This window comes from Nocardia brasiliensis IFM 10847, assembly GCF_000710915.1.
GTDB lineage: Bacteria > Actinomycetota > Actinomycetes > Mycobacteriales > Mycobacteriaceae > Nocardia > Nocardia brasiliensis_A.
In genome coordinates this window covers 1-57,193 of the sequence record NZ_BAUA01000209.1, presented here as the reverse complement: position 1 = coordinate 57,193, position 57,193 = coordinate 1, and the positions used below count along the sequence as shown (strand labels likewise).

The window sequence follows — 57,193 nt, the reverse complement described above, 5'->3', positions numbered from 1 at the left end:
GCGGTGATGAGCCCTTCGGCCTCGGCGACGATCCGGGTGATCAGCTCAGCGCAGGTGGGGATGTCGTGGATCAGGCCCTGCACCTGTCCCGCGCTCCAGATGCCCGCGTCCAGGTCGCCCTCTTCGAAGACGCGACGACCCCGCGCGCCCGCGACGAGATCACGGACATCGTCGAACGTGCCGCCCGCCTTTTCGATCTCGACGACCTTGCGGCTGATCTCGTTGTCCGCGACGCGGGCGGTGTTGTGCATGGTGCGGAAGATCAACTGGGTGTCCCGCTCGCTGTGCGCGACGATCTGGTCCTTCACCTTCTGGTGTACGGCGGATTCCTGGGTGCACAGGAAGCGCGTGCCCATGTTGATGCCGTCCGCACCGAGCGCCAGCGCCGCGACCAGGCCGCTGGCATCGGCGAAACCACCCGAGGCGATCATCGGGATGTCCAGCACCCGGGCCGCGGCCGGGATCAGGATCAAGCCGGGGACATCGTCTTCGCCGGGGTGACCCGCGCATTCGAACCCATCGATGCTGACGCCGTCCACGCCGATCCGCTGCGCCTTGAGCGCGTGCCGCACGCTGGTGCACTTGTGCAGCACCTTGATGCCCGCGTCCTTGTAATAGGGCAGGAACGGCTCGGGGTTGCTGCCCGCCGTCTCGACGATCTTGACGCCGCTCTCCACGATCGCCTGCACGTACTCCGCGTACGGCGGCGGGTTGATCGAGGGCAGGATGGTGACGTTCACGCCGAACGGCTTGTCGGTCAGCTCCCGGGTGCGCGCGATCTCGCGACGCAGGTCCTCGGGGGTGGGCTGGGTGAGTGCGGTGATGAACCCGAGCCCGCCCGCGTTGGCGACGGCCGCGACGAGTTCGGCCCGGCCGACCCACATCATGCCGCCCTGCACGATCGGGTGTTCCACCCCGAAGGTCTCGGTGAACCTGGTCCGCAGCATTGCGCTCTCCTCTGCTCGCGCGGGCGGTCCGGTTCGCCCGTACGCGACGATCGTGACACGAGAATCCACTCGTATTCAACTCCTAAGTGAGCCGTCATTCGCATGGTTCAACATCTCCGATGGCCTTCGCGCGCGGTGCGCAGCAAGCCCATAAGCAGGAAAAATCCAGCTCAGTTGCACTTTCTGCGACGCGACACCGCTTTGGCCGGATTAACGGCGGTTCAGCTCCGCAAGCCTTGTCTGTGCGATAAGTTACTTGCTATTCTGCGGTCGTTCAGCCGTCGGCGCGGTCGGCCATCGTGGCAGACGCTCACCGGCGGTCCGAGAGGAGTTCGTGGCATGACCATCGGTGCGCATGGTGGATCGCAGTCGGGGCGGGTGAGCACCGCGCTCGACGAGCCGCTCCGGTCGCGGCGCAATCACTGGAACAACCAGATCGCCGGGCACGCGCAGATGCGGCCCGACGCGGTCGCGCTGCGGTTCCGTGGCGCCGACACCACCTGGCGGCAGCTGCACGAACGCTCGTCGAAATTCGCCGACGCGCTGGCCCGCCGCGGCATCGGCTTCGGCGACCGGGTGCTGATCCTCGCGTTGAACTACCCCGAGTACATCGAGACCGTGTTCGGCATCAACGCGCTCGGCGCGATCGCCGTCCCGGTCAATTTCCGGCTCACCCCGCCCGAGGTCGCCTACATCGTGAGCGACAGCGGCGCGAAGGCGATCGTCACCGACACCCTGCTGCAACCGCTCGCCACCGCGGTGCTCGCCCAATCGGACACGCTGGAAACATGTTTCGTGATCGGCGGGGCGAGTGCGGACGGCGTCCTCGGCTTCGAGGACGTGCTCGCCGAGGACGGCGCCCCGCACACGCCGCTCGACATCCCGGAGGACACACCGGCGCTGATCATGTACACCTCGGGCACCACCGGCAGCCCGAAGGGCGCGATCCTGTCCTACGCGAACATGAACGCGCAGGCGTTCACCGTGATCCGGGCGCTGGCGGCCACCTCCGAGTCGATCGCCTTCTGCACCTCGCCGCTGTTCCACATCGCCGGACTCGGTAGTCTCGCGGCCAATTTCGTGCTCGGCGCGAAAACCGTGCTACATCCGCTCGGCGCCTTCGACGCCACCGAATTCCTCGATGCGGTCGAACGGGAACAGGCCACCGGCGCGTTCTGCGTGCCCGCGCAGTGGCAGGCGATCTGCGCCGAACCGACAGTCCGCGACCGCAAATTGGCGCTCGAGTCACTCAGCTGGGGCGCCGCGCCCGCCTCCGACTCGGTCCTGCGGGCGATGGCGAACTGTTTTCCGAACGCGTTCAACGTCGCGGTGTTCGGGCAGACCGAGATGTCGCCCATCACCTGCGTGCTCGAGGGCAAGGACGCGCTGCGCAAGCTCGGCTCGGTCGGCAAGCCGATCCCGACCATCCAGGCCCGCATCGTCGACGACGAGATGAACGACGTCGCCCCCGGCGAGATCGGCGAAATCGTCTATCGCGGACCGACACTCATGCAGGGCTACTGGAACAAGCCCGAAGCCACGGCGGAGGCGTTCGCGGGCGGCTGGTTCCACTCCGGCGACCTGGTGCGCCAGGACGAGGAGGGCTTCATCTGGGTGGTCGACCGCAAGAAGGACATGATCATCTCCGGCGGCGAGAACATCTACTGCGCCGAAGTGGAGAACGTGCTCTTCGGCCATCCCAAGATTCGCGAGGCCGCGGTGATCGGCCGGGCGCACGAGAAGTGGGGCGAGGTCCCGGTCGCGGTCGTCGCGCTGCACCGTCCCGACGACGAACTGACCCTCGACGAACTGACGGGTTTCCTCAACGAGAATCTCGCGCGGTACAAGCATCCCAAGGATCTGGTGGTCGTCGCGGAACTGCCCCGCAATGCCAGCGGCAAGGTCGTGAAAGTACAACTGCGCAAGGATTATTCATCCTGACCGCGCTGCGCTGAGGTACGGTCGGTCGGATGGCGATTCCTCGTATCCGCGCGGCCGTCCTCGCGCTGCACTGGCAGGTGAACGTGATCAAGCCCGAAGGCTTCTTCGGGCCGATGCTCGCCGCGCCGGTGGCCGCCTCCGGCGTGCTCGACCGGGCGGTGCGCTTCCACGAAGCGGTTGCGGCCCAGGATGTGCCGGTGCTGTTCACCCGCTTCACCGTCCCGGTGGGCGAGGGTCAGCTGGTGCGCAACACCGGCTTCATGCGTTCGGTCGCCGCGGCGCAGACCGAATTCCGACCGAATTCGCCTGGTAGCCAGATCATCCCGGAGATGGCGGGACAACCGTCCGCGGTGTTCGACAATCAGAAGCTGTCCGGACTGGCCGGCAGCGAGCTGCCCGCCTGGTGCGCCGATCGCGGCATCGACACGTTGTTCCTCACCGGGGTCGCGACCAACCTGACCGTGGAACAAACCGCGCGGCACGGCACCGATCTGGGTTTCACCGTGCATCCCGTGGCCGACTGCGTGGCCGCGGCCGACCCGGCGGCACACGAGTCGTCGCTGGCCGACCTCGAACTCACCACCGCGGGCTCGCTCACCGCCGCGCGTGCGCTGGAGTTGCTCGCGCGCCGCTGAGGTCCGGTGCGGCTCGGCACCATCAGGTTTACCGTTCCCCCGGCTCGGCAACACCACGGCTACGGAACTCGGTAGTCGCCTCGAGATCAGGAGCCAGCACAGTGCAACTCACCCACCTCGCGGTCTGCGCCGCCACCGCGTTCGCGGTCGTCGGCGCGGCGACCGGTTGCGGTACGAACGACACCGACCATTCCGCCCACGCCACCTCCGCTGCCGCCGATCCGGCTCGCACCGCCACCCTCGCGACTCCGGCCGCTACGACGAAGGACGCCGCCGATCCGAGCGTGACCCCGGCCCCGGGCAATATCGTCGAGGACGTGAACTGCGGCCCGGTCACCGACGCGGGCGGCGGCACCCGCACCGTCATCGCCCCGGGCACGCCGGCCGGGCGCGTCGGTTGCACCGAAGCTGTCAATGTGGCAACCGAATACGCGCAGACCGTCAGCAACACCGACGCGCAAACCGTCCAGGGTTGGCAGTGCCACGCCCAACCCGACCCCCGCACGCCCTCGGCCTGCACCAAGGACGGCCTGCGGATCGAACTGCGCGCCGGCTGATCGCCGCACGCTCGACCGGGCCCGTGCCGACCGTGCGCGGGTCCGGAGCGAAGGCCGAGCAAAAGACTCTTCTCCACCGTCGGATATCTCGGCATAATCGCTGGGGGTGCCCGGGCGACCGGCATGAAGTCGTCGTAACGGGGGTCGAGCGTGTTGGGATGGATCGGAGCTCAATGGTGCACAGTCGGCGTGTGACGCTCACCACCGCGGCGGTCACGGCGGTGGCCGAACTGCTCGGCGTGGACGCGACCACCGTCGCCACCGACGCGCCCTTCGCCGATCTCGGCTTGAACTCCACCAGTTGGCCAGGCTCACGGCGCTATTAGAGGACGCCATGGGGGTCGAGATCTCGCTCGCGACGATCTACGACCACCCCGACATCGATCGACTGGTCGAGTATCTCGCGATGCGATGACAGCAGCGGGGGTATCGATCGTCGGCATCGGCTGCCGGATTTCCGGGGCCGCGAGCGCCGAGGAATACTGGCGAATGCTGCACACCCGGCCACCGGGCGCCGCCGCGGGCATCGAGCCGTTCGACCACGACTGGTTCGGCCTGTCCGCGCGCGAGCACGCGGCCATGGCCGGACCGCAGCGGCTGACCATGACGGTCGCGGTCGAGGCGCTCGACGACGCCGGAATCGGTTACCGGGCACCGGGTTCCAGCGCCGCCGTGCTCTTCGGCGCGGGCGCGGGCCCGGCCGACCTGTTGTCCACGGCGCTGGATCTGCACGGGCCGAGCCTCACGCTGGACAGCGCGCAGGCGTCGTTCCTGACCGCCCTCGGCATGGCGGTACGGCTACTCGACGACGCGTCGGTACCGTTCGCCATCGTCGGCGATGTCACCGCGCCGCCACCGAATCCCGTGTCGACCAACGAGATTCAGGCCAACGGCACCGAGCCCGACCACTGCGCGGTGGTGATCCTGCAACGCACCGCGGACGCGGCCCGCGACGGTAATCGCCAGTACGCACAGATCACCGAGGTGGCCTTCGGTTCGAACGGCCACGCCGGGGCTGCGCCGGAGCGAGTGAGCAGCGCGGCGGCACCGCCCGTCGCGACCGTCGGCGAGCTGATCGAGGCCGCCCTCCGGGTCTATCACGGCGATCGCCCGCTCGCGCCCGATGCGGCCGAGACACCCGCGGCCGCCGCAGCGCTCGTCCGGGTGAGCGTCCGCGCGGGCGCCAGCACCTATGCCGAGGTGGTGTTGCGCGGCAGCCAGGCCACCGGCGCCGATCGCGGCTATGAGCCGCCGGTGCTGATCCCGGTGACCGGCCGGGACAATGCCGAACTCCGCGCGCAAGCCCAGCGTTACGCGATGCGGCTCGAGCGCGCCGGCGCCGCGGGCGCTTCGGTGCGCGAGTTCGCCGCGGCCACAGCACGATTGATACCGGAGCGGACGCGCGCGGTGGTCCTGGCCCAGGACCGCGACGACGCGATGACGCAGTTGCACGCGCTGGCGCATGGCGAGGCGAGCACCGCGGTGCTGGGCCCGTCCTCGGCACGACGGCCGGGCCGTCTGCTGTTCTTGTTTTCCGGGCAGAGCGCACTACACGTCGCGATGGGCCGCGCGCTCGCCGCCCGGCACCGCGTCTTCGCCGCCGCACTGGCCGAGACCGCCGAGACGATCGTCGCGGCGGGTGGCCCACGCAGCTGGACACCGAAGCACGGCTTCGCGCTCGCTGCGGCGGGCGGCCGTGCCGCGAGCGGCGCGCACCCGAGCGCGCTCGTCGTGCCCGCGCTGTTCACCTTCCAGGTGGCGCTGACGGAACTGCTGTCGGCGTGGGGGATTCGGCCCGACGCCGTGGCCGGACACGGGCTCGGCGAGCTGGCCGCGGCCGCGGTCAGCGGTGCACTGCCGCTCGCCGATGCCGCCCGGATCGTGGTGCAGCACAGCAGATTGCCCGCGCCGGGCAGTACCGCGGCGGCCCTGCTGACCGCCACCCCGGAGGATGCGGCCAAGCTGATCGAGCCGCTGCGCGGACAGGTCCACCTCGCGGCGGTAAACGGTCCGCGGGCCGTGCTCGTCACGGGCAGTGCCCGCTATATCGACACCGTGATCCGTCGGGCCAAGCGCCGCGACATGTTCGCCCGACGCCTCACCGATGATGCCGACCCGCACGGCCGGACCGGCACTGTGCCCACGGGTTTCCTCGACGCGCTCACGGATCTGCGTCCGGCGGCACCGCATACACCCATGTATTCGACGGTCCGGCACGGCGCGGTGCTCACCGGCCCGGCGGCGGACGGCCGGTATTGGGCCGAGAACGCCTCGGGCACCGTACAACTCGCCGCCGCGCTGGCGCACGCGGCGGTGGACGGCGTGACCACGGTCGTGGAGATCGCGCCGCAACCCGTGCTGAGCCCGGCGGTCCGGGCCTATCCCGATTTCCGCGATGCGGTGTACCCGGTGGCGACCCGCGCCGACGAGGCCGGTGACTTTCTCGCCTGTCTGGCACGGCTGCACCTCGACGGACGGCCGATCGAGTGGTCCGCGCAGGGGCCGTTCGTCGCGGCGCCGCGACGGATCTGGCGCAGGCCACGCACGCTGCCCGACCCGCAGCCGGCCGAACCGACCCTGCCCGCAGACGATCTCGTCGATCACGTGGTGTGCGACACGCCCACCGTGCCCGCGTCCTTCTGGCTGCGGATCCTGCTTCGGCACGCGGGTGCCGACGCGACCGTGCTGAGCGATTTCGTGGTGCACGAGCAGGCCGAATTCGGGGTGCTGGCCCGGGTCCACTACCGCGCCCTCGACAGCGCGGGAAGTCTGCGGGCGGAGGTCACCGACGGCGGAGCGCTGGCTTCGGCCCGGCTGGGCGGCGACCCCACACCCGCGGATATCGTCGCATGGATGCGGGTGGTCGATATCAACCGGGCCGGGCGGCACCGGATGCGGGTCGTCGCGCCCGCGGCGTTCTACGACGAGTTGCAGTGCCGGCGTTTGGCTTACGGTCCGCGCCTGCGCGTGCTGCGCGGCATCGCGCTCGGCCCCGAGCGGGCCGTCGGCCTGTTCGACGCCGCCGAATTGCACAGCACCGCAACAGTCGAGGGCTGTCTGCAACTACTCGCGGCGACCGGGTACGAGGACGCACCGGCCGACGCGATCCCGCTGCCGGTCGGCATCGAATCGGCCTGGCTCTCTGCTGAACCCCGCCGGACCGTGCTGGAGGCGCACGCGTTCCTGCGCACGCGGAGCACGACCGGCCTGCTCGGCGACGTGATCGGCACCGACCAGCATGGTGTTCCGTGTCTGGCCCTCTCCGGCGTGCGGATCCGGTTCGCGGCACCCGACATTCCGGCCGTCGACGCACCGCGGCCCGTCGAGCGCCCGTTCTCGTTCCGTCAGGAGACATGGCAGCCGGGGGGATCTCCCGGGCCTGGCCCAGGACCCACTCGTCGAGCGCGCCTTGATCATCGGCGACTCGGATCTGGCCGTCCGGCTGAGCACCGCACTCGGCGCGGTAGTGCCCACCGATCGAATTCCACACGGACCCGAGGCAGCGCGGCCGCTGGTCGCGGCGGCGCTCGCGCACGGACCTGCCGCACTGGTCCTGGTCTGGACCGAAACCAGTTCGGCCGCTGTCGAATTCGACGGCACTGCGGTGACGGACAGCGCGGCGTCCGTCGGCCACGTGCTGGTGCTGCTCCAGCAGGTACTCGCGGCGGCGCACCCGCGCACCGTGACGATCGTGCTACCGGCACCACGAGACCCGGCCGCGGGGATGCCGCGTTTCGGCGAACTCGCGACCTCGTTCGGTATCGCCGGGCTGGTGCGGTCGCTGCAACTGGAGTCCGACCGGACGGTGCGGCTGGTATGGGCCGACACCGATACCGCGGACGTGCCCGCGCTGTGCCGCCTGCTGGTCACCGATGCCCCCGGTGTACCGGCCGAATTGCGGTTGTCCACGGATACTTTCGCGGTACGCCGGTTCGCGCACGCGCGCCGCCGCGCACTCCCGGCCACCGTGGATATCGGCGGAACCTACGTGGTCACCGGCGGTTTGGGCGTACTCGGTTCGATCGCGGTGCGCTGGCTGCTCGATTCCGGCGCTCGCGACGTCGTGGTGCTCACCCGGGCGCCACGACCGATTCCCGCACTGCTCGACGGATGGGAGGACCGGATCGTGGTCGTGCGCTGCGACGCCGCCGACCGTGCGGATCTCGCCAATGCGCTCAACGACATCCGGGAGTGCGGTTCCACCATCCGCGGCGTCGTGCACGCGGCCGCCGACGGTACCGACGCGGCGTTCGATGCCGTCACGCCCGCCCAGTTGACCACGATGTTCGCGCCCAAACTGCACGCGGCTCGCAACCTGATCGAGCTGACCGCCGCCGACCCGACCGACTTCGTCCTGCTGTGCTCGGCCACCACCGGTGCGCTCGGCGCGCCGGGTAGAGCGGCGCACGCCGCGGCCAATGCCGCGATGGACGCGCTGGCCTCGGTATACGTCGGCCGCCGGGTGCTCAGCATCGGCTGGGACCGGTCGATGGCGGACCCGGACGGCAGCGCGCTGCCCCGCACCGGTGCCGCCCGGCGCGGCGCGGGGCTGCTCACCCAGGTGCTGCGCTACAGCGACACCTATCTTTTGACGACCGACGAGGTCGCTCCGGTACCGGCGTGCGAGGTCCCGTGACGACCGACCCGATGCGCAACAGTCTCGCCGTGCGAGTCGCCGAACAGGCCGCGGCGCACCCCGACGTCATCGCGTACACCGAGCTGCGGTACCGGATGCACGAACGCCTGCCGCACTCGATCACCTACGCCCGTTTGCACACCGCGGCAGGAGAACTCGCCGCACGACTGCGCGGCGCGAGCGCGCCGGGGGGACCGGGTCGCCATCCTCTGTGCGCACGGACTCGACTACGCCGTCGCGTTTCTCGCCTGCCTGTACAGCAATCGCATTGCGGTACCGCTGTTTCCGGCCGCGGGCACGCGGAACCGGGAGCGGTTGCACGCCGTGCTCGCCGACGCCCGACCGACCGCCGCCCTGCTCTCGCACAGCGACGTGACCAGTCCGGCGGTGCTCGGACCAGGACTCGGCCAAGTGGTGCGGCTGCCACCCGACGTGTCCGTGACCACCGCCGTGCCACCGGGCAATTCGGCAGCGCCCGTGCTCGACCCGCTGCGCGGCACGCTGGCCTACCTGCAGTACACCTCCGGGTCGACGCAGGCGCCGACCGGCGTCCAGGTCACCCACGCCAACATGGCCGCGGCCCTGGAACAGCTGTGCCACGCGCTGGCTCCCACACCGGACAAGCCCATTCTGACCTGGTTGCCGTTCTTCCACGACATGGGTCTGATCCTCGGGCTGTCACTCCCGCTCTACTGCGGCGTGCCCGGCTATACGATGGCGCCCGCCGAGTTCGTGAAGCGGCCGATCCGCTGGCTGCGTGCCGTCAGCGACTATCGGGTCGGCATCACCGGCGGGCCGAACTTCGGTCTCTCCCTGACGGTTTCGGCGACCACGCCGCAGGAGCGGGCGGGATTGGACCTGTCCGGGCTCGATCTGCTGCTGAACGGCTCCGAGCCGGTGCGCGCCGAGGCGCTCGACGAATTCAGCACCGCCTTCCTCGATTACGGCTTCCGGCAGCAAGCACACACGCCCGGCTTCGGGCTCGCCGAAGCCACGCTGACGGTCACCGTCTGCGCCCGGGACGAAGAGCCGGTGGCGCAGCGCTTCGACCGTGCCGCGCTGTCCGAGGGCCGGGTGGTCGCGCTGGTGCCCGGGGACGAACCGTTCGGCGGCGCGGCGCTCGTCGGCTGCGGCGTGCCCGTCGGACAGGACGTGCGGATCGTGCACCCGCTCACCCAGGTCGAGCTGCCGACCGGCCGAGTCGGGGAGATCTGGGTGGCGGGCGACAATGTCTGCGACGGCTACTTCGGCAGGCCCGACGCCACCGCCGAGACCTTCCATGCCGCCCTGGCCGGCAGCGACGTGCACTGGTTGCGCACCGGCGACCTCGGTTTCTGGTTCGACGACCAGCTCTACATCGCGGGTCGCCGCAAGGACGTCGTGGTGGTCGACGGCCGCAATCACTATCCGCCCGATATCGAGGCGACGGTCGAGGCGTGCGCGCCGGAGGTCAGGCCGGGACACGTGACGGTGTTCGGGCACGACGACGGACGCCGAGAGGACCTCGTGGTGGTCGCGGAACTGAGCACCGTCGAAGTCGTCGAACCCACCGAGTTCTCGGTGCTCGCCCGCCGGATCCGCGCGGCGGTCGCGGCCGCGCACGAGGTGCTGCCGGGCGCGGTACTGCTGGTCGAACCGGGCCGCATACCCAAGACCACCAGCGGCAAGCTGCGACGCGGCGAGTGCCGGGCCCGCTACCTCGCCGGGCGTCTCGACCCCGTCGCGATGATCTGACCTGCGCCGAAACACCGCCGAGGTCCCGCTGATCAGGGGCGGCGGCCGCCAAAATGAGGGCATGGCGACCGAGACGATTTCCGTGCAATGGAAGGCCGAGCCCGAGGAGCACGACTATCCGGCCGCGGCCGACTACCTGGAGTTGCTGGCCGGGCCGAAGATCGTGCGCGCCGTGGTGGACGACCTGCGGGCCGCACCCGTGTCGTACAAGAAGGCCAAGGATATTCTGCGCGCCGCCCGGCTGGAGCTGCTGCCGCCGGAGAACGCGCATGTGCGGCGGGACCTGATCAAGATCAACAATGGCAAGTCGCTGTCACCGATCCTGTTGGTGCGCGGCGACTTTCGCACCGGCGCCCCGTTGGTGATCGCCGACGGCTACCACCGAGTGTGCGCCATCCACTGGGCCGACGAGAATATCGCCATTCCCGCGAAGATCGCCGCCCTGCCGTGACCTTCTCCACCCTCGCGCTGGTGCTCGCGCTCGGCCTGTGCGGCCCGCTGCTCGCGCTGCGCGGCGCCTGGCACCTGCCGGTGGTGCTGGGCGAGGTGGTGGCGGGAATCATGTTCGGCGCCACCGGATTCGGCGTGCTGCACAGCGCGGATCCGATCTTCACGTTCCTGGCGGACATGGGTTTCGCCGTGGTCATGTTCGTCGCGGGCACCCACGTGCCGGTGCGCGATCCGACGGTGCGCGCCGCGCTCGGCGCCGGCGCGCTGCGGGCGGTGCTCGTCGGATTGCTCGCGGTGCCGGCGGGTTTCGGTATCGCGCACTGGTTCGGCACCGGGCACGGCGCGATGTACGCCGTGCTGCTCGCGTCGTCCTCCGCCGCTCTGGTGCTGCCGATCATCGACTCGCTCGGGCTGCGTGGAAAGCCGGTGCTCGCGTTGACCGCACAGGTCGCGATCGCTGACACCGTCTGTGTGGTCGCACTGCCGCTGGCGATCGATCCGGGGCACGCGGGGCGGGCCGCCCTCGGCGCGCTCGCGGTATCCGCCTGTGCCGTCGTACTTTTCGCGCTCCTGCGCTGGGTGGAGCAGTCGGGTGCGCGGCGGCGGGTGCACCGGATCTCCGAGGAACGCGGACTCGCCCTGGAGCTGCGCGTCAGCCTCGCGGTGCTGTTCGCCCTGTGCGCGGTCGCCGCGCAGACCCGGGTGTCGATCATGCTGGCAGGTTTCGCGGCCGGGCTGGCCGTGGCCGCGGTCGGCGAACCGCGGCGGGTGGCGCGCCAGCTCTTCGCCATCAGCGACGGCTTCCTCGCGCCGCTGTTCTTCGTCTGGCTCGGCGCCCGGCTCAATCTGCGGGACTTCGGCGAGGATCCGCAACTCATCGCCCTGGGTCTGGCCCTCGGCGCCGGCGCGCTCCTGGTCCACCTGGCCCTGCGGGCGGCCGGGCAACCGGTCGGTTACGGCGCGCTCGCGGCCGCGCAGATCGGCGTGCCGGTCGCCGCCGTCACCGTCGGCACCGAGCTGCACGTGCTGGTTGCCGGGGAGGCCGCGGCATTGATGCTCGGCGCGCTCTGCACGATCGCCGGCGGCGCGGTCGCGGCGAGCCGGCTCGCGGCCCGGGCGGCGAAGGCGGACAGCACAAACGAGCGTTGAGATCCCGGCGCGTTCAGCGGGGTGTGCTCAGTCGTCGGCTCGACCGAGGTCGTCGAGCGGGGCGAGGTCGTCGGTGCGGCCGAGCAGGCGGTCGGTCTCGCGCCGCTCGCGTTTGGTGGGACGGCCCGAGCCGCGATCGCGGCGCGGCATGGCGGCGAGGAGTTCGCGCGAGGGCGGCGGCGGGGAGCGGTCGATCAGGCATTGCGCGGCGATCGGAGCGCCGACCCGTTTGGTGACGATGCGCTCGACGATCACGATGCGTTCGATGCCGCCGCTGCGGATGTGCACCTCGTCGCCGGGTTTGACCGGCTGGGCCGGCTTGGCCGCGGTGCCGTTGACGCGAACGTGTCCGCCGCGGCACGCTTCGGCGGCGGCGGATCTCGTCTTGAACAGACGCACGGCCCAAGTCCAGGAATCGACTCGGGCCTGCGTCGCGGTGTTCGTAGTTCCGTGGGTACGGATGCCGTTATCGGCGGAGGGCACGCTTACACGATACGGCGTGCGGTGACCACCTGGTCGGCGCGCAGCGGGGTGTAGGACACCGGCTCGCCGGACTGCACCGCGTTCAGCAGCTTGCCGTCGCCCGCGTAGATGCCGACATGGCCGCCGCCGTTGGTCACGACGATGTCTCCGGGCTGCAGGTTGTGGAAGGCCACCGGAGCGCCGACGTGCGACTGCTCGAAGCTGGTGCGGGGAAGTTCGATGCCGGCCTGACGGTAGGCCCACTGGACCAGACCCGAGCAGTCGAAGTTCGACGGGCCCGCGGCACCCCAGGAGTACATCGCGCCGACCTTGGTCTTGGCGGCGTCCAGGGCGATATCGCTGGCGCTGGGCGCGGGGTTGAACATCCCGGGCATGTTCGGCGCGAAGTTCGGCACGCCGGGGGCGACCTGCTGCTGGGCGCCGGGGGCCTGCGCGTTCGGCATCGCCGAGACAGCCTGCTGGATCTGCTGATTGAGTTGCTGGACCGGCGCTTCGTATTCCTGCGGAACAGGAACATCGAAGTTGCCGACGCCGGGAATGTTGATGGTCGCGGCCATCGCCGGGATCGCGGGCATGGCCCCGGTCGTCGCGGCCAGCGCGCCCATCACGACGGCACCCTTGACGGAATTCGGCAAGCGAGAATCCCGCTGCAAGCTGTGTTTACCCACCGAGCTACGTCTCCGATCTTCGTGCTCTCCCGCCGACCGGGCAGCTGACCAGAAAATGGCCGCAAGGCATCACCGTCGCCAACACTCTCGGGTGATCCCGGCACGACAGCCGGGTAGATGGCCCCGACAGCCGATAAGGCGGTAACTCCGTGGCGCCGCTTCTCTTTCGAAACGACAGGACTCCACTAAGTCACGAAGAGATTACGATGCCGACGCGGTGTTGTCCAGCGCACAGACCAGCATGTTTTAAGCCGAACTGAAAGTGCCTGGACGATCGCCCGAAATCCCGACACGCCCAGCGGGTCACGACACGATATCGTGCCGTGCGCGGATGTCACGGAACGGCGCACGACGGGACGAATCGGACAGGGAGACCTCAGAATTCGCGACCGGCGCGACGGGTGCCGTCGCCGCCGAGCGCCTGCTCCAGCTCGACGATCCGGCGCTGCGCGTCGGCCAAGCCGACCTCGAGCTGGCCGAGCGCCATCACCAGCGGTCCCACCGCGAGATCGGCCACCAGCTGGGGATCGTCATAGCCGCGTTCTATCGCGACCAGGATGTTGGACCGGATGCGCCGCGCCACGGTGGCGCCCTGCGGTACGTTCCAGGACTCGACCACCTCGGCGGTGGTCGGGGTGGGTTCGTCGGACATGCCCCTCCGATACTCGCTGGAATCGCCCTCAGCGTAGTGACTTCCGCAGTACAAGAGCAATCGTGCAATACCCGTCGCTAGCCGCATCTAGGACACGCCGTAGATATCGGCAGATTTTCCGGACCGGACGAGCTACGGTGTGCTGGTATGGACCCCGTGCGGAATCCGTATGCTCCCGGAGCCGGACAGCGCCCACCCGAATTGGCCGGGCGCGACAAGCAACTCACCGCTTTCGACATCGTGCTGGAGCGCGTCGCGCGGGGCCGTCCGGAACGCAGCGTGATGCTCACGGGGCTGCGCGGCGTCGGAAAGACGGTGCTGCTCAACCAACTTCGCTCCGCCGCCATCTCCCGCGGCTGGGGCACCGGCAAGATCGAGGCCCGGCCGGACCAGGAACTGCGCCGCCCGCTGTCCTCCGCGCTGCACATGGCGGTGCGCGCGATCGCGATGGCGCACCGCAATCCGGAACGGGTCGACGACTTCCTCGGCATCCTCAAGGCGTTCGCGCTGCGCGCCACCGCGGACAAGGGCATGCGGGAACGATGGCAACCCGGCATCGACGTGCCCGCGGTCACCGGTCGCGCCGATTCCGGTGACATCGAGATCGACCTGGTCGAGCTGCTGGTCGAGGCCGCGGCACTGGCCGGCGAAATCGGTGTCGGGATCGCGATTTTCATCGATGAGATGCAGGATCTCGGCCCGGCCGACATCTCCGCGATCTGCGGCGCCTGCCACGAATTGAGCCAGGACGCGGCGCCGCTCATCGTGGTCGGCGCCGGCCTGCCGCACCTGCCCGCGGTGCTGTCGGCCTCGAAGAGCTACTCCGAGCGCCTGTTCAGCTATCACCGCATCGACCGGCTCGACCGCGCGGCCGCCGATCTGGCGTTGATCGCGCCCGCGCAGCGCGAAGAGGTGAAGTTCACCGACGACGCCCTGGACGCGCTATACCAGCGAGCCGACGGATATCCGTACTTCGTGCAGGCCTACGGCAAGGCGGCCTGGGACCAGGCGCCGGAGAGCCCGATCACCGCCGAGGACGTGGACGTGGCCGCGCCGAGCGCGGAAGAGGAATTAGCGGTCGGCTTCTTCGGTTCCCGCTACGAACGGGCGACACCCGCCGAACGGGAGTACATGCGCGCCATGGCCGATCTGGCCGGCGACGACGGTCCGGTCGCCACCGCGGCGGTGGCCAGCGAACTCGGTCGCAAACCGGCCTCGCTCTCGCCGGCCCGGGACGGGCTGATCAAGAAGGGGCTGATCTATTCGGCCGAGCGCGGCACCATCGGCTTCACGGTCCCGCATTTCGGCCGCTACCTCCGTAGCGTCTGAGATCGGCGCGAGCGTCGAATCGGGCTGTCTATCAAGATCATTAGAGATCCCTAGAAACCAATCGACCCGAAGCCCTACCGGCCGGTAACTAAAGTTCTTACACTCGAATGTGATCCTGATCACGTCCGAGGAGGACATCATGGCGACTGCCGCGAAAGTCGACGCCACCGAAGAACAGGCCCGCGCACTGGTCGAGGAATCCCGCGAAACCACTTGGGCCAAACCATCGTTCGCCAAGGAGATGTTTCTCGGACGGTTCCGGCTGGATCTGATCCACCCCTACCCACGGCCCAGCGCGGAGGACACCGCGCGCACCGAGGCCTACCTGGCCCGGTTGCGGCCGTTCTGCGAATCCATCGACGGACGGGTGATCGAAACCGAGGGCCGGATTCCGGACGAATACGTCAAAGGTCTGGCCGAACTCGGCTGCTTCGGGCTCAAGATTCCGGAATCCCATGGTGGTCAAGGACTTTCCCAGTTCGGGTACAACCGCGCGTTGATGCTCGTCGGCTCCGCGCACCCCAGCCTCGGCGTGCTGCTCTCGGCGCACCAGTCGATCGGGGTGCCCGAACCGCTCAAGCTCGCGGGCACCGCGGAACAGAAGGCCGAGTTCCTGCCCCGCTGCGCCGCGGGCGCGGTGAGCGCGTTCCTGCTCACCGAGCCCGACGTCGGCTCCGACCCGGCCCGGATGGCGAGTTCGGCCGTCCCGACCGACGACGGCGAGGCGTACCTGCTCAACGGGGTCAAGCTGTGGACCACCAATGGCGTTGTCGCCGAACTGCTCGTGGTGATGGCGCGGGTGCCCAAGAGCGAAGGGCACCGCGGCGGCATCTCCGCGTTCGTCGTCGAAGCCGACTCGCCGGGCATCACGGTAGAGCGGCGCAACGCGTTCATGGGTCTGCGCGGCATCGAAAACGGTGTCACCCGGATGCACGACGTTCGGGTGCCCAAAGCCAACCTGATCGGCCGTGAGGGCGACGGCCTGAAGATCGCGCTCACCACCCTCAACGCGGGCCGGCTCGCCATCCCCGCGCTGTGCACCGCGTCCGCCAAATGGTCGCTGAAGATCGCCAGGGAATGGAGCGCCGCACGGGTGCAATGGGGGCGGCCGGTCGGCGAGCACGAAGCCGTCGGGCAGAAGATATCCTTCATCGCCGCAACGACTTACGCGCTGGAAGCCGCCCTGGACCTCTCCGCCGCCATGTGCGACGAGGCGCGCAACGACATCCGGATCGAGGCGGCTCTGGCCAAACTGTGGGCCAGCGAGATGAGCTGCACCATCGCCGACGAGCTGGTGCAGATCCGTGGTGGCCGCGGCTACGAGACGGCGGCCTCGCTCGCGGCCCGCGGCGAGCGCGCGGTCGGCGCGGAACAGCTCGTCCGGGATCTGCGCATCAACCGCATCTTCGAGGGTTCCAGCGAGATCATGCGGCTGCTGATCGCCCGGGAAATGGCCGACGCGCACATGACCGCGGCCGGTGCGCTGGTCGACCGCAAGGCAGAGTTCAAGGACAAGGCCAAAGCCGCCGTGGGCGCGGCGGGCTTCTATGCGAAGTGGTTCCCGCAGCTGGCGGTCGGCGCGGGCACCACACCGGCCACGTTCTCCGAATTCGGGGTGCTGGCAAAGCATTTGCGGTTCGTCGAGCGCAGCTCGCGCAAGCAGGCGCGGTCGCTGATGTACGCCATGGGCCGCTGGCAGGCGGGTCTGGAGTACAAGCAGAACTTCCTCGGCCGCATCGTCGATATCGCGGCCGAACTGTTCGCCATCTCGGCGGCCTGCGTGCGCGCGCACGCGCTGCGCACCGCGAATGCCCCCGAGGCCGCGGCCGCCGAAGAACTCGCCGACGTCTTCGCCAAACAATCCCGCGTCCGCGTGCGCGAACTGTTCGACGCACTCTGGGACAACACCGACGCCGAAGACCGCACCCTCACCCGCGGCGTCCTCGACGGCCGCTACACCTGGCTCGAGGAAGGCGTCTTCGACCCCAGCGAAGGCACCGGCCCCTGGATCGCCGAATGGCAGGTAGGCCCCTCCACCGAACAAAACCTCCTGCGCCCCTTCCTCCCCTCCACCCGCAAACCAACCCCCTGACCCAACCGGCACCGTCGCGCCCCCACCCGGAGCGCGACCCCGCCATGCCCCGAACCGGCAAATATTCGCGACTATCAGCAAAACGCTAGATAGAGATAGATTCGCCTGATCGTGACGGCCTGCGCACGATGGCGAAATCTAGGCCTCTCTAGGAAATCGTCTTGATACCCCCAAGACTCGCTGAGCGAGGTCCACAGGACTATCTATCGCAATCTAGTTGCATGGCTATAAATTCGTAGAGTCTGCGGTTCGGGGGAGCGGTAGGGGGTGGGGGTACGTGTCGGCTTCGGTTGGACAACTTGTGCGTAACGCCTGGTATGTGGGGGTAACGGGGCGGAAATATCTATCGACAACCGGGCAAGAACGATCCGCTTGGATGCACCCTCCACAGGAGGTCGTCATGTCCATGACTATTTCGCGCTGCGCTGCCGACTACGACGGTCACCGTGTCACGGTGACGGCTACAGACGGCGTCCCGCTGTCGGTCCGCGTGTTCGGCGGCGATACCGCGACGGTGACCGTGGTGTTCGCGCACGGGCACTGTTTACGCACCGAATCGTGGTCGTTCCTGCGCGATCATCTGTTGCGCCGCTGGGCCGACGCCGACACCAGGATGGTGTTCTACGACCATCGCGGGCACGGCGAATCCGGCGAGGCCCACCCCTCGACCTACACCATCGACCAACTCGGGCACGACCTCGACACCGTGCTGCGCACGGTCGCACCGACCGGGCCGGTCGTGCTGGTCGGTCATTCGATGGGCGCGATGGTGGTACTGGCCTATGCCCGGCTCTTCCCGGAGACGATCGGCACCCGCATCGTCGGCGTCGGTTTGATCGCCGGCGCCGCCAACGGCCTCACCGAGGTCGGCCTCGGCCGCTTCCTGAAGCGACGCGCGGTGCGCTCGCTGCAGGTGGCGGTGGTGCGCGCGCCCCGCGTGATGCAGGGCTCCAAGCGGATGTCGCGCCGGATCTTCGAGCCGATCATGCGCGCGGCGAATTCCGGTACCAGGCGGGTCAATCCGCGCATGGTCGCGGTCGCGACCGCCATGCTGAACGAGACCCCGCTGCTGACCATGTCGAGCTTCCTCGCCTCGCTGATGACCTTCGACGAGACGGCGACCCTGCACCGGCTCGGCAGCATCCCCGCGCTGGTGCTCGCGGGCACCGCGGACATCGTGGTGCCGTTCGCGCACTCGGTGGTGCTCGCGTCGCAACTGGCGGGGTCGCAACTGGTGCCGCTGGAGGGCGCGGGGCACAGCGTGATCTTCGAACGCGCCGAGGAGGTGGCGCTGTCCCTCGCCGGACTGGTCGATCAGGTCGTCGGCACCCTGCGCGGGCCGGGCCCGGAGTACGCGGTCGCCGGCTGACGCACCGGCCGTCGGTCTTTCGCACCAGCGCCGACGGCCGGTCACGGGCAACTTTTGGGCGAACTACCGAAGATCGCTGCTCGACGAGCCAGAAACCGATTCCTTCTGTACTGTGTTAGAGATCACGTTGTGTGGTGAGTCACACGGCTTGGTGACGCGCGTTTCCTGGCAGACCATGGAACGAACCGCTACCCACCGAGTTCGCATGTGCCGCCAGGAACACAGGAGGTATCGATGACACGCAGCGAAATCGCGGAACTCCGCTATGCGGTCGGCCAGCTCCGGCAATCCATCGGCGCACTGCGGACGCACTATGGCGACGCGAACATGGTGCGCCGGTTGGAGAACGACCTCGAACGGCTCGTCATCGACGCCGACGAGATCGAGCAGGCTCCGCCGCCGGAGGTGAAGCGCCGTCCGCAGGACACCATCTACGTCCCGGACAGCAAATCCGACGAGGCCGCCTGGATGGGCGCACAGGACGAGGGCCTGGGCTTCCACTCCCGGCCACGCACCAAGTAGGTCCTGGCAGGTACTTCGCGGGCCCGTTCCGTGCCGGTGGGCCCGCGATGTGCTGTGTGCTCAGGCCCGGTGCCGGCCGAAGCGACGATTCGGCCGCGCACCGTGGAACCGGGCGCCGCGGGGGACGTCCGGCACCGGGGTGGACCCGGCTGATTCGAACAGCGCCGCGATGCCGTGGTCACGGCCGAGCGCGATGGCCTCCAGTCCGTAACTGCCGTTGGTCCGGGCGAGTTCGTGCAGCATCGTGGTCATGATGCGCAGGCCGGTCGCGCCGACCGGATGCCCGAGCGCGATGGTCGAACCGTTCACGTTGAGCCGTTCCCGCGGATCGAAATCCCAGGCCCGGGCCAACGCCAGCACCTGCACCGCGAACCCCTCGTCCACCTCGACCAGATCGAGGTCGTCGAGCTGCAGCCCGGTACGTCCGAGCAGCTTGGCCACCGCCGGTGCGGCACCGAGAGTCGCCGGGCCCGAATCACTTCCGGCCGCGGCCCAGCCGACCAGGTACGCCATCGGGGTCAGGCCGAGATCCGCGAGCCGATCCTCGGCCACCACCAGGCAGGCGGCCGCGCCGCGCCGGTGTGCGCTCATGTTGCCCGTGGTCACCACACCGTTCGATCGCAACGGACGCAGCGCCGCCAAGGTGTAGGTGGAGACCTCGTCGTCGACCCCCTCATCGCGCAGGATCCGGTGTCCCCCAGTGTCTTCGCCGCCTCGATCGCGCCCGCGCAGACCGTGGCCCGGCTCGCCGGTCACCCCGACCGGAATCACCTCGGCGGAGAACTTTCCCTGCCGCCAGGCGCGCGCCGCTTTACGGTGACTGGCCACCGCGAACTCATCGGCGTCGGCCCGCCTGATGCCGTAGTAGCGCGCCAGGTTCTCGGCATTCGCCAGATCGGCGGCGGCGACCGGCACGCCGGGACGAGCGTTGACCTCCGGGGCGCATTCCACACCGCCCGCCACCACTACGTCGGCGGCGCCGGTCTGCACCATCATCGCCGCCGTGAGCACGGCCTGCAGGCCGCTGCCGCAGCGCCGATCGGTGAGAAAGCCGGGCACCGCGAACGGCAGACCCGCGCCCCGCGCGGCGGCTCTGCTCAGTTCGGGCCCGGCGGGTAGCCCGCCGTCGACGCAGGCCAGCGCGACGTCTTCGACCCGGGCCGGGTCGATCCCGGAACGTTCGAGCACTGCGGCGAGTACGGTCGAGGCCAGCCATCCCGGCGGCATCCCCGACAGTGCGCCTCCTTCGATCCCACTCGGCGTGCGGACCGGCGCGACGATCGCGGCTCTTCTCACCTGGCTCTCCTTCCCCCGGCCGCGCCCGCACCCACCGGCGCCGCCGGTCGGGTGGACGCGGCCGCTGCCGTGCCCATCGGTGCACGTCAGCGGGTACATCTCGGGGAAAGGTGACCACAGATTTGTTGCCGCCGTGTGACGATCGGCGCGTCGTGATTTCAACCCACGGTTTTGTTCCGGGCGAGCTTGCTCGAATCCTGTTCCGTTTTAATCGAGTTCGAAGTGTTTGCGGTCCGTTCACCGCTCCGCGCTGTCTGTTGAAGCGACATGGAATGTGGCGCAAATCACGGGCATCCCGGCGGGTCCGGAATGCCGGGACCCCGCTCGCGCGATAGCAGGGGTGTCGTATGGTGCTGGGCATCACATTCGATTGCAGAGGGAATCGATCCCCCCGCACAGCAGAGCGAGGCATCCACCTGTGAGTGCCGCACCGACCGCCACCCCGGAGACGGGGACCGGCGTCTTCAGCAAGACCAGGGCCCGAATCTCCGAGCGCACGCTGCGTACCGATCGATGGTGGGTACCGCCGTTGATCACGGTGCTCGGGCTCGGCGCGTTCGTCATCTACGCGACGATCAGATCCTATGTGCGAACGGCATATTGGGTACCGGACTACCACTACCTGACGCCGTTCTATTCCCCGTGCCTGAGCACCTCGTGCGTCGAGGGGTCCAGTCACTTCGGCACGCCGTTCGGCGACCTGCCCGCGATCCTGCCGCTCGGCTTCGTCGTGCTGCCGTTCCTGCTCGGCTTCCGTTTGACCTGCTATTACTACCGCAAGGCCTACTACCGGGCCGTGTGGTTCTCCCCGCCCGCCTGCGCGGTCGCCGAGCCGCACGCCAAGTACACCGGCGAGACCCGGTTGCCGCTGATCATCCAGAACGCGCACCGCTACTTCTTCTATGTGGCGCTGCTCGTTTCGGTGATCAACACCTATGACGCGGCAGTCGCGTTCCACGGCAAGGACGGCGGTTTCGGTTTCGGCCTCGGCAATATCGTGCTGTGGGTCAACGTGATCCTGCTGTGGGCTTACACCCTGTCCTGCCATTCCTGCCGGCATATCGCGGGCGGTCGGCTCAAGAACTTCTCCGCACATCCGGTGCGCTATTGGTTCTGGACCCAGGTCTCCAAATTGAACACCCGGCACATGGCGCTGGCCTGGACCACGCTCGGCACCCTCGTGCTGACCGACTTCTACGTCATGTTGGTGGCCAGCAAGACGATTTCGGACTTGCGGTTCATCAACTGATCCGCCTCAACCCCAGGAGTATTCGCGGCCATGCCAGAAGTGGAACGGCACAAGTACGACGTCGTCGTGATCGGAGCCGGTGGCGCCGGATTGCGCGCGGTGATCGAGGCCAGAGAACACGGCCATTCCGTCGCGGTGGTGTGCAAATCCTTGTTCGGCAAGGCGCACACCGTGATGGCCGAAGGCGGCTGCGCCGCGTCGATGGGTAATGCCAACGAGAAGGACAACTGGCAGACCCATTTCAAGGACACGATGCGCGGCGGCAAGTTCCTCAACAACTGGCGCATGGCCGAATTGCATGCCCAGGAGGCGCCCGACCGGGTGTGGGAGCTGGAAACCTATGGGGCGCTGTTCGATCGGACCGCCGACGGCCGGATCAGTCAGCGCAACTTCGGTGGCCACACCTACCCGCGGCTGGCGCACGTGGGCGACCGGACCGGTCTGGAGATCATCCGCACCATGCAGCAGAAGATCGTCTCGCTGCAGCAGGAGGACTTCGCGGCGACCGGCGACTACGAGGCGCGGATCAAGGTCTTCTCCGAGTGCACGATCACCGAACTCCTCAAGGACGGCGACCGCATCTCGGGCGCGTTCGGCTACTGGCGCGAATCCGGCCGCTTCATCCTGTTCGAAACGCCCGCAGTGGTTTTGGCGACCGGCGGCATCGGCAAGTCGTACAAGGTGACCTCGAATTCGTGGGAGTACACCGGCGACGGTCACGCGCTCGCGCTGCGCGCCGGGGCGACGCTGATCAACATGGAGTTCCTGCAGTTCCACCCGACCGGCATGGTCTGGCCGCCGAGCGTCAAGGGCATCCTGGTCACCGAGGGTGTGCGCGGTGACGGCGGAGTGCTCAAGAACACCGAAGGCAAGCGGTTCATGTTCGACTACATCCCGCCGGTCTTCAAGGGGCAGTACGCCGAGACCGAGGAAGAAGCCGATCAGTGGTTGCGCGACAACGATTCCGCGCGCCGCACGCCCGACCTGCTGCCCCGCGACGAGGTCGCGCGGGCGATCAACGAGGAGGTCAAGGCCGGGCGCGGTACCCCGCACGGCGGCGTGTTCCTCGATATCGCCTCACGGATGCCCGCCGAGGAGATCGTGCGGCGACTGCCCTCCATGCACCACCAGTTCAAAGAGCTCGCCGACGTGGACATCACGAAGGAGCCGATGGAGGTCGGCCCGACCTGTCACTACGTGATGGGCGGCGTCGAGGTCGATCCCGATACCGGCGCCGCGACGGTGCCCGGCTTGTTCGCGGCCGGTGAGTGTTCCGGCGGCATGCACGGCTCCAACCGGCTGGGCGGCAACTCGCTGTCGGATCTGCTGGTGTTCGGCCGCCGGGCCGGCCTGGGCGCGGCCGCGTACGTCGAGCGGCTCACCGACCGTCCCACGGTCTCGGATGCCGATATCAGCGCGGCGGCGAAAGTGGCTCTGGCACCGTTCGATCCGCCGGCCGAGGGCGCGGGCGAGAACCCGTACACCCTGCACACCGATCTGCAGCAGACGATGAACGACCTGGTCGGGATCATCCGTAAGGAACACGAGGTGCGCGAGGCGCTCACCAAGCTCGACGAGCTGCGTGCCCGGTTCAAGCAGGTCACCGTCGAGGGGCACCGCCAGTTCAACCCGGGCTGGCACCTCGCGCTCGACCTGGAGAACATGCTGCTGGTCAGCGAGTGCGTGGCGAAGGCGGCGCTGCTGCGCACCGAGAGCCGCGGCGGGCACACCCGCGACGACCATCCCTCGATGGATGCCGACTGGCGGAACAAGCTGCTGGTCTGTGCGGTGGATCAGAGCACGGCGGGCCAGGCCATCCCCGACGTCACAGTGACGCCGAAGGACCAGGTTCCGATGCGGCCGGAGCTGCTCGCCCTTTTCGATCTCGGCGAGCTCGAAAAGTACTACACCCCGGCCGAACTCGCCGGGCACCCGGCGACAGCCGGGAATTCGACAGAGCGAGAGGCGTAGCGATGGGTTACGACGCCAAATTCCGCGTGTGGCGCGGCGATCTCGAGGGCGGCGAACTGCACGACTTCACCGTGGCGGTGAACGAGGGCGAGGTGGTGCTCGACATCATCCACCGGCTGCAGGCCACGCAGGCCCCCGATCTGGCCGTGCGCTGGAACTGCAAGGCGGGCAAGTGCGGATCGTGCTCGGCCGAGGTGAATGGGCGACCACGACTGCTGTGCATGACCCGGATGTCCACCTTCACCGAGGCCGAGGTCATCACAGTGACCCCGATGCGCACCTTCCCGGTGATCAAGGATCTGGTCACCGACGTCTCCTTCAATTACCAGAAGGCGCGCGAGATTCCATCGTTCACCCCACCCGCGGATCTGAAACCGGGCGACTACCGGATGAAGCAGGTGGACGTCGAACGCTCGCAGGAGTTCCGCAAGTGCATCGAATGCTTCCTGTGCCAGAACACCTGCCACGTGGTGCGTGACCACGAGGAGAACAAGAAGTCGTTCGCCGGTCCGCGGTTCCTGATGCGGATCGCCGAGCTGGAGATGCATCCGCTCGACGTCGGCGACCGGCGCAACCTGGCGCAGGACGAGCAGGGCCTCGGCCTCTGCAATATCACCAAATGCTGTACCGAGGTCTGCCCGGAACATATCAAGATCACCGACAATGCGTTGATCCCGATGAAAGAGCGCGTGGCCGACCGGAAATACGATCCGCTGGTGTGGTTGGGCAACAAGCTGTTCCGCCGCTGAAAACCCCGGATGCGCACCGGCCGAGGCATTCTCGGCCGGTGCGCACTGCTGTTTCCGGGCCCGCCCTATTACAAGATCGCGACCACGCCGAGGGCCACCACCCACACCAGCGCGCCGACCAGCAACGCCTGCACCAGTGAACCGGTGAGGAGGAAGACGCCGATCGATGTCACCGCGAACAGCAACGCGACGATCAGCCATTCCACCCAATCGCCCGGACGCAATTTCTTGTACGGGGAGTGGGAGTTTTTCAACCCACGGTCCATAAAGGATGGGCTACCCAAATGTTATCCAAGCGAAACGCTCGACTACGGCGCGCCGACGAGCCCGGCCCGCGTCCGCCGCGGCCGGGCTGTCCTGTGGTGGCTATTGGGGCCGGTCGAACTCGCCGTCCTGCACGCCCGCGGTGAATGCCGCCCACTCGGCGGGTGTGAAGACCAGCACGGGTCCGTCCGGATTCTTGCCGTCCCGCAGGGCGACGTGCCCCGCTGCCAGCAGCGCCACCTCGACGCTGTCGTTACCCGCCGTTTCGCCCGCCGTGCGCCAGGTCGCGCCGGACAGGTCGACATTCGCACCACTGTTGACACTCACGAGTCGAACTCCTTGCTCAGCGCCACGCGCTCAGGCGCGGGTGAATTCGCCGCCGGCCACACCGGAGGTGAATATGTCCCATTCCGTGGGGGTGAAAACCAGGGCCGGGCCGCCGGGATTCTTGCTGTCGCGCACGCCGACCTGTCCGCCGTCGAGGAAGGCCACCTCGACACAATCCTTGCTACCACTGCGGGTGCTCGTAAACCACTGCGCCCCAGCCAGATCGATACTCATGCCGCAAACTCCTTCGCTACCTGCCGGAGCAGATGTCTACTGGTTTGAATATCCAGCGCGGCGCGCTGGAGGCACGCGTGTGCCCGATGGTACCGCTGCACGTCGACCGGTCTTTCGAGGTAGAGATCCCCGGTGAAGCCTTCTACATACACAACTGGGGGCTCTACTGGATGTCCCTTGCTATCTGTGCCGAACTCGAGCACGGTGAAAGGCCCCGTGGAATCTCCGAGCGGAATGCCGGCCGCGAACGGCAGGATACGCACAGCAACATTGTCGTTGGTACTCAAATCCGCAAGATGTCGTAGCTGCGCCGCCATCACTTTGGCGCCACCGACCACGCGGCGCAAAACCGACTCGTGCAACACCACGGCAACGGTCGCGGGGGAGGCCCGCCGGGAGATCAGGGCCTGCCGCTGTAACCGCAATTGCACCCGGCGTTCCAGTTCCGCCTCGGAATCGCCGGGATAGCCGAGGCGATGCAGAGCCTTTGCGTAGTCCGCGGTTTGCAGCAGACCCAGTACCAGTTCCGATTGGTAGGAACTGAGTTGCTGGGCCGATGCCTCCAAACCCACGTAGACATCGAAGTTTTCGGGGATCAGGTCACCGTAGGCATGCCACCAGCTCTTGACCGCGGCCTGCTGGGCCAGGCCCTTGAGACCGTCGGCCAGTTCGTCCGGAATACCGTAGATGCGGCACAGCTCTTGGATGTCGATGGTGCGGATACGATCGGCCTGCCCCTTCTCCAACCGCTGCAAAGTGCTTGCGCCCCACTCCATCAGCCGCGAGGCCTCGGCGATGGTGAGGCCCGCCTGGGTGCGCCAATCGCGTAGGTACCGACCCAGCTGCCGGCGCGGTAGGGTAGAGGAAGCGCTCTCGGTACCGGACGGTCTGTCGTGATTTCCGGACACTCGCTCCGAACTCGTTGACGCTCTTGCCGAACTCGCTGACACAGCACGCTCCGTTCTGTGTTCGGCTGCTCACCCGCGGGCAGGCGGGGGCAACCAGCAAGCTCGGTTCCCCGTCACTTCGCTTGGGCAGCGGGCTCTTTCGTCCACTATGGAGAATCCTGCCCTCCCGGCTGGTTTTCGTGCTGGGAATTCGCGCGAAATTTTTGGATATCCATCGCGGGCGTTGTTTCACCTCCCCGGCAATGGTGTGCTGGAAGTATGCCCGGCGTTGTCCGAGCACTCACCAGGAGTCGCCCGCAGGAACGAGGAGTCATGGCTGTACATGTCATTGCGTCGTCCTTGATGACCAGCGATCTCACTACGCACCGAGCACGCAGCGTCGGAGACGGCAGCTGGGTGGTGTCCTACCTACCGGGCCGCACGTTGACGTGTGCACAGGCCGTGGCCGCGCTGCGGGTTGCCGAAGTGGTGCCGGCGCTGCTGGACGTGGTCGGTGATCTCGCCGACGAGGTCGGGCTCACCGCGCTGGAGGCGGTCGGGATGGCGGTGCGGCAATCATCCTGGGAAACCGAGCATCCGGTTCCTTCTCGACATCGGTGGCGAGCCACGGCCCAGCCGGCGGGAGTCGCCTGATGCAGCTCACCAATCTGAACATGCATGTGGCGGCGATGCTGGCCTGCGGCGCCGACCCCGGCATCATGACCGTCGAACAAGCCCACGCGGCAATGCAATTGCACCTCGACTGCACCGTGGACCGCTGCCGAGTGCGACGGCGAGCCCGGACCACGCTGGTCGAGGAGGGCCGCTGCGTCCTGGACGAACGCGCACTGCCCTGCTGAGCGCCTGCGCGACCTGAGCCGTACCCGCGCCGATCCGTTACCGTTGCCTGCGCGATGAGGTGTGTGCGGGAGAGGCGAACTCTGGTGGTGGTGCGACTGTTCCGGCGTTCGTTGGCGGTCTTGACGGTGTCGCTGCTGGCCACGGCACCGGTAGCCGGGTACGGCAGCGCCGCGCCCGGCGCGGACCCGGCGCCCGGCGGCATGGAGCGGTTCTATCGCCAGCAGCTCGCCTGGAAACCTTGCGGCATCGACAATCTGGACAAAGCAGGCGGCGAGTGCGCGGACGTGCTGGTGCCGCTGGACTACGGCAGGCTCGACGGCCGCACCATGACGGTGGCGATCTCCCGGGTCAAGGCGACCGAACCCACCCGGCGGCAGGGGATTCTGCTGGCGAACCCGGGCGGGCCCGGCGCCGAAGGGCTGGACAGCATCGATCTGCTCGGCGACGTGCTGTCCTCGGACGTGCTGGCCACTCACGATCTGATCGGGATGGATCCACGCGGCGTCGGCGCATCCGGGCGCAGCAAGCGCTGCGGCTGGCCGGTCGGTGAGATGGTTCGGTCGGCGGGTCTGGATCTGTCCGGCTTCGTGCACGACACGGTGCAGTCGGCGGGCATGGCCGCCGGCTGCCTGGTGCACGACCCGGAGATGATGCGGCAGTTCACCACCCGCAACACAGCTCGGGACATGGACGTTGTGCGCGGTGTCCTCGGCGAACCGACGCTCGACTACTACGGCACGTCCTACGGCACCTACCTGGGCGCGGTGTTCACGCAACTGTTCCCGGACCGCAGCGGGCGGATCGTGCTGGACAGCGCCATCGACCCGGACCGGTATTGGGCGGGACTGGTGCAGGATTGGGGGCCGGCGGACGAGAGCGCGCTGGACGACTGGGCCGCCTGGGCCGCGACGAAAGACGAGACCTACCGGTTCGGTGGTACGCCGCAGCAGGTGCGGGCGACAGTCGAGCAGCTGATCCGCACGGCCGCACGGCAGCCGATCGTCATCGGTGATTTCGCCATCGACGACCACTGGCTGCCGTTCGTGCTGCACGGGATGCTGATGAACTTCCGGTTGAACGACGCACTGGCCCAGACCATCCGGGAGATCGCCGACGCGGCGGGCGGCGCACCGGCCGAGGCCCGCACGCCCCGGCTCGCCGCGATCCTGACCGCGCTGCGCGACGGTGAGAATTCGACGCTGGCCCAGATCGCCTGCGGTGACGCGGGTGTGCCGCGGGACCCGGGCTGGTACTGGCGCACGATCGAGGAAACCCGCGCCACCCAGCCGGTTTTCGGTGCGATGGCGGGCAATATCCAACCGTGCGCGTTCTGGCCGGGGCCGGTGGAGGCGCCGACGGTGGTGCGCAATGCGGTGCCCGCGCTGATCGTGCAGTCGACCGGGGACCCGCGCACGCCGTACCAGCACGCGCTGCGGCTGCACCAGCAGGTGAGCGCGTCGAAGTTGGTCACGCTGCGAGACGTGCGAATCCACCTGACATTTCGGCCGGACCTGAGCAGTTGTGTGAACGACGCGATCAACACCTACTTCGCCGAAGGTGCCCTGCCCGACACCGACGTGGACTGCTCCGCCGACAGCGCGGCGGCGAAATAACACCGACGGCATTCGGCCCCGATGACCCCTCAGGCATCGGGGCCGAACCCGTCAGGCCGCGGCCGTCGCCGGTTCGTCGGCGAACTGGGTCCGGTACAGCTCGGCGTACCGTCCCTCGGCGGCCAGCAGCTCGGCGTGGTTGCCGCGCTCGATGATTCGGCCGTCCTCCAGCACCAGGATCTGATCGGCGGCGCGGATGGTGGACAACCGGTGCGCGATGACCAGCGCGGTCCGGCCCGCCAGTGCCTCCGAGAGCGCCTCCTGCACCGCGGCTTCGGAGGTGGAGTCGAGCGAGGCGGTCGCCTCGTCCAGGATGACGACGCGCGGCTGCTTCAACAGCAGGCGGGCGATGGTCAGGCGCTGTCGTTCGCCGCCGGAGAGGCGGTAACCCCGCTCGCCGACCACGGTGTCGAGCCCGTCGGGCAGCGATTCGACCAGGTCGCGTAACCGAGCGCGCTGCAAGGCATCCCAGAGTTCCTCCGTGGTCGCCTCGGGGCGGGCCAGCGCCAGGTTCGCGCGGATCGTGGTGTGGAACAGGTGCCCGTCCTGGGTCACCAGGCCCACCGTGTCGCGCAGGGAGGTGGTGCTCAGGTCCCGGACGTCGGTGCCGTTGAGCCGCACCGCGCCGCTGTCCACGTCGTACAGTCGCGAAACCAGCTGCGCGACCGTGGATTTGCCCGCGCCCGACGAGCCGACCAGCGCGACGAGCTGGCCGGGCTCGGCGCGCAGCGAGACGTTGTGCAGCACGTCGACCCCGCCGCGGGTGTCCAGCGTCGCCACGTCTTCCAGCGAAGCGAGCGAGACCTTGTCGGCGGCGGGGTAGCCGAAGGTGACATCGTCCAGTTCGACCGCGACCGGCCCTTCTGGCACCGCGACCGCATCGGGCGCGTCCTCGATGAGCGGTTTCAGATCCAGCACCTCGAACACCCGCTCGAAGCTCACGAGCGCGGCCATGATCTCCATCCGGGCGCTGGCCAGCGCGGTCAGCGGGGTGTAGAGGCGGGTGAGCAGCAGCGACAGCGAGACGACCGCACCCGCGTCGAGCTGGCCGCGCAACGCGTACCACCCGCCGAGGCCGTAGACCAGCGCGAGCGCGAGCGCCGACACCAGGGTCAGCGAGGTGACGAACACGGTCTGCAACATCGCGGTCCGGATGCCGATATCGCGGACTCGGCGGGCGCGCAGCTCGAACTCCTCGGACTCCTGCCGCGGCCGACCGAACAGCTTCACCAGGGTCGCGCCCGGCGCGGAGAACCGCTCGGTCATCTGGGTGCTCATGGCCGCGTTGAGTCCCGCCGCCTCGCGTTGCAGGCCGGCCAGCCGGTTGCCCATCCGGCGTGCGGGCACCACGAAGACCGGCAGCAGGACCAGGGCCAGCAGGGTGATCTGCCACGAGATCCGCACCATCACCGCGAGGGTGAGCGCCAAGGTCACCAGGTTCGTGATGACCCCGGACAGCGTGTCGCTGAACGCGCGCTGCGCGCCGATGACGTCGTTGTTCAACCGACTGACCAGCGCGCCGGTCCTGGTCCGGGTGAAGAACGCGACCGGCATCCGCTGCACGTGGTCGAACACCGCGGTCCGCAGGTCCAGGATCAAGCCCTCGCCGATGCGCGAGGACAACCATCGGATCAGCACGCCGAGCACGGCATCGACCACGGCGATCAGTCCGATCACGACGGCCAGGGTGATCACGACGCGCGGCGCGGCCCCGCCGACGATGTCGTTGACCACCCGCCCGGCCAGCACCGGCGTCGCCACGCCGAGCAGCGCGGCGAGCACGCTGAACAGCAGGAACGCGCCGATCCGCCGCCGGTGCGGGGCGGCGAACCGGAGAATGCGGCGCGCGGTCGCCAGACGGAACGGCCGCTGTTCCTCCGGCGCGTTGGCCCGCCGGTACATCTGGCTCCACGCCACCGATTCGATACTCACTGTTGAGTCCTTTCACTCCCCGCCCATTCAAGCCCTCGGCACCGACACTAAGACCTCAACAAAGGTTGAGCACAAGCCCATCCCGCGGGCACTTCTTCTGCGCACAGCGAAACCGCAATGCTGCGGCTTCCCCGCGGCGAGCGCCGGTGGCCGGGCCGCGCGCAGGGCCTGTTTCATGAGTCACGGTGGATGCGTTCGGGGTCCAGCTCGTCGCCTGGCAAGGCGGAGGAGGAGCCGATACCGGGGTTGTATCGGCGACGACGACAACGCGGCCAGGCGGCGAGCTGGACCCCGAAGGCGCCGCCGTGACTCATGAAACAGGCCCTAGGCTGGCGGGGTGACCGAGGACCGGGTGCTGGCGGCGTTGCGGGGGCGACTCACGGGTGAGGTCGACACGTCCGAGCGGCGACGGGCGGAGTATTCGTCGGACGCGTCGAACTACCGAGTGCCGCCGCGGGCCGTGATCTTCCCGCGCGGCGACGAGGACGTGCGGACCACGCTGGCGTTCGCCCGCGACGAAGGCCTGCCGGTGACCGCGCGCGGCGGCGGCACGTCGGTGGCGGGCAATGCGATCGGCCCCGGGCTGGTGCTGGATTTCAGCAGGCACATGCGCCAGATCATCGAACTGGATCCGCAAGCCCGCACCGCCCGGGTGCAGCCCGGCGTGGTGCTGGCGCAATTACAGGGCGCGGCAAAGCAATACGGGCTGCGGTTCGGACCCGACCCGTCCACGCAGAACCGGTGCACCCTCGGTGGGATGATCGGCAACAACGCCTGCGGCCCGCGCGCGGTGGCCTGGGGACGCACCTCGGATACGGTGCGGGAACTGCGAATTCTCGACGGCACCGGCGCTGAGCGGCGGCTCGCGCACGAGTTGTCCGTGCTGCCGGGACTGGCCGAGTTCACCGGGGCGAACCTCGCGGTACTGCGCACCGACCTGGGTCGCTTCGACCGGCAGGCGTCCGGGTACGGACTCGAACACCTACTGCCCGAACGGGGTTCGTCGGTCGCGAAGGCGTTCGTCGGGTCGGAGGGCACCTGCGGCCTGCTGCTCGACGCCACGGTCGAGCTGGTCGCGCTACCGCGGGCGACCGTGTTGACGGTGCTCGGTTACCCCGACATCGCTACTGCCGCAGACGATGTCGCCGCCGTGCTGGCGTGCGAACCGACCGCCGTCGAGGGCATCGATGCCCGGCTGGTCGACGCGGTCCGCGCCCACCGCGGCACCGTGCCCGAACTACCCCGCGGCGGCGGGTGGTTGTTCGTGGAGACCGCGGGCCAGAGCCGGGACGAGGCCATGGCCGCGGCCGACCAGCTCTGCCGCTCGGTCGCGGCGGTGGACGCGCGCATCGTCACGGATCCGGTTGCGGCCGCGTCGCTTTGGCACATCCGCGCGGACGGGGCGGGGTTGGCCGGTCGCACCCCGGACGGACATCCGGCTTGGCCCGGCTGGGAGGACGCGGCGGTGCCGCCGGAACGCCTGGGCTCCTATCTGCGGGATTTCGCCGAGTTGACGCGGGCCCACGGGGTGGACGGGTTGCTGTACGGCCACATCGGCGACGGTTGCATTCATGTGCGGCTCGACCTTCCGATCGTCGAGGCCCCGCAACGTTTCCGGCGCTTCCTCTTCGACGCCGCCGAATTGGTGGTGCGCCACGGCGGCTCGCTGTCCGGAGAACACGGCGACGGACGCGCGCGCTCGGAGTTGCTCGCGCTCATGTACTCCCGGCCGGTGCTCGACGTATTCGCCGGGTACAAGGCGCTTTTCGATCCGGACAACGTACTCAACCCGGGTGTGCTGGTGACGCCGCGACCGCTCGACGCCGATCTACGGGTAGCTGGGCTGCCGGTGCTGCCCGCCGCGGGCGGTTTCGCGTTCCCGCACGACAACGGCGATCTGAGTACCGCGGTGCACCGTTGCGTCGGCGTCGGGAAGTGTCGCGCGGACACCCGCGCGAGCGGCGGTTTCATGTGCCCGTCGTATCTGGCCACCCGGGACGAGAAGGACAGCACCCGCGGCCGGTCGCGGGTGCTGCAGGAGGTGGCCCGTGGCGCGCTGACGTGGTCGTCCGACGCAGTGGCCGAGTCCCTGGATCTGTGCCTGTCCTGCAAGGCCTGCGCCTCGGACTGCCCGGCCGGGGTCGACGTCGCCACCTACAAATCCGAGGCGCTGTATCGCCGCTACCGGCGCAGGCCGCGGCCGATCGATCACTATTCCCTCGGGTGGCTGCCGCGGTGGTTGTCGCTGGCGACAAAGGTGCCGCGGGCCGCCAACACGCTCGCCGAGATCGGCCCCCTGCGGCGAATCGGGTTGCGCGCGGCGGGGATCGATCCGCGCAGGCCGGTACCCCGGCTGGCGGACCGCAGCTTCCGGCGGCGGTGGCGCGACCTCGGCGGCGTGCTGCCCGCGCCCGGCCGAGCACATCCCGATACCGCCGACGCGGCGGCGGAACGGCCCGAGGTGATGCTCTGGGTGGATACCTTCACCGACGCTTTCGACCCCGAGATAGCCATGGCCGCAGCGCGATTGGTGCACTCGCTCGGCTATCGGGTGCGCATTCCCGCACGGCGGGTGTGCTGCGGGCTCACCTGGATCAGCACCGGGCAACTGGACGGTGCGCGGGCGCGGTTGCGCGCCACGCTGGACGCGCTGGACGAGCACGTTCGCGGCGGCGGCATCGTGCTCGGCCTGGAACCCTCGTGCACTGCCGTCCTACGCTCCGACCTGCCCGAACTGCTGCCGGACGATCCGCGCGCCGCGCCGACGGCACGGGCGGTGCGCACACTCGCCGAATTTCTGACCGATCAACCGGACTGGCGCCCACCGCACCGACCGGACCATTCGGTGGTGGTGCAGCCGCATTGTCACCAGCACGCGGTGCTCGGCTTCGACGCCGATCGCCGACTGTTAACCAAAATGGGAATTACCGTGACCGAAATCACCGGCTGTTGCGGTCTGGCCGGAAACTTCGGAATGCAACGCGGCCATTACGACATTTCGGTCGCGGTAGCCGAGAACGGCCTCCTGCCCACCCTGCGGACCGCAGCGGGGGAGGCGGTGTTCCTCGCCGACGGCTTCTCCTGCCGTACCCAGGCGGCCCAGCTGGCCGGCCGCCCCGCCCGCCATTTGGCGCAGTTCCTGGTGCAGGAGTGAGATTTTCAAGCCCGCGTCGGGTGCGAACACGACGCGCGCACCACCCCGATCAGCTGCCGAAAGGCAGGGTGCCCGGCGGGATCTGGTAACCCGAGCTGCCTGCGGAAACGCCACCCCAGGCGTTGAGCAACCAGTTGAGCAGGTTGGTGATCATGCGATACCTCCATACAGCGACCGGGGACGATACTCGGCGCGAACCGACCAGAGCGAACAACTCTGCCAGGTGTTTGCCGATCGCTCGAATATCGCGACCCCTATTCTTCGCGTTACAAAATACCGGTACGCTGCGGTGATGCTTTGTCGGCATAGCAGAAGTGCCGAATAGTGTTGTGCGCGCACGATTTGCCGAGCTGCGGTGGGAGCTGAATACGACCGGTTCGGACGGTCGGGCAGAATGGTCCGATGCACAGCGCGACGGTCGAGCCGGGAACCGGTCCCACCGGCCGGACCAGGACCGTCAGCTCCGACCGTCCGATCGACCTGGCCAGCACCATCGCCCCGCTGCGCCGCGGCGCCGGCGACCCGTGCCATCGCACGACCCCGGACGGCGCGCACTGGCACGCCTCCCGCATGACGTCCGGACCGGTGACCTACCGGCTGACCCAGTCGGGCCCGTGCGCGGTGCGGGCGCAGGCCTGGGGCTCCGGGGCCGAAGAATTCCTGGACGGGCTCGCGCACATGCTCTGCCTGGACGAGGACCTGGACGGCTTCGCGCCGGATCATCCCAAGCTGGTCGAGGCCCATCGCCGATTCCCCGGTTTGCGCATGCTGCGCACCGGGTTGGTGTTCGAGGCGCTGGTACCGGCGGTGCTGGAGCAGAAGGTGCACACCGTCGCGGCACGCGCCTCGTGGCGAAAGCTGGTGCGGCAGTTCGGCGATCCCGCGCCGGGGCCGGCGCCGGAGGGCATGCGGGTGGCGCCGGACGCGCAGACCTGGCGGCACGTGCCGTCCTGGGCTTTTCACCGGGCCAACGTCGGCCCGCAGCGCGCGCAGACCATCGTGCGCGCGGCCCGGGTGGCGAGTTCGCTGGAACGTGCGGCCGACGTCGACCCGGTAGAGGCGGCACGCAGGGTACGGACCATCACCGGTATCGGGGTGTGGACCGCCGCCGAGATCGCCCAGCGGGCATTCGGCGACGCGGACGCGTTGTCGGTCGGCGATTTCCACCTCGCGGCCGTGGTGGGCTGGACGCTGCTCGGCCATCCGATCGACGACGACACCATGGTCGAATACCTGGAACCGCTACGGCCGCACCGCTATCGGGCGGTCCGGCTGCTGGAGATCAGCGGCCAGGCGCACCGGCCCAAATTCGGGCCGCGCACCCCGATCACCGATCACACCTGGCACTGAGCTCACTAGCGATTGCGCTGGGTGTCCAGCCCGTCGAGTACCCGGTCAAGCCCGTAGGCGAAACGCTTGTCCCGGATCTGCGCGGGATCGGTGTTCCACTCCGCGTCGGGGGTCGTCGCCCGCAATTGCGGGAACTCGTCGGCCGCCCGTTCGGCGGCGGGTCGCAGGCTCGCGAGCAGTTCCGGCTCGGTCTGGCCGCTGCGGGCCAGCAACGAGAGCCACGCGGCCTCGGTGATGCCGACGCCGATGATGTAGCCGAGCAGGGTGCCGATCGCGTCGGAGACCTCCTCGGTCGCGAAGCCGCCCGCGGCGAACACCTCGGCCATCCGCGCGTTCATCCGCATCACGTTCGGGCCCAGATAATAGAGGCCGACCTGCCCCAGAGTCGAGGCGATCCACGGATGCCGCAGGATCATCGCGCGCAACTCGTCGGCGCACTGGGTCGCCGCCGCGCGCCAGGCCGTGGGATCGCCGGCGGTGGGCAGCCGGATCTCGCCGTAGACCTCGTCGACCACCAGCTCGATCAGCTCGTCCCGATTCGCGACATGCCGGTACAGGGAGGTCGCACCGGCGTTGAGCCGCGCACCGAGCTGGCGCATGGTGAGCGCCTCCATGCCCTCGGCATCGAGCAGCACGACCGCCTCGGTCACGATGTGCTCCCTGGTCAGAGCTGGTTGTTCGCGACCCTTACGCGGCCGCGTCCACACCGATCCGACCTGATGCTGCTCGGCGGGCATGCCGTCTCCTTCCGTCCCGGACGAGCATAGCGCACAACGTTCGCAGCTGCGAACGTTGTGCACATGGTTCGTAACGGAAGGAGAAGGGTCAGAATTCGCCGAGTACGCCGAATACCGTGCGGCCCGTGTGCGATCCGCTCTGGATGCTGTGCAGGACCTTGGCGGCCTCGGTGATCGGGGCGACCTGGGTCAGGGCCGAAAGGTGTTGCGGGCGGAACTCGTTGCCGAGGCGGGTCCAGAGGGCACGGCGCTTCTCGATCGGCAGGTTGACCGAGTCGATGCCGAGCAGGGCGACACCGCGCAGGATGAACGGCAGCACCGTGGTCGGCAGTTCGGCGCCGCCGGTCAAGCCGCTGGCCGCGACGGCTCCGCCGTAGCTGACGGTGCTCAGGACGTGCGCGAGCGACTTGCCGCCGACGCTGTCCACCGCCGCCGCCCAGCGCGCCTTGCCCAGCGGACGCGGCTTGGCGTCGGGGTCCTCGGGCAGCCTGCCGATCACCTCGTTGGCGCCGAGTTCGCTGAGCAGATCGCCGGCGTCGGTCTTGCCGGTGGACGCCACGATCTCGTAGCCGAGGCCGGACAGGATATCGATGGCGACGCTGCCGACGCCGCCGGTCGCGCCGGTGACCAGCACCGGGCCGTCCTCCACGGTGAGCCCGCGGTCGAGCAGCGCCTGCACGCTGAGCGCCGCGGTGAAACCGGCGGTGCCGAGCGCGGCCGCGTCACGCGGGCTCAGGCCGTCGAGCTTCACCACCCACTCGGCGGGCACCCGCGCGTATTCGGCGAACCCGCCGTGCTGCGAGACGCCGATCTCGTAGCCGTGCGCCACCACCAGGTCGCCGGGCGTGAAGGCATCGTCTTCGGAGGAGACCACCTCGCCGGTGAGATCGATGCCCGGAATGATCGGGTACTTGCGGACCACCCCGCCGCCGGGCGTGATGGCCAGCCCGTCCTTGAAGTTCGCACTGGAGTAGTGCACCTTGATCGTCACATCGCCAGGCCCGAGGAATTCCTCCCCCACCTCCTGCTTGGTGAGAACGATCCCGCTATCCGATTCATGCGCCACCATCGCCCAGAACTCCATGCGGACGAGCTTAGTGGGACAGCGCGTCCGGAGCCCGGCTTCGGACCGCGCCGATCTCAACCGGTGAAGCGGTCCTCGCACCTACTCCGGGACGAGTTCGAGCCGCACGCCGAGCAGCCGCACCGGGCGGGTGAGGTCGAAGCGATCGACGATGCGCAGCGCGGTCTCGCTGATCTCGGCGGGGTCGATGGTGGGCACCCGCAGCTTTTCCTGCTTGCTGCGGGTGTAGAAGGTGTTGGTCCGGACGGTGACCGAGACCCGGGTGCCGATCCGGCCCGCCTCGGCCATCTCCTCGGCGACCTCGGTGGCCAGCCGGGCGACCTGGGCGCGGATCTCGCCCGGCTCGGTGAGGTCCCGCGGGAACGTCTCGGATTTGCTGCGGCCCACCGGAACTCGCGGTTCGGTGGTGACGTCGGTGTCGCCTTTGCCGTGGCCGAGCACCCAGAGGTACGGGCCGGTGGTGGGGCCGAACTCGGCGGCCAGGCGCTGCCGGTCCGCGGCCATGAGGTCGGCGACGGTTTCGATGCCGAGGTCGGCGAGGCGGGTGGCGATCCGCGCGCCGATGCCCCACAGCGCGTTGGTGGGACGGTGCGCCATCACCTCGGTCCAGTTCGCGGCGGTGAGCCGGAAGACCCCGGCGGCCGCACCCGCACCCGTGTCCGGTCCGGCGGCGGTCTTGCCGGTGGACTTGGCGAAACCGGTGGCGAGCTTGGCGGTGAGTTTGTTGTCACCGATGCCGACCGCGCAGGTGAGCTCCAATTCCTCGATGGCGCTGCGGATTTCGGCGGCCAGCGCCTCCGGGTCATCGGTGTCGGCGGCGAGGAATGCCTCGTCCCAGCCCCACACCTCGACCCGGCCGGGAAAGGTGCGCAGCAGCGACATGACCTCGTCCGAGGCCTCCTCGTAGGTGGCCATGTCCAACGGCAGGAACACCCCTTCCGGACATTTGCGCTGCGCACTGCGCAACGCCATGCCCGCCCGGACGCCGTACGCACGCGCCGGATAGGACGCGCAGGTGACCACCTTGCGCGGCTCGGTCGGATCGCCGTTGCCGCCGACGATGACCGGCAGGCCGCGCAGTTCCGGATGGCGGCGGAACTCCACCGCCGCCTGAAACTGATCGAGATCGACGTGCAACAGCCATCTGGCCATAGCTCCGTCTTACCGCACAGGGGCGACATGCAGCGGATTTCCGCACGATCGGCTGCTGACGGCGGCCGCGAGCGGTCCCCGGACGTACCATTTTCCTGATCCGGAACAAGGGGGCAATCGATGGCGAAGCGGCGCGGCGGCGATCCGACGGGCAGCGCCCGGGTGCCCGATGTGCCCGCAGCCCAGCCCGCTCGACTGCCCGCGATCCGAGTGGGCGACGCCGACCGGGAGACCGCCGCGCGGCTGCTGCACCTCGCGGTCGAGGAGGGCCGGCTGGACCTGCCCGAACTGGACCGCAGACTGGTCCTGGTCTACTCCGCGCAGACCAGCGCCGACCTGGCGGCCGTGACCTCGGATCTGCCGAGCGCCGCCGTCGCGGGGGAGCCGATCGAATTGCGCACGGGCAGCGGCACCCGTAAGAAGGCGGGGCAGTGGATCGTCCCGGCCGAGATCACCGCCGAATGTTCGTCCGGCAGTATCGTCATCGACTTCACACAGGCGATCTGCCCGCATCGCGAGGTCACGGTGCACGCGGCGGTCGGGTCCGGCAAGATCACGCTGCTGGTGCCGCGCGGCTGGTGGGTCGATCTCGATCGCGTGCAGAGCAAGAGCGGCAGCGTGCGGAACAAGGCGATCGGGCCGGTGCGGCCGGGTGCGCCGCTGCTGCGGGTCGACGGGCAGGTCCGTTCGGGCACCCTGCTCGCGAAGTATCCGCGCCGGCCGCGGCGCTCCTTCGCGGACTGGCTACGCGGCCGTCCGCGCCCCACCGTCTGACGTTTCCTCGAACTCCGCGCGCACCATTGCCTTGCCGCGAAAACAGAACTAAATTCTGGTTGTGAAGATTCGAGATCGGTTGCTGCTGGCAGCCGAGCGGCAGTTCGCGGAACGGGGCGCGCTGGAGGCGACCCTGGCGCAGATCCGCGAGGCCGCGGGCGCGAGCGTCGGCGCGCTCTATCACCATTTCCCGGACAAGGCCGAGCTCTACCGCCAGGTGTGGGCGCACGCGCTGGCCGACTACCAGCGGCATTTCTGGGCGGTGGTGAGCGAGAGCGCCGACGCGCGCGCGGGCGTCACGGCCGGAGTCCGCGAGCACCTGCGCTGGGTGGCCGAAAACCAGTACCGGGCACAGGTTCTCCTGTCCGCTCGGCCGCCGGGCGTGCGCGAGAGCGAGAGCAATCGCGAGTTCCTGCGCGATGTCGCCCGCTGGTGGCGCACGCACGCGGGCTACGGCGCGGTCCGCGACCTGCCGCTGGATCTGGTCTACGCGCTGTGGCTCGGTGCGACGCAAGAGTATTCGCGGCAGTGGCTCAGCGGCGCAGTAGCGGCCAGCCCCCTCGACGTCGCCGGTGAACTCGCCGAAGCCGCCTGGCTGAGCCTGGCCGCGACACCCTCCGATGCCGCGCGGCCGGGCTCCGGCACGCGCACGAAAGGCAGCTCATGACCACGCCCATCGACCTGGACCTCGCCGAAAAGGTCCTTGCCGCACAGCCTTTCGCCGAATTGGTCGGCACCGAGATCACCGGTTTCGGTCCCGGCACCGTGACCCTCACCATCCCGATCCGACCCGAACTCGGCCAGCAATTCGGCTTCGTGCACGGCGGCGTGCTGTCCTACGCGGCCGACAACGCGCTCACCTTCGCGGCCGGCACCGCACTCGGCGCCAACGTGCTCACCGGTGGATTCACCATCACCTATCTGCGCCCGGCCGCCGGAGTGCGACTGCGGGCCGAGGCGACGGTCACCGACGCGACCCGCCGCCAAGCGGTGGTCCGCTGCGAGATCTACGCCGAGAGTGCCGATGGCACAAGGGTGTTGTGCGCGGTGGCGCAGGGCACCACGCGGGTGGTCGACCGCGCGCTCGCGACCCACGACGCGTAACCCGGGCCGGGCCGAGCAGACGAGGGGTTGCCCGGCCCGGTCTTGTTCAGGAATTCGCCACCGTGCGATGGTGTGCCACAGGTCCGTCCGCCGTGGTCCGGGCATCGTCGGCATCGGCTGTGCCGTAGGAATTCTCGACGCCCGCGGGGATACCGACGATGCGGCGCAAGACCGCGGCGAGCGACCCGGGGTGCAGGCCCGCGTCGGACCGACCGGCAACGATGCCGTCCGGCCGGACGAGCAGCGCACCGCCTTCCGGCAAGCCGGTGCACGCGGCCCACTCCACGGTCGGAATCGCGTGCACCGTGATGTCGATACCGGTGTCCCACTGGGCTGCCCAGACCGCGTCCCGCCACGCCGCCGACGTGCCCGTGACGATCAGGGCGAACCCCGGCCCGTTCAAGTCCAGCGTCGAAATCTGCTGCGCCCGATCGATCCACTGGTGCGGCACCCTGGTACCGACCTGACCGGTGAGCCGATCGACGTGCGCTTCGCCTGGCGCGCCGCCGAACAGCGCGGCCGAGCAGTATCGGAACCTGGTCATCACGGCGTCGGTGCTCAGCTGCCTGGCGAGATCGGCCGCGTTGTCCGGCGTGGGAACGGCGTACCGGGTGTCGAAATCGGTGCCGAGCCGGGCCTGTTCGGCCGCGACGAGCGCACGCGGACGGCGTTCGGCCTGGTAGCTGTCGAGCAGGTCCGGGCCCGCGGTGCCGGACAGCACCGTCGCCAGCTTCCAGGTCAGGTTGTGTACGTCGGCGATTCCGGTGTTGGCGCCGTAGCCGCCCCACGGCGCGTGCCGGTGCGCGGCGTCACCGGCGAGGAAGACGCGGCCGCGACGGTACTCGTCGGCCACGAAAACACCGGTGTCCCAGGCGGTTCGGCCGAGCAGTTCGACATCGATGTCGGCGACGCCGATCGCCGCGCGCACCAACTCGACGCAGCGTTGCCCGGTGTAATCGGACGAACTCGCCTGCGCCGGGTCGTATTCCAGGTGAAACGACCACTCGTCGGTGTTGTTCTTGGTGAGCACGAGGCAGCGCACCGCGTCGTTGACGATCTCGCACTGGCTGAACGTCCGTCCGTGCAGCACGTCGGTGAGGTCGGTCCGGACGAAGGTGTTGATGTAGTGGTGCGTGGGTGGCAGCGTCCAACCGGTGATGCCGAGCCGCCGCCGGATCGAGCTGCCGCCACCGTCGGCGGCGATCAGATAATCCGCCCGGACGATCGTGGTGCCCGCGTCCCGGTCCCGCAGGGTCGCCGTGACGCCGTCGTCATCGGCCGCCACGTCCACCAGCTCGACGCCGAAGCGCAGGTCGCCGCCGCGCGTGCGGGCGAGTTCGGCGAGCAACGGCTCCAGTTCGGCCTGCGGCAGGAAACAGAAGGACGACGGGCTGGGATCGTGCTGCGCCAGGCCGCGGACGAAGGCGGTGAGATCCAGTCGCTCGGCCGTGGTCAGCGTGGCGCCCCGGCTCGCGCCGCCGAAATGTCCCGCCTTCAGCACGCCCGCCGCGACCTGCTGCACCTTCGTTTCGATGCCGAGCTGCCGGAACAGCTCGACGGTCCGCACGTGCAGGCCGCGCGAGCGCGGCAGCGCCGACGCCGCCGTTCGCTTCTCGACCAGAATAAAAGGGACGCCGTGGTATTCGAGAAAGAGCGCGGCGCACAGCCCGACCGGGCCGCCGCCGGCGATGAGTACCGGTGTGTGCTGCGTGGATGTCATGCGCCCACCCTGGTCGCAGCCGCTTGCACCGGGCTTGCGTCCCGGTGACACGGCGAAGGGCCGGGCACCGTGTGCCCGGCCCTTCGGCTCCGGATCAGGCGCTGGCCGCGAAGGCCGGTCCGTCCAGCGCCGGTTCGGCGACCGGCTCGATGGCGTAGGCCAGGATCTCGGCCACGTCGCCGACCGGGCGGACGTCCAGTGCGGCAAGCACTTCGGCCGGGACGTCGTCCAGGTCCGGCTCGTTGCGGGCCGGGATGAACACCGTCTTCAGGCCGGCTCGCTGCGCGGCGAGCAGCTTCTGCTTGACCCCGCCGATCGGCAGCACCCTGCCGTTCAGCGTGACCTCACCGGTCATGCCGACATCGGCGCGCACCTGGCGATCCAGTGCCAGCGACACCAGGGCGGTGACCATCGTGACGCCCGCCGACGGACCGTCCTTGGGCACCGCGCCCGCCGGGAAGTGCACGTGGATATTGCGATCCAGCACCGAAGGCTCGATGCCGATCTCCTCCAGATGCGAGCGGACGTAGGTCAGCGCGATCTGCGCGGACTCCTTCATCACGTCACCCAGTTGCCCGGTCAGGGTCAGCGACCGCTCACCCTCCGCGGCGTTGGCCTCGATGTAGAGCACGTCGCCGCCGAGCCCGGTGACCGCGAGTCCGGTGGCCACACCCGGAACCGCGGTGCGTTCCACCGAGTCCGGGGTGAACCGGGGACGGCCCAGGTAGTCCTTGAGATCGCCGAGGTCGATCGTCAGCGACTGCTCGGACCGCACCAGCGCGTCGTAGCCCAGGTCCGCGCCGTAGCCGAGGTCGACGACCTCGGATTCGGCTGTCGCCGTGCCGGTTCCGCCCTCGGACAGCCGAGTCGCGGCCTTGCGCAACGCCTTCGCGATGAGCCGCTCCATCTGCCGCACGCCGGCTTCCCTGGTGTAGTTCGCCGCGATCTCGCGCAACGCCGCGTCGGTCACGAGCACCTCGTCGGCGGTCAGCGCGTTACGTTCCAGCTGCCGCGGCACCAGGAAGTCGCGCGCGATGGCGACCTTGTCGTCCTCGGTGTAGCCGTCGACGGTGATCAGTTCCATCCGGTCCAGCAGCGGGCCGGGGATGGTCTCCATCACGTTGGCGGTGGCGATGAACAGCACGTCGGACAGGTCGAGATCCAGGTCGAGGTAGTGGTCGCGGAACGTGTGGTTCTGCGCCGGATCCAGCACCTCGAGCAGCGCGGCCGCCGGGTCACCCCGGAAGTCCGAGCCGACCTTGTCGATCTCGTCCAGCAGGACAACGGGATTCATCGATCCCGCCTCCTTGATGGCGCGCACGATCCGGCCGGGCAGCGCGCCGACGTAGGTGCGCCGGTGTCCGCGGATCTCGGCCTCGTCGCGCACGCCGCCGAGGGCGACCCGCACGAACTCGCGGCCCATGGCCCGCGCCACGGACTCACCGAGCGAGGTCTTGCCGACACCGGGCGGACCGACCAGCGCGAGCACCGCACCGGAGCCACGCCCGCCGACGACCTCCAGACCGCGGGCGGCGCGCCGCGAACGCACGGCCAGGTACTCGACCATCCGGTCCTTCACCTCGTCCAGGCCGTGGTGATCGGCGTCCAGCACCGCGCGGGCGGCCGAGACATCGGTGCTATCCGTGGTTTTCACCGTCCACGGCAGTTCGAGCACGGTGTCCAGCCAGGTCCGGATCCAGCCGGATTCCGGGCTCTGATCACTGGCCCGCTCCAGCCTGCCGACCTCGCGCAAGGCCTCCTCGCGCACGTTGTCGGGCAGGTCGGCCTGCTCGATCCGGGTGCGGTAGTCGTCGGCGCCGTCGGGTTCGTCCTCGCCGAGTTCCTTGCGGATCGCGTTGAGCTGCTGGCGCAGCAGGAACTCGCGCTGGCTCTTCTCCAGGCCCTCGCGGACGTCGTCACTGATCTTCTCGGTGACCTCGGCCTCGGCGATGTGGTCCTTGGTCCACTCGATCAGCGTGTGCAACCGCTGGGTGACGTCGGGGGTTTCGAGCAGTTCGCGCTTCTGATCGTTGGTCAGGTACGGCGCGTAGCCCGCGGTGTCGGCGATCGCGGACGGGTCGGTCAGCTGGTTGACCGCGTCGATGATCTGCCAGGCCTCGCGGCGCTGCAGCACCGAGACCACGAGCTTCTTGTACTCGGCGGCCAGCTCTTTGGTCCGGCCGTCCGCGGCCGGCGTCTCGACCGGTTCGGCCTCGACCCACAGCGCGGCGCCCGGCCCGGTGACCCCGTGCCCGATCTTCGCGCGCCGTTCGGCCTTCAACACGGCCGCGGGCGCGCCACCGCGCATCCGGCCGACCTGTTCGATGGTGGCGACCACGCCGTAGGAGGCGTAGCCCTCGGTCAGGCGCGGCGCGAGCAGCACGGCGTCCGTCTTGGCGGCTCGCGCGGCATCGATCGCGGCCTGCGCCGATTCGTCCAGTTCGATGGGCACGACCATGCCCGGCAGCACGATCGGATCGGTCAGGAACAGCACCGGCAAGTTCTGAGGTGTAGTCACGTCTTCGACCCTTCCAAAAGTTGAGCGATACCAACTCAACCCCACCCCCACCCCCTTTGTTCCGCCCGATCCCGGTGTTCGCTGACGGCGAAGACGACGCGGGCCGTGACGTCCCGAACCGGGTGCGGGTAGCTCACCCGGGTCCGGGGGGCGCAGGGGTCACGAACGCTGCGGCTCGAAGTGCAGGGCGACGATGCCGCAGTCGAAGGGGGTGGCGCCGGCGGCGCGCAGGCGCTGGTAGGCGCCGGGGGCGAAGACCGGCATGCCGGTGCCGATGGCGGTGGCGTTGACGAAGAGGTGGATTTCGTCGACGAGTTCCTCGGCGAGCAGGGCCGAGACCAGGGTGCCGCCGCCGTAGACGATCAGATCGCCGCCGGGCTGGGACTTCAGATCGGTGATGATCTTGGCCAGGTCACCGCCCGCGACCGTGGCGTTCTCCCAGGGGGATTCGGTGAGCGAGTTGGAGATGACGACCTTGGGGGTGTTGTTCATCCAGTCGATGGTTTCCTGATCTTCGCCGTCCTCCGGGGTCCGGGAGGCCCAGGTGGGGATGAAGCCCTCGGCCAGGTTGCGGCCGAGCACGATGGTGTCGACCGGCTCCATGATCTTGGCGATGTAGGCGCCGACGTCGTTGGTCCAGGGGAACGTCATCCAGTCCATCTCGCCGTTCGGGCCCGCCATGTAGCCGTCGACGGTGGTCTGGACCTGGAGCTTGAGCTTGCGCATCGGGTTTTCCTTTCGCGGCCGGGCCCGGTGCGGGCCCGCTGTTCTGGTGTGCGTTCACAGTGCCGGAGGGGGCTTACGGATTGTTTACGGTTGTTTCCGATCTGCACGGTCCACGCGCGATACGCGGCTCGCGTCCCACCGAACCGGTCCGTCCTGTTCTATCGTTGATCCGGCTGCGCCGCAGGTCGGACGCGGTTTCTCGGTAAAGCTGCGCCGAGGGGAGCACGGTATGACGGGATCGAGCCGCGACGGCGGACCGGCCGCGGTACTGCTCGCGGTGGTCGCCGCGCTGATCGTGGTCCCAACGGTGCTCGCCGCGCTCGTGCCGGTGCGGGAGACGACGCTGGCCCCCGACGCCGAGATCGCGCTCACCGCACCGGGGGAGGCGCCGGACACGATCGAATTCGGAGGCGTCGGCGGCTGGCAGCGCAGGCCGACCGGCGACCAGACCACCGCGGTGCTGGTGGCGCCGAGCGGCGCGCGCCTGGCGGTCAGCGTGGTGGACGGCGTCACGGACTTCCCCGCGGCGGCCGCATGGCGGTTACGGGTGCTCGGCGTGCAAGGCTTCGACGGCTCCTTCGACGGCGGAGAGATGAAGACGCCCAACGGTTTCGGCGGACCGACCTGTCGCGGCACGGACCGTGCCGGGGTGTGCGCCATCCTCGGCAACGACAACCTGGCCGTCACGCTGGTGCTGATCGGCGCGGACGCCACCCTGGCCGAGCTGACCCCGCTCGTCGAGACCCTGCGAGTGCGGCGATGAGCACGACGGCCACGCCGCTGCGGTGGTGGCGGCCGAGGTCGGCGCTGTTCTGGTCGTATTGGCTGATCGCGGTGCTCGGCCTGGCCGGGCTGATCGTGCAGCTGGCGCCGGTGGTGGCGCTGAACTGGCGTGACGTCCTGGTCGGACTGCCGTTCACGCTGGCCACCCTGGCCGTATTCGGTTGGCTGGTACTGCATTTGGATCGGCTCCGGGCCCGTCGGCGGATCCGGGCGCCGCTGCTGCTCGGCTTTCTCTGGGGCGCGCTGGCCGGCCCCGGCATCGCGATGTTCGCCAACGACCACAACATGCGGGTGATCCAGAACCTGGCGGGCGACGCGTTCGCCATCGACTGGCAGGCCCCGATCTCCGCGGCGATCGTGGAGGAGGCGGTGAAGGGCGTCGGCGTTTTCGCGGTGGCCTGTCTGGCCCGGCCGCTGCTGTACCGGCCGATGCACGGGCTGCTGCTCGGCGGCTGTACCGGCCTCGGATTCCAGGTGGTCGAGAATCTCACCTACGAGGCCAACGCCGGATTGCTGTCCGCACAGCATGATCCGGGTTACGCGGTACTGGTCGGCATCGTGCGGCTGCTCACCGGGGTCACCTCGCACTGGATGCTCACCGCGCTGGCCGGGATCGGCATCGTGCTGGCGGTGGCGCGCACGGACTGGCCGGCCCGGCGGCGCGCCCAGGCCTTCCTGCTGTGCTACTTGCTCGGCGCCGCACTGCATTTCGGCTGGGACGCACCGAGCCCCGCGCACGTCCCGGTCGGCTCGATCCTGCTGCGCACGGTGCTGTACGTGCTGATCTTCGCCGCGGTCTACGCCTGGGTGGTGCACACCGAGCGAGCCTGGTTCCGCGCCGTGGTGGACTGGGCGGTGACCCGCGGCATCGCGCCGGCCGGCGAGCTGAGCACGCTGGTGACCCGGCGCAGCAGGCGCAAGGCCCGCAAGGCGGAACAGCTGAGCGGTCAGTACAGCCGCCGGCTACAGCTGCGCCGGCAACGCGTGCTGCTGGAGTGGGTGCAGGAAGCCGGTGCGGGTTCCGGTATCCGTGTGCCGTGACCCCGTCCTGTCGATAACCCCGGGCCGCGTTGACACTCGCTTCGGCGCAATGACAATGTTGGGGCCTTGATACCTCATACCGGCGGTTCCGTCGGTTCGGCCTAGGGAGATCCATCGATGAGTTCGCTCGCCGCTGGCGTGTTCATCGATTGGGAGGAGCTGACCGGCCAGTCCAAGTTCGTGGTCGACCTGATCACGTTCCCGATCTTCAGCGCGCTGGCGGGCTGGCTCACCAACTGGACCGGCGTGCTGATGTTGTTCTGGCCGGTGCGGTTTCGCGGTTTCCGGATCCCGGGACTGCACGTGCTCTACCCGTATTTCCCGCGCCGGGTGCAGGTGCTGCCGACGTTCTCCGGGGACGGGCGCCGATTGGGTTTCCAGGGCTTCATTCCGGCGCGGGCCGAGAAGATGGCCAGCATCTGCGTGGACAAGGCGCTGATGCGGATCGGCAGCCCGCGCGATTTCATCCACGAACTGGACCTGGACGGCATCGCGGATTACGTCGCGGTGCTCGCCCGTAAACAGGTGCAGCCCTTGGTCGACGAACTGATGTACCGGGAGAACCCGGACCTGTGGCGCACGGTCCCGCGCGCCGCCAAGCAGATCATCTACCAGCGGGTGGACCGCGAGCTGCCCGCGCTCTCGCGGCGCGCGTTCGAATCGCTCGGCGACAACGTCGATCAGCTGATCGATATCAAGAGCTTCGTCATTCGGTACCTGCAAGACAACCCGGACATCCTCAAGGATCTGACCACGACGATCGCGGCGCCCGAGCTGCGGTTCATGGTCCGGATCGGCCTGCTGGGCGCGCCGTTCGGGCTCGCGCTGGCGCTGTACATGCATGTGCACCACCGGATTCCGGTGCTGGGCTGGGTGCCGGGGTGGGTGATCGTGCTGCTCGCTTCGGCGGCGATCGGGGTGATCGTGAACGTCATCGCGGTGAAAATGGTGTTCGAGCCCGGCGATCCGCAACCTTGGTACAAGTACCTGTGGCAGCAGGCCCTGCTGGCCAAACGGCAGCCGCAGGCGGCGACCGATCTCGCGCACATTCTGGCCTACCAGGTGCTCACCCTGCCGAACCTGTCCAAGGAACTGCTGGACGGCCCCAACGGTGACAAGACCCGTCAATTGCTGGAACGACTGGTCTCCGACGAGATCCACCGGCAGCTCGGCCCGACCACCTCGTTCGTCCGCGCGGCGCTCGGGCGACGCCAGTTCGACAATCTCAAGGCCGGGGCGGCCGGCGCGGCGGTCGGCTTGGCGCCGACGCTGGTCGAGGACGAGGAGTTCACGCTCGAGCAGGCGAAGACCATCGATGTGTTCGCGGCCCGCAAGCTGCGGCAGCTGACGCCGGGGGAGTTCATGGAGATGTTCTATGCCTCGGTCGAGCAGGACGCGTGGCTGCTCTACCTGCACGGTGCGGTGCTCGGACTCGTGGTCGGCGCCTCGCACCTGATCGTCTTCGGCTGGTGAAGCCGCGGCACCAAATACAAGCACGCGTGCTTGCATTTTTCTGAGGCCGCTGCGATGCTGAACCGGCGCGGGCACCCGAGGCGGTGTGCCCGGCGGGTAAGGAGCTGGGGAACAGATGGCTGACCTCGAAGCGCTGCTCGGCGATTTCGCCGCGGAATGCGCCGATCTGGAACGAATCGTCGCCCCGCTGGCGGCCGCCGAGTGGACTCGCGCCACCCCGGCGCCCGGCTGGACCATCGCCCATCAGATCGGCCATCTGGCCTGGACCGACGAGATCGCCACGGTCGCCGCCACCGATGCCGTGGAATTCCAGCGGTTGGTGACCGAGGCCGGACCGAAGGTGCTGACCTTCGTCGACGACGCGGCCGAGGAGGCCGCGACCGCACCCGCCGCGGAACTCCTGGACCGGTGGCACCGAGGCCGCAAAGCACTCACCGACGCATTGCGTGCGGTGCCCGCGGGCACCAAGCTGCCCTGGTTCGGCCCGCCGATGAGCGCGGCCTCGATGATCACCGCCCGCATCATGGAGACCTGGGCGCACGGCCAGGACGTGGCCGACACCCTGGGCGTCACCCGAGAGCCGACCGCCCGGCTGCGCACGGTCGCCCATATCGGCGTCCGCACCAGGAACTTCGCCTACACCGTGCACGGAAAGACCGCGCCTGCTGCGGAATTCCGGGTGGAACTGACCGCGCCCGACGGCACGAGCTGGTCCTGGGGCCCCGAGGACGCCGCACAGCGGGTGAGCGGACCAGCGCTCGATTTCTGCCTGCTGGTGACCCAGCGCCGCCACCCGGACGATCTCGCGATCGTCGCCACGGGTCCGGACGCCGCCGAATGGCTCACCCTCGCACAGGCTTTCGCCGGGCCGACGGGCGCGGGCCGGACCGCCGGACAGTTCGCCTGACCTTCCCCCCGACGACAACGACGGCCGGATGTATGCATCCGGCCGTCGTCGGCACCCGACCAATTCCGAGGATTCGGGAGCCGGCGAGCGCCACACTTGGGTGCGCCGTTCGTATCGGCCGGACGCCATTGGCCGGGTGTCTCGATGTGGCAGTCGAGAATGACGCTCGCCAGCTGAACTAATGGTTACCCGCGCTCGACCTGCTGGAAACATAAACGACTCCGACGATTCGGGATCGATGCCCGGCGACCGGTCCGCACCGCGATGTGATCCTGCTCTCCCGGACCCGGCACGCTCCGGGCCCGCGCCGTAACCTGGACAACTGTACGGCTTTCAATGATGCGGGCTGCTGCCAGGGAACTGAGCGGACGGAAGGAACGCATCGTGAGAACACACAAGCCTGCCCATATCGCGCGGCATGCCGCGGTCGTGCTCGCCGGTGCCGCGAGCCTCAGTCTCACCGTGGTCGCGGGCGCCTACATCGTGCACCAGATCGCCGAGACCGAGCGGCCCGCGGGCCCGGCCGCCGCACCACCGGCGTTGCCCGCCGAGGAATTCGACGGCGAGCCCGTGCACGCCGAGACCGTGCTCACCGCGGGCAGTCACGAACTGCCCGTGCTCGCACAGCCGCGCGGTGTCGTCGAGGTGGCCCCGAAAGTGACTGACCCGCAGCTGCATTCGACATTCACCACGCATAACGCCGGTGTCGGCGGCCGGCTGCGGTTCGGCGACACCTACGTCGGCGCGCAACTCGCCGCGGTGCCCGACGACACGATCTCACTGACGGTCGATACCAACGCAGTAACCGTGCTCACCGGTTTGCTGCCCGCCGACCCGCGGCGGGACACGACAGCGGTCACCCGGCTGCGCACCGAATTCGACACGCGCAGTGGCGCGGTCGTGCTGCTGCTGACCGACCCGGAGCTCGGCGAGCACGATCTGCGGATCGATCGCGCCGCGCAGGCGGGCACCGGCGCGACCGCCGGGCCGGACGAATCCGTGGCGCCCGAACCCGCTGCCGCGCTGTCGGGCGGAGGCACCCCGCACGGTGGGCAACCCAGCGTCACGGTGTAGCCCCTAGGGTGCTCGTATGCCGCACAGCATGTACGACTTCTGCGTGATCGGTGGTGGCATCGTCGGGGTGGCCACCGCGCACCGCATCCTGCGCAAACACCCCGGCGCGACCCTGGTGATGCTGGAGAAGGGCGCCGCCCTGGCCACGCACCAGACCGGGCACAACAGCGGGGTCATCCACTCGGGCATCTACTATCCGCCGGACAGCCTGAAGGCGCGACTGTGCCGCCAGGGCGCGCGCTGGACGAAGGAATTCGCGGCGGCCCAAGGGATTCCGTTCGAGGTCTGCGGCAAGCTGCTGGTCGCCACGGATGCGGCCGAGCAGCAGCGGATGCTGGCGCTGCATGAGCGCTCGGTGACCAACGGGGTGGCGGTCGAGCTGATCGATGCCACCGAACTCCGCAGGCGGGAGCCGAAGGTGCGCGGTGTCGGCGCGTTGTTCGTGCCGGACACCGGCATCGTCGACTACACCCGGATCACCGCCGCGCTGGCCGCCGAGGTCGCCGCGGCGGGCGGGGAACTGGTGTTCGGCGCCGAGGTCACCGCGCTCACCGAGACCGACAGCGCGGTCACCGCGGCCGGACCGGCCGGCTCGTGGTCGGCGCGGACCCTGGTGGTGTGCGCGGGCCTGCAGGCCGATCGGCTGGCCCGGATGGCCGGGCTGCGCAACGACTTTCGGATCGTGCCGTTCCGCGGCGAGTACTATCAGCTGCCGCCGGAACGGGCCGGGTTGGTGCGCACGCTCATCTATCCGATTCCCGACCCGGAGCTGCCGTTCCTCGGCGTCCACCTCAGCCCGACCATCGACGGCACCCTGACCGTCGGTCCGAACGCGGTCCTCGGGCTGGCCAGAGAGGGCTATCGCAAGGGCAGTTTCGACGCCAAGGACGCCGGCGCCGTGCTCGGGTTTCCCGGGGTGCACCGGGTGGCCAGGGCCAATATCCGGACCGGGCTGCGCGAGTTGCGCAACTCGGTGTTCAAGCGGGGCTATCTGGCCGAGTGCCGCAAATACTGCCCCGAGTTGACGCTGGCGGATCTGCGGCCGCGCGAGGCGGGCATCCGCGCGCAGGCGGTGCTGCGCGACGGCACCCTGGTGCACGACTTCATGATCGAGCGCACGCCGCGCTCGGTGCACGTGCTCAACGCGCCGTCGCCCGCGGCCACCTCGGCGATGCCGATCGCCGAGCACATCGTCGCTCAGCTCTGACCCAGAGAACAGACCAGACGGTTCTATAAGCCGGTTGACCGGCCGCGAGCAACCAAGCAACCGCCCGGTCGCCATGCGAAAAAGGCCTGTGCCAAATACCGCGCAACCCCGCCAATAAAGAGGAGAGCTGTAGTACTTTTAACGCCAGTCGTGGAAATGGGAGGGCCCATGGGCCATATCAAGTACGCGAGTGACGTCGGAGCGCCTGTCGAGGTCGCCTTCACCTATACGAACAACCATCTGTTCGTACCGGATTGGATGTTCGGCGTCGCCGGCTTCGAACCCGACGGGGAGCTCGACCACGGCCTCGGCGCCACGTTCACCGCCGCCACCCGGCTGCTGATGGTCTGGCGGCCGGCCATGACATGCGAGGTCACCGAATATCGCCGCAACGTCGTGATCGGGTATACGCTGCGTGGGCGTTTATCGGGGACTCTGACGCTGCGCTTCGACCCACTCGGTTACGGGAGGTCGGTGCTGACGTCGGAGGCGGAGTACAGTCCACCGCGCGGCTTCGCGGGGCGCCTCTGCGTCGGTCTGGTGGATTCCGCCGTGAAATCGGCGCTCCGCCGCACCGAGTCCCAATTGCGAAGGGAGATAGAAGAATTCCACGGTACCGATCTTGTCGGTCGGATTGCGTAGGGTGCCAGCCATGATCATCGTGAGCACCGACGGATCCTGCCTGCGCAACCCCGGCGGCGCCATCGGCTGGGCGTGGGTCAATCATCAGGGCTCCTCGGCCAGCGGCGGCGGCGCGTCCGGCACGAACCAGGTCGCGGAATTGCGCGCGGTACTGGAAGCGATTCTCGCCCATCCCGGTTCGGAACCTCTACTGATCGAAAGCGATTCGCTCTACGCGATCAAGTGCGCGTCGGAGTGGATCTCCAGCTGGCGGCTCAACGGCTGGCGCACCTCGACCGGCGGCGCCGTGAAGAACGTCGAACTCATCCGCCAGATCGACAAAGCAATCGCCAGCAGGCCCGGCCCGGTTCGATTCCGTTGGGTCCGTGGCCATGTCGGCAACTACTTCAACGAGCAGGCCGACGCGCTTGCCGGAGAAGCGGCTCGGAAGGCGGCCGCCTCGGCAGCCGTCGCCGAGGCGAACACCGCGGAAATCCCCGCGGTGACTGTGGAAGAAGCGCCGGCGGTGCCGGAAGTGTTGCAGCAGAAGCCCGAACGGTTACGCACACCGGCTGCCGTGTCGGGACAGGCCGCGGGGAAGGCGGCCGCGCCGTCGGCGCCACAGGCATTGACGCTGTTCTGATTTCGAGGAATGGCCGCCCGAATGACCTCCGGCGGTGGTGGCTCGGCCCACCGCCGGAGGCGCTCGGTGCGTTACCGTCCCGGGATCAGTTGCCCGGGGCGGGGGTGGGCGGCTCGGTCGGAGCGGGCTGACCCTCCGGTCCGGCAGGCGCGTTCGGCGCCGGGGCGGGCGCGCCGGGCAGGCCGGTGCCCGCGCCCTTCAGCATCGGCGAATCGAGCTTCTCGACCAGCCACTTGTCGCCGGACTTGGTGAGCTGCGCGATCACCACGACGAACTGCCGCTCCGGGTTCGACTGGGTGAAGTTGGTCCGGTACTGCGTCAGCGTGACGAGCACGTTCGCCGAGGTCTTGTCGCCGGACTGGTAACCGCACTGCACGTCGTCCACCCAGGACTTCACCTTGGCCTGCACCATGGCGTCCTTGAGCGCCTTGGTCGCGTCGTCGAACTCCTTCAGGAATTCGCCGCTCGCGCCGGCCTTCACCTTGGTGAAGTAGCCGTCGAGGTCCTTGGAGTAGTCGTAGATCGAAACGTCCTTGCCGAACGAGCACGCGGCGTTGGTCGCGTCCCGGATCGCGTCGAGCTTGTCGCCGCGATCCTTGCCCTGCAGGAAGAACACCACCACCGCGGTGATCGCCGCGACCGCGAGCACGCCCGCCACGAAGGCCGCGATCAGCGGCACCGAGCCGGACCGGCCCGACGCGGCCGCTTGGCCCGCGCCCTTACCGAGATCGGTCTTGGGCGTGGCGACCCGCTCGGATTTGTCGGCCTCGTCGGCCGGTGCCGCCTCGGTCTTGGACAGCTCGGGCGCGGCTGCCGCGGGCTCGGGCCGCTCGCCCGCATCCTTCGTGGCATCGGCCGCGGTCTCGGCGTCCTTGGTGGTGTCGGCGTCGTCGGTGGACATCGATACAAACCTGCACTTTCCCGGCGCGCGGGCGCACCGATCGACTGACGGGCCCGCATCTCGGGCGAACCGTACGCGTTCTACCGGCGAGTATGCCCGGACCCGCGCGATCGACGCGGGGCCGGGGGCCACTCACCGCACCGGGGGCATGGTCCGTTCGTTCGGATCGACACCCGGCGGCATGTGCGCGCCGTTGTTCGGCACATCTGGCCGCGGCGCGTTCGCGGCGCCGCGAATGTACATGCCAGGAGGCGGATTCTCGCAGTAGTTCCACTTCGGAATCGAGCCGTCCTGCACAGTCTCGTTACGGATCTGCGGGGTGTTGTAGGTGCAGAACGGGCGCGGCCACAGATCGAGGATCGCGTGGAACTCGCCGTCGTGCGCCGGCACACCCAGCGCCTCGGCACCGGCCGCGAGCGAGGGGAACAGCGCGCGCAGCGCGGGCAACCGCAGCTGCGCGGCCTTGGTCATCGCCGAGAAGTTGGCGGCCAGGCTGGTGATCGGGTCGCTGGTCTTGTCGAGCACCGCACCGAGCCCGGCCAGCTGCCCCGGCGCCCGCTCCAGCACGCCCTGCAGTTCGGCGTTCGCGTTGTTGAACTGCTCGAACAGCGTCCCGGAGTTGCGGGTCAGCGTGGCGAGGTCGGGCTGGGCGTTGGAGGTGGTCTCCGCGATGGTGCGCAGGTTGCTGATCAAGTTGGTGGTCTGCGGCAACAGGCTGTCGAAACCGGCCATGGCCAGGCTGATGCCGTTGACCATGCCGCGCAACTGATCCGGGCCGCCGCTGAGCGCGGTGTCGAGCTCGCTGAGGATCACGCCGAACTTGTCCGGGTCGACCTGCGCGATGAGGGCGCTGGAATTGTCCAGCACGGACCAGACCGGGGTCGGGGTCTTGATCTTGGCGGCATCGAACTTGATCACCGCGCCGTCGCCGAGGTACGGGCCCTGCTCGGTGCCGGGTCGGAAGTCGATGTACTGCTCGCCCGCACCGGAGAGCGCCTGCACCGAGATATCGGTGTCGACCGGGATCTTGAACTTGCTCTCGATCTGGGCCGACGCCGCGATGGCCTGGCCGCGATCGGTGAGTTCGATCGAGGTCACCTTGCCGATGCGATAGCCGCGCAACGTCACGTCGTTGCCCGGCTGCAGCCCGCCGGATCGATCCAGGTTCACCGTGACGGTGTAGTTGGACCGCAACGGGTTGACCCGCATGACGCTCACCATCAGATAGGCGGCGCCGATGACGAACACCAGCACCAGGCCGATGGTCGACAGGATCAGCTTGTGCTCCTTGAGCTTCACGATCACCGGTGACCCCCCTGCACTCGGGACTGCACGATCTGCAGCACCTGGATCAGGCTGCCCGCGAAGTCCTGCAGATCCTGCACGTTCTGCAGCCTGCCGTGCTCCGGGTCGGTCAGCGCGCTGAGGTCGAGGTTGGTCGCGGTGGCGTAGACCGCGAAGCTCTTGCCCTTGAAGGTCGCGTCGAGCTTGGGCCGCAACACATGTGCCCGATCGAGCAGGATCTCGAGGTTGTCGCCGGTGGCCGAGAGCGCGTCCATCAGCTGGCGGGTGTTGTCCAGCAGACTGCCGAGCTGCTCGCCGGAGGTGTTGGCGTAGTCGCCGAGTGCGGCGCTGGTGGTCGACACCTTGGTCAGCAGATCACCGATGGCGCGGTTGTTCTCGGCGATCGCACCGATCATCTGCGGCAGCGTGTCGGCCACCTGGCCGAGTTCGTTGCGCCGGGTCTCGATGGTGTTGGCCAGCGCGCTGAACTCGGTCAGCACCCCGTCCACCTTCGCGCTGTTGTCGTTCAAACTGCCGATCACCCCGGTCATTTCGGTGATCAGGTGGGAAAGCTGGCCGCCGCGCCCGCCGACGATGGAGTCCAGCTCCGAGGTCAGCTTGCTCAGGCTGGCGACGCCGCCGCCGTTGAACAGCATGGAGATCGAGATCAGCAGCTGTTCGACGGTCGCGCCCGCGGAGGTCTTGTCCAGCCCGAGGGTGGCGCCGTCGCGCAGCATGGTCGTGCCCGCCTCGGTCTTCGGCTTGGACACCGCGATGAACACGTCACCGAGCGGAGTGGCCTGGCGCAGCTCGGCCGTGCTGCCCTCGGGCAACTCGATGTCCTTGCTGATCTGCAGGTCGACGACCGCCTGGAAGTTCTTGGTCGTGATCTTGGAGACCACGCCGACATCCGAGCCGCCGATCTTCACCTTCGCCTGATCGGGCAGGTTCAGCGCGTTCTCGAAAACCGCGTGGACGGTGTAGGTTTCGCCGCCGACACCCGGTTTGGGCAGCGGCAGCTTCTCCACCGTGAGACCGCACCCGGCGGTGACCGACACGGCCGCCACCGCCGCCACCGCCATCAGCGCCCGTCGTGCCTTGATCGTCATTCGATACGTCATTTCGTCAGTCCGAGCAGCGCTGCGGTGAGGCCGTAGTCCGGCCCGAAGTCCTGGCCGTATCCGGTACGGCAGCCCTCCGCCTTCATCTGGATGCGTTCGCAGAACAGGCTCAGGATGTCGCCGGTCAGGGCCGTGCCGATGACCGCGTGCAGGCGCACGTAGCCGTGCTCGCGGTTCATGATCTTGTCGACGTTCTGGAAGGCCAGCGGCGCCACGTCGACGACCTCGGTGATGCCGTAGGCGTTGTCACGCAATTGCTGGGTGACATTGGTGAGTCCGGCCATCGAACCCGCCAGCTGGTCCTGGTACTGCACCAGGGTCGTGCTGGTGTTGGCGAGGAAGTCGTTGATCTGGTTCAACGTCGCCTGCAGACCGGGGGACTGCTCCGCGAGCAGCCCGGTGAGCTGGGTCATCCGGTTGCTGAAATCGCGCACCGACTGGTCGTTGTCGGCCAGCATCGTGGTCAGCTCGTTCAGCTTCACGATGATGTTGGACACCGCGTCCTTGTTGTCGACACCGATCTTCAGCGCGCTGGACAGGGCGTTGAGCGTGTCACGCATCTTCTCGCCGTTGCCGTTCACCATCGGGTACAGCACCCGGCCCGAGAGCGGGCCGATGCCTTCGCTGCCCGGTTCCGGCTTGAGCGCGGCGGCGAACTGATCGATGGTCTTGATCATCGTGTCCAGCTCTACCGGCGTCCTGGTCTTGGCCAGCGGCAGGTGCGCACCGTCGGCCAGCGTGTCGCCCTTGGTGTAGACCGGGGTGAGCTCGACGTGCCGGTCGGTCACGATGGACGGCGAAATGATCGCCGCCATCGCGTCTTTCGGAATCTTCACGTCGTTGTCGATCGACATGTGCACCTCGACGAGGGTGCCCTTCGGCACGATCTTCTCGACCTTGCCGACATCGAGCCCGAGCACGGTGATCGGGTTGCCCTCGTAGATGCCCGCGATGTTCTCGAAGTCCGCGGTGATCCGAATCGTCTGGCCCAGCGCGTTGTTCACCGAGGTCGGCACCAGCGAGCAGCTTCCGACGGTCAGTGCGGCCGCGCTGACCAGCAGCAGCTTGGCGAGGGAACGGAGTTTGACGGTCTTGGCGAAGCTCATCCCTGGCACCCCTCGATCGCGTTGGCGAAGCACAACCAGTTGTCCGGGAACAGCCACGGGAGGCCGACGTCGCCGTACGGTCCGCTGCCGCCCCAGGAGTTCGCCAGGTAGCGCACCGTCGGCGGCATCAGCGAAAGCAACCGGTCCAGATTGTCCTTGTTCTTCT

The 57,193-nt window shown here is 68.8% G+C and carries 52 protein-coding genes and 1 pseudogene (1 of these 53 cut by a window edge); 33 read left to right on the top strand and 20 right to left on the bottom strand.

Going from position 1 to position 57,193, the window contains the following annotated elements; translation table 11 throughout:
* A protein-coding gene (locus NBRGI_RS41395; protein ID WP_029903542.1) for an NAD(P)H-dependent flavin oxidoreductase crosses the window boundary here: on the bottom strand, positions 1-947 show its 5' portion. 31 nt of this gene lie to the left of the window's left edge; 947 of the gene's 978 nt are visible here — the first part of the coding sequence; the start codon lies at positions 945-947; the stop codon falls past the left edge of the window.
* A 339-nt stretch (positions 948-1,286) separates the two neighbouring features.
* Between NBRGI_RS41395 and fadD5 the strand changes: the two genes are divergently transcribed.
* From fadD5 to NBRGI_RS41350, 10 genes and pseudogenes are all read left to right on the top strand, one after another.
* Positions 1,287-2,888, top strand: a complete 1,602-nt coding sequence (fadD5, locus tag NBRGI_RS41390) for a fatty-acid--CoA ligase FadD5 (protein ID WP_051728427.1) — start codon at positions 1,287-1,289, stop codon at positions 2,886-2,888.
* Between the two features lie 29 nt (positions 2,889-2,917).
* Entirely contained in the window at positions 2,918-3,523 is a 606-nt protein-coding gene (locus NBRGI_RS41385) for a cysteine hydrolase (RefSeq protein ID WP_029903538.1), read from the top strand.
* A gap of 101 nt (positions 3,524-3,624) precedes the next feature.
* On the top strand, positions 3,625-4,080 hold the full coding sequence (locus tag NBRGI_RS45775; protein WP_029903537.1) for a hypothetical protein: 456 nt from the start codon (positions 3,625-3,627) through the stop codon (positions 4,078-4,080).
* A 191-nt stretch (positions 4,081-4,271) separates the two neighbouring features.
* A complete protein-coding gene (locus tag NBRGI_RS49485) occupies positions 4,272-4,406 on the top strand; it encodes an acyl carrier protein (RefSeq protein WP_235211280.1) in 135 nt (44 codons plus the stop codon).
* On the top strand, positions 4,382-4,495 hold the full coding sequence (locus NBRGI_RS49480) for a phosphopantetheine-binding protein (protein ID WP_235211279.1): 114 nt from the start codon (positions 4,382-4,384) through the stop codon (positions 4,493-4,495). The genes NBRGI_RS49485 and NBRGI_RS49480 overlap by 25 nt, the downstream gene beginning before the upstream one ends.
* Positions 4,492-7,347 (top strand): annotated as a pseudogene (locus NBRGI_RS47885) (acyltransferase domain-containing protein); the annotation flags it as partial. The gene NBRGI_RS49480 and the pseudogene NBRGI_RS47885, both read left to right, overlap by 4 nt.
* On the top strand, positions 7,319-8,716 hold the full coding sequence (locus tag NBRGI_RS49475; RefSeq protein WP_081878462.1) for an SDR family NAD(P)-dependent oxidoreductase: 1,398 nt from the start codon (positions 7,319-7,321) through the stop codon (positions 8,714-8,716). The pseudogene NBRGI_RS47885 and the gene NBRGI_RS49475, both read left to right, overlap by 29 nt.
* 204 nt (positions 8,717-8,920) lie before the next feature.
* Complete coding sequence (locus NBRGI_RS44765) at positions 8,921-10,450, top strand: fatty acyl-AMP ligase (RefSeq protein ID WP_235211284.1); 1,530 nt, start codon at positions 8,921-8,923, stop codon at positions 10,448-10,450.
* Between the two features lie 61 nt (positions 10,451-10,511).
* The gene (locus NBRGI_RS41355; RefSeq protein WP_029903534.1) at positions 10,512-10,901 is read left to right on the top strand and encodes a hypothetical protein; all 390 of its coding nucleotides are present in this window, start codon (positions 10,512-10,514) and stop codon (positions 10,899-10,901) included.
* Positions 10,898-12,049: a cation:proton antiporter gene (locus NBRGI_RS41350; protein ID WP_029903531.1), complete on the top strand. Its 1,152-nt coding sequence runs from the start codon at positions 10,898-10,900 to the stop codon at positions 12,047-12,049. Before NBRGI_RS41355 ends, NBRGI_RS41350 begins: the two co-directional genes overlap by 4 nt.
* A 27-nt stretch (positions 12,050-12,076) precedes the next feature.
* Here NBRGI_RS41350 and NBRGI_RS44760 read toward each other — a convergent pair whose 3' ends face one another.
* From NBRGI_RS44760 to NBRGI_RS41335, 3 genes are all read right to left on the bottom strand, one after another.
* On the bottom strand, positions 12,077-12,532 hold the full coding sequence (locus NBRGI_RS44760; RefSeq protein WP_268808477.1) for an RNA-binding S4 domain-containing protein: 456 nt from the start codon (positions 12,530-12,532) through the stop codon (positions 12,077-12,079).
* 2 nt (positions 12,533-12,534) lie between these two features.
* Positions 12,535-13,137 (bottom strand): C40 family peptidase, encoded by a 603-nt coding sequence (locus tag NBRGI_RS41340; RefSeq protein ID WP_051728433.1) that lies wholly within the window; start codon positions 13,135-13,137, stop codon positions 12,535-12,537.
* 439 nt (positions 13,138-13,576) lie between these two features.
* Entirely contained in the window at positions 13,577-13,852 is a 276-nt protein-coding gene (locus tag NBRGI_RS41335) for a hypothetical protein (RefSeq protein ID WP_036562730.1), read from the bottom strand.
* A 147-nt stretch (positions 13,853-13,999) separates the two neighbouring features.
* On the opposite strand from NBRGI_RS41335, the gene NBRGI_RS41330 reads away from it, so the two are divergent.
* The 4 genes from NBRGI_RS41330 (at position 14,000) to NBRGI_RS41315 (ending at position 19,164) form a co-directional block, all read left to right on the top strand.
* Positions 14,000-15,181, top strand: coding sequence for an ATP-binding protein (locus tag NBRGI_RS41330; RefSeq protein WP_029903523.1), 1,182 nt, complete (start codon positions 14,000-14,002; stop codon positions 15,179-15,181).
* 139 nt (positions 15,182-15,320) lie between these two features.
* Complete coding sequence (locus tag NBRGI_RS41325) at positions 15,321-17,273, top strand: acyl-CoA dehydrogenase family protein (RefSeq protein WP_029903521.1); 1,953 nt, start codon at positions 15,321-15,323, stop codon at positions 17,271-17,273.
* Positions 17,274-17,679: 406 nt separating this feature from the next.
* Entirely contained in the window at positions 17,680-18,642 is a 963-nt protein-coding gene (locus NBRGI_RS41320; protein WP_029903520.1) for an alpha/beta fold hydrolase, read from the top strand.
* A gap of 234 nt (positions 18,643-18,876) precedes the next feature.
* Complete coding sequence (locus NBRGI_RS41315; RefSeq protein ID WP_029903518.1) at positions 18,877-19,164, top strand: hypothetical protein; 288 nt, start codon at positions 18,877-18,879, stop codon at positions 19,162-19,164.
* Positions 19,165-19,224: 60 nt separating this feature from the next.
* Here NBRGI_RS41315 and NBRGI_RS41310 read toward each other — a convergent pair whose 3' ends face one another.
* Complete coding sequence (locus NBRGI_RS41310) at positions 19,225-20,460, bottom strand: acetyl-CoA C-acyltransferase (protein ID WP_081878464.1); 1,236 nt, start codon at positions 20,458-20,460, stop codon at positions 19,225-19,227.
* Between the two features lie 418 nt (positions 20,461-20,878).
* Between NBRGI_RS41310 and NBRGI_RS41305 the strand changes: the two genes are divergently transcribed.
* The 3 genes from NBRGI_RS41305 to NBRGI_RS41295 are packed head-to-tail and all read left to right on the top strand — an operon-like array spanning position 20,879 to position 24,429.
* The gene (locus tag NBRGI_RS41305) at positions 20,879-21,709 is read left to right on the top strand and encodes a hypothetical protein (RefSeq protein WP_014989138.1); all 831 of its coding nucleotides are present in this window, start codon (positions 20,879-20,881) and stop codon (positions 21,707-21,709) included.
* Between the two features lie 30 nt (positions 21,710-21,739).
* The gene (locus tag NBRGI_RS41300) at positions 21,740-23,680 is read left to right on the top strand and encodes a fumarate reductase/succinate dehydrogenase flavoprotein subunit (RefSeq protein WP_029903516.1); all 1,941 of its coding nucleotides are present in this window, start codon (positions 21,740-21,742) and stop codon (positions 23,678-23,680) included.
* A gap of 2 nt (positions 23,681-23,682) precedes the next feature.
* The gene (locus NBRGI_RS41295) at positions 23,683-24,429 is read left to right on the top strand and encodes a succinate dehydrogenase/fumarate reductase iron-sulfur subunit (RefSeq protein ID WP_029903515.1); all 747 of its coding nucleotides are present in this window, start codon (positions 23,683-23,685) and stop codon (positions 24,427-24,429) included.
* A gap of 68 nt (positions 24,430-24,497) precedes the next feature.
* Here the strand turns inward: NBRGI_RS41295 and NBRGI_RS41290 are convergent, their stop codons facing one another.
* The 4 genes from NBRGI_RS41290 to NBRGI_RS41275 form a co-directional block, all read right to left on the bottom strand.
* Positions 24,498-24,683 (bottom strand): hypothetical protein, encoded by a 186-nt coding sequence (locus NBRGI_RS41290; protein ID WP_148311159.1) that lies wholly within the window; start codon positions 24,681-24,683, stop codon positions 24,498-24,500.
* A gap of 112 nt (positions 24,684-24,795) precedes the next feature.
* The gene (locus NBRGI_RS41285; RefSeq protein ID WP_029903513.1) at positions 24,796-25,020 is read right to left on the bottom strand and encodes a DUF397 domain-containing protein; all 225 of its coding nucleotides are present in this window, start codon (positions 25,018-25,020) and stop codon (positions 24,796-24,798) included.
* Positions 25,021-25,050: 30 nt separating this feature from the next.
* On the bottom strand, positions 25,051-25,254 hold the full coding sequence (locus tag NBRGI_RS41280; protein ID WP_029903512.1) for a DUF397 domain-containing protein: 204 nt from the start codon (positions 25,252-25,254) through the stop codon (positions 25,051-25,053).
* Complete coding sequence (locus NBRGI_RS41275; protein WP_014989144.1) at positions 25,251-26,162, bottom strand: helix-turn-helix domain-containing protein; 912 nt, start codon at positions 26,160-26,162, stop codon at positions 25,251-25,253. Before NBRGI_RS41275 ends, NBRGI_RS41280 begins: the two co-directional genes overlap by 4 nt.
* A 312-nt stretch (positions 26,163-26,474) precedes the next feature.
* Here NBRGI_RS41275 and NBRGI_RS41270 point away from each other — a divergent pair, with 312 nt between their 5' ends.
* From NBRGI_RS41270 to NBRGI_RS41260, 3 genes are all read left to right on the top strand, one after another.
* Entirely contained in the window at positions 26,475-26,795 is a 321-nt protein-coding gene (locus tag NBRGI_RS41270) for a hypothetical protein (RefSeq protein ID WP_029903511.1), read from the top strand.
* Positions 26,795-27,001, top strand: coding sequence for a hypothetical protein (locus tag NBRGI_RS41265; RefSeq protein WP_014989146.1), 207 nt, complete (start codon positions 26,795-26,797; stop codon positions 26,999-27,001). The genes NBRGI_RS41270 and NBRGI_RS41265 overlap by 1 nt, the downstream gene beginning before the upstream one ends.
* Positions 27,002-27,085: 84 nt before the next feature.
* A complete protein-coding gene (locus tag NBRGI_RS41260; protein ID WP_200882295.1) occupies positions 27,086-28,615 on the top strand; it encodes an alpha/beta fold hydrolase in 1,530 nt (509 codons plus the stop codon).
* A 51-nt stretch (positions 28,616-28,666) separates the two neighbouring features.
* On the opposite strand, the gene NBRGI_RS41255 is transcribed toward NBRGI_RS41260, so the two are convergent.
* Positions 28,667-30,547, bottom strand: a complete 1,881-nt coding sequence (locus tag NBRGI_RS41255) for an ABC transporter ATP-binding protein (RefSeq protein ID WP_029903509.1) — start codon at positions 30,545-30,547, stop codon at positions 28,667-28,669.
* 337 nt (positions 30,548-30,884) lie between these two features.
* Here NBRGI_RS41255 and NBRGI_RS41250 point away from each other — a divergent pair, with 337 nt between their 5' ends.
* Both NBRGI_RS41250 and NBRGI_RS41240 read left to right on the top strand, forming a co-directional pair.
* A complete protein-coding gene (locus tag NBRGI_RS41250; protein WP_029903508.1) occupies positions 30,885-33,701 on the top strand; it encodes an FAD-binding and (Fe-S)-binding domain-containing protein in 2,817 nt (938 codons plus the stop codon).
* Between the two features lie 402 nt (positions 33,702-34,103).
* Positions 34,104-35,051, top strand: a complete 948-nt coding sequence (locus NBRGI_RS41240) for a DNA-3-methyladenine glycosylase family protein (protein WP_029903505.1) — start codon at positions 34,104-34,106, stop codon at positions 35,049-35,051.
* A gap of 5 nt (positions 35,052-35,056) precedes the next feature.
* Here the strand turns inward: NBRGI_RS41240 and NBRGI_RS41235 are convergent, their stop codons facing one another.
* The 3 genes from NBRGI_RS41235 to NBRGI_RS41225 form a co-directional block, all read right to left on the bottom strand.
* Complete coding sequence (locus NBRGI_RS41235; protein ID WP_029903503.1) at positions 35,057-35,788, bottom strand: TetR/AcrR family transcriptional regulator; 732 nt, start codon at positions 35,786-35,788, stop codon at positions 35,057-35,059.
* A gap of 88 nt (positions 35,789-35,876) precedes the next feature.
* A complete protein-coding gene (locus NBRGI_RS41230) occupies positions 35,877-36,872 on the bottom strand; it encodes an oxidoreductase (protein ID WP_029903501.1) in 996 nt (331 codons plus the stop codon).
* Between the two features lie 81 nt (positions 36,873-36,953).
* Positions 36,954-38,024: a DNA polymerase IV gene (locus NBRGI_RS41225; protein ID WP_029903499.1), complete on the bottom strand. Its 1,071-nt coding sequence runs from the start codon at positions 38,022-38,024 to the stop codon at positions 36,954-36,956.
* 120 nt (positions 38,025-38,144) lie between these two features.
* On the opposite strand from NBRGI_RS41225, the gene NBRGI_RS41220 reads away from it, so the two are divergent.
* The 3 genes from NBRGI_RS41220 (at position 38,145) to NBRGI_RS41210 (ending at position 39,902) form a co-directional block, all read left to right on the top strand.
* Positions 38,145-38,798 (top strand): DUF1707 SHOCT-like domain-containing protein, encoded by a 654-nt coding sequence (locus NBRGI_RS41220; protein ID WP_051728425.1) that lies wholly within the window; start codon positions 38,145-38,147, stop codon positions 38,796-38,798.
* A 61-nt stretch (positions 38,799-38,859) separates the two neighbouring features.
* On the top strand, positions 38,860-39,465 hold the full coding sequence (locus NBRGI_RS41215; protein ID WP_029903494.1) for a TetR/AcrR family transcriptional regulator: 606 nt from the start codon (positions 38,860-38,862) through the stop codon (positions 39,463-39,465).
* A complete protein-coding gene (locus NBRGI_RS41210) occupies positions 39,462-39,902 on the top strand; it encodes a PaaI family thioesterase (protein ID WP_029903492.1) in 441 nt (146 codons plus the stop codon). The genes NBRGI_RS41215 and NBRGI_RS41210 overlap by 4 nt, the downstream gene beginning before the upstream one ends.
* A 46-nt stretch (positions 39,903-39,948) precedes the next feature.
* Here NBRGI_RS41210 and NBRGI_RS41205 read toward each other — a convergent pair whose 3' ends face one another.
* From NBRGI_RS41205 to NBRGI_RS41195, 3 genes are all read right to left on the bottom strand, one after another.
* Positions 39,949-41,622: an FAD-dependent monooxygenase gene (locus tag NBRGI_RS41205; RefSeq protein WP_063726384.1), complete on the bottom strand. Its 1,674-nt coding sequence runs from the start codon at positions 41,620-41,622 to the stop codon at positions 39,949-39,951.
* Between the two features lie 94 nt (positions 41,623-41,716).
* Positions 41,717-44,080: an endopeptidase La gene (gene lon / locus NBRGI_RS41200; protein WP_063726386.1), complete on the bottom strand. Its 2,364-nt coding sequence runs from the start codon at positions 44,078-44,080 to the stop codon at positions 41,717-41,719.
* Positions 44,081-44,299: 219 nt separating this feature from the next.
* A complete protein-coding gene (locus NBRGI_RS41195; RefSeq protein ID WP_029903482.1) occupies positions 44,300-44,866 on the bottom strand; it encodes a dihydrofolate reductase family protein in 567 nt (188 codons plus the stop codon).
* Positions 44,867-45,095: 229 nt separating this feature from the next.
* On the opposite strand from NBRGI_RS41195, the gene NBRGI_RS48415 reads away from it, so the two are divergent.
* From NBRGI_RS48415 to NBRGI_RS41155, 8 genes are all read left to right on the top strand, one after another.
* Positions 45,096-45,629 carry a hypothetical protein gene (locus NBRGI_RS48415; RefSeq protein ID WP_029903480.1) on the top strand — a complete coding sequence of 178 codons (534 nt, stop codon included), beginning with the start codon at positions 45,096-45,098 and terminating at the stop codon, positions 45,627-45,629.
* Entirely contained in the window at positions 45,626-46,690 is a 1,065-nt protein-coding gene (locus NBRGI_RS45770; protein WP_029903478.1) for a PrsW family intramembrane metalloprotease, read from the top strand. Before NBRGI_RS48415 ends, NBRGI_RS45770 begins: the two co-directional genes overlap by 4 nt.
* Positions 46,691-46,807: 117 nt before the next feature.
* Entirely contained in the window at positions 46,808-48,163 is a 1,356-nt protein-coding gene (locus tag NBRGI_RS41180; RefSeq protein WP_029903476.1) for a hypothetical protein, read from the top strand.
* A 115-nt stretch (positions 48,164-48,278) separates the two neighbouring features.
* Positions 48,279-49,070 carry a TIGR03084 family metal-binding protein gene (locus NBRGI_RS41175; protein WP_029903475.1) on the top strand — a complete coding sequence of 264 codons (792 nt, stop codon included), beginning with the start codon at positions 48,279-48,281 and terminating at the stop codon, positions 49,068-49,070.
* A 384-nt stretch (positions 49,071-49,454) separates the two neighbouring features.
* Complete coding sequence (locus NBRGI_RS41170) at positions 49,455-50,144, top strand: hypothetical protein (RefSeq protein WP_148311158.1); 690 nt, start codon at positions 49,455-49,457, stop codon at positions 50,142-50,144.
* 16 nt (positions 50,145-50,160) lie between these two features.
* Complete coding sequence (gene lhgO, locus NBRGI_RS41165; RefSeq protein ID WP_036562722.1) at positions 50,161-51,351, top strand: L-2-hydroxyglutarate oxidase; 1,191 nt, start codon at positions 50,161-50,163, stop codon at positions 51,349-51,351.
* A gap of 168 nt (positions 51,352-51,519) precedes the next feature.
* Positions 51,520-51,993: an SRPBCC family protein gene (locus tag NBRGI_RS41160; protein ID WP_029903469.1), complete on the top strand. Its 474-nt coding sequence runs from the start codon at positions 51,520-51,522 to the stop codon at positions 51,991-51,993.
* Between the two features lie 10 nt (positions 51,994-52,003).
* Positions 52,004-52,615: a ribonuclease H family protein gene (locus NBRGI_RS41155; protein ID WP_029903468.1), complete on the top strand. Its 612-nt coding sequence runs from the start codon at positions 52,004-52,006 to the stop codon at positions 52,613-52,615.
* An 85-nt stretch (positions 52,616-52,700) separates the two neighbouring features.
* On the opposite strand, the gene NBRGI_RS41150 is transcribed toward NBRGI_RS41155, so the two are convergent.
* From NBRGI_RS41150 to NBRGI_RS41135, 4 genes are all read right to left on the bottom strand, one after another.
* Positions 52,701-53,516: a hypothetical protein gene (locus NBRGI_RS41150; RefSeq protein WP_029903467.1), complete on the bottom strand. Its 816-nt coding sequence runs from the start codon at positions 53,514-53,516 to the stop codon at positions 52,701-52,703.
* 132 nt (positions 53,517-53,648) lie between these two features.
* Positions 53,649-54,821 (bottom strand): MlaD family protein, encoded by a 1,173-nt coding sequence (locus tag NBRGI_RS41145; protein WP_029903466.1) that lies wholly within the window; start codon positions 54,819-54,821, stop codon positions 53,649-53,651.
* Positions 54,818-55,909, bottom strand: a complete 1,092-nt coding sequence (locus tag NBRGI_RS41140) for an MCE family protein (protein ID WP_029903465.1) — start codon at positions 55,907-55,909, stop codon at positions 54,818-54,820. Before NBRGI_RS41140 ends, NBRGI_RS41145 begins: the two co-directional genes overlap by 4 nt.
* An 8-nt stretch (positions 55,910-55,917) precedes the next feature.
* A complete protein-coding gene (locus NBRGI_RS41135) occupies positions 55,918-57,027 on the bottom strand; it encodes an MCE family protein (RefSeq protein WP_029903464.1) in 1,110 nt (369 codons plus the stop codon).
* Positions 57,028-57,193: the final 166 nt, after the last annotated feature.

What these genes read in the sequence shown, in the direction of transcription:
- NBRGI_RS41280 (WP_029903512.1), bottom strand. Translation starts at nt 25,254, where the DNA reads ATGAGTATCGATCTGGCTGGGGCGCAGTGGTTTACGAGCACCCGCAGT.
- NBRGI_RS41325 (WP_029903521.1), top strand. Translation starts at nt 15,321, where the DNA reads ATGGCGACTGCCGCGAAAGTCGACGCCACCGAAGAACAGGCCCGCGCA.
- NBRGI_RS41240 (WP_029903505.1), top strand. Translation starts at nt 34,104, where the DNA reads ATGCACAGCGCGACGGTCGAGCCGGGAACCGGTCCCACCGGCCGGACC.
- NBRGI_RS41385 (WP_029903538.1), top strand. Translation starts at nt 2,918, where the DNA reads ATGGCGATTCCTCGTATCCGCGCGGCCGTCCTCGCGCTGCACTGGCAG.
- NBRGI_RS48415 (WP_029903480.1), top strand. Translation starts at nt 45,096, where the DNA reads ATGACGGGATCGAGCCGCGACGGCGGACCGGCCGCGGTACTGCTCGCG.
- lon (WP_063726386.1), bottom strand. Translation starts at nt 44,080, where the DNA reads ATGGTCGTGCCCATCGAACTGGACGAATCGGCGCAGGCCGCGATCGAT.
- NBRGI_RS41300 (WP_029903516.1), top strand. Translation starts at nt 21,740, where the DNA reads ATGCCAGAAGTGGAACGGCACAAGTACGACGTCGTCGTGATCGGAGCC.
- NBRGI_RS41135 (WP_029903464.1), bottom strand. Translation starts at nt 57,027, where the DNA reads ATGAGCTTCGCCAAGACCGTCAAACTCCGTTCCCTCGCCAAGCTGCTG.
- NBRGI_RS41140 (WP_029903465.1), bottom strand. Translation starts at nt 55,909, where the DNA reads ATGACGATCAAGGCACGACGGGCGCTGATGGCGGTGGCGGCGGTGGCG.
- NBRGI_RS41180 (WP_029903476.1), top strand. Translation starts at nt 46,808, where the DNA reads ATGAGTTCGCTCGCCGCTGGCGTGTTCATCGATTGGGAGGAGCTGACC.
- NBRGI_RS41330 (WP_029903523.1), top strand. Translation starts at nt 14,000, where the DNA reads ATGGACCCCGTGCGGAATCCGTATGCTCCCGGAGCCGGACAGCGCCCA.
- NBRGI_RS41295 (WP_029903515.1), top strand. Translation starts at nt 23,683, where the DNA reads ATGGGTTACGACGCCAAATTCCGCGTGTGGCGCGGCGATCTCGAGGGC.
- NBRGI_RS41175 (WP_029903475.1), top strand. Translation starts at nt 48,279, where the DNA reads ATGGCTGACCTCGAAGCGCTGCTCGGCGATTTCGCCGCGGAATGCGCC.
- NBRGI_RS41270 (WP_029903511.1), top strand. Translation starts at nt 26,475, where the DNA reads ATGGCTGTACATGTCATTGCGTCGTCCTTGATGACCAGCGATCTCACT.
- NBRGI_RS41160 (WP_029903469.1), top strand. Translation starts at nt 51,520, where the DNA reads ATGGGCCATATCAAGTACGCGAGTGACGTCGGAGCGCCTGTCGAGGTC.
- NBRGI_RS41355 (WP_029903534.1), top strand. Translation starts at nt 10,512, where the DNA reads ATGGCGACCGAGACGATTTCCGTGCAATGGAAGGCCGAGCCCGAGGAG.
- NBRGI_RS41155 (WP_029903468.1), top strand. Translation starts at nt 52,004, where the DNA reads ATGATCATCGTGAGCACCGACGGATCCTGCCTGCGCAACCCCGGCGGC.
- NBRGI_RS41320 (WP_029903520.1), top strand. Translation starts at nt 17,680, where the DNA reads ATGACTATTTCGCGCTGCGCTGCCGACTACGACGGTCACCGTGTCACG.
- NBRGI_RS41340 (WP_051728433.1), bottom strand. Translation starts at nt 13,137, where the DNA reads ATGGGCGCGCTGGCCGCGACGACCGGGGCCATGCCCGCGATCCCGGCG.
- NBRGI_RS49475 (WP_081878462.1), top strand. Translation starts at nt 7,319, where the DNA reads ATGGTGTTCCGTGTCTGGCCCTCTCCGGCGTGCGGATCCGGTTCGCGG.
- NBRGI_RS41230 (WP_029903501.1), bottom strand. Translation starts at nt 36,872, where the DNA reads ATGGAGTTCTGGGCGATGGTGGCGCATGAATCGGATAGCGGGATCGTT.
- lhgO (WP_036562722.1), top strand. Translation starts at nt 50,161, where the DNA reads ATGCCGCACAGCATGTACGACTTCTGCGTGATCGGTGGTGGCATCGTC.
- NBRGI_RS41235 (WP_029903503.1), bottom strand. Translation starts at nt 35,788, where the DNA reads ATGCCCGCCGAGCAGCATCAGGTCGGATCGGTGTGGACGCGGCCGCGT.
- NBRGI_RS41335 (WP_036562730.1), bottom strand. Translation starts at nt 13,852, where the DNA reads ATGTCCGACGAACCCACCCCGACCACCGCCGAGGTGGTCGAGTCCTGG.
- NBRGI_RS41220 (WP_051728425.1), top strand. Translation starts at nt 38,145, where the DNA reads ATGGCGAAGCGGCGCGGCGGCGATCCGACGGGCAGCGCCCGGGTGCCC.
- NBRGI_RS41265 (WP_014989146.1), top strand. Translation starts at nt 26,795, where the DNA reads ATGCAGCTCACCAATCTGAACATGCATGTGGCGGCGATGCTGGCCTGC.
- NBRGI_RS41315 (WP_029903518.1), top strand. Translation starts at nt 18,877, where the DNA reads ATGACACGCAGCGAAATCGCGGAACTCCGCTATGCGGTCGGCCAGCTC.
- NBRGI_RS41205 (WP_063726384.1), bottom strand. Translation starts at nt 41,622, where the DNA reads ATGACATCCACGCAGCACACACCGGTACTCATCGCCGGCGGCGGCCCG.
- NBRGI_RS45770 (WP_029903478.1), top strand. Translation starts at nt 45,626, where the DNA reads ATGAGCACGACGGCCACGCCGCTGCGGTGGTGGCGGCCGAGGTCGGCG.
- NBRGI_RS41195 (WP_029903482.1), bottom strand. Translation starts at nt 44,866, where the DNA reads ATGCGCAAGCTCAAGCTCCAGGTCCAGACCACCGTCGACGGCTACATG.
- NBRGI_RS41225 (WP_029903499.1), bottom strand. Translation starts at nt 38,024, where the DNA reads ATGGCCAGATGGCTGTTGCACGTCGATCTCGATCAGTTTCAGGCGGCG.
- NBRGI_RS41210 (WP_029903492.1), top strand. Translation starts at nt 39,462, where the DNA reads ATGACCACGCCCATCGACCTGGACCTCGCCGAAAAGGTCCTTGCCGCA.
- fadD5 (WP_051728427.1), top strand. Translation starts at nt 1,287, where the DNA reads ATGACCATCGGTGCGCATGGTGGATCGCAGTCGGGGCGGGTGAGCACC.
- NBRGI_RS41150 (WP_029903467.1), bottom strand. Translation starts at nt 53,516, where the DNA reads ATGTCCACCGACGACGCCGACACCACCAAGGACGCCGAGACCGCGGCC.